60 protein-coding genes and 2 pseudogenes (2 of these 62 only partly in view) are annotated in these 56,411 nt (G+C 44.4%); 39 read left to right on the top strand and 23 right to left on the bottom strand.

Annotated elements, in window-relative coordinates:
• Together OC193_RS09525 and OC193_RS09520 are read left to right on the top strand one after the other, a co-directional pair.
• Positions 1–1,515, top strand: the 3' portion of a protein-coding gene (locus OC193_RS09525; RefSeq protein WP_048663601.1) for a helicase-related protein. It extends 864 nt beyond the left edge of the window; the window shows 1,515 of its 2,379 coding nt (coding positions 865–2,379); its start codon lies beyond the left edge, outside the window; it ends in the stop codon at positions 1,513–1,515.
• 203 nt (positions 1,516–1,718) lie between these two features.
• Positions 1,719–2,096 (top strand): hypothetical protein, encoded by a 378-nt coding sequence (locus tag OC193_RS09520; protein WP_019821854.1) that lies wholly within the window; start codon positions 1,719–1,721, stop codon positions 2,094–2,096.
• Between the two features lie 157 nt (positions 2,097–2,253).
• Here the strand turns inward: OC193_RS09520 and OC193_RS09515 are convergent, their stop codons facing one another.
• The 8 genes and pseudogenes from OC193_RS09515 to OC193_RS09485 form a co-directional block, all read right to left on the bottom strand.
• Positions 2,254–3,357: a phosphoribosylaminoimidazolesuccinocarboxamide synthase gene (locus tag OC193_RS09515; RefSeq protein WP_017055177.1), complete on the bottom strand. Its 1,104-nt coding sequence runs from the start codon at positions 3,355–3,357 to the stop codon at positions 2,254–2,256.
• Between the two features lie 225 nt (positions 3,358–3,582).
• A complete protein-coding gene (locus OC193_RS09510; RefSeq protein WP_017055178.1) occupies positions 3,583–3,990 on the bottom strand; it encodes a SulA-like leucine-rich domain-containing protein in 408 nt (135 codons plus the stop codon).
• A gap of 343 nt (positions 3,991–4,333) precedes the next feature.
• Positions 4,334–4,522, bottom strand: coding sequence for a hypothetical protein (locus OC193_RS09505; RefSeq protein WP_004733419.1), 189 nt, complete (start codon positions 4,520–4,522; stop codon positions 4,334–4,336).
• A gap of 165 nt (positions 4,523–4,687) precedes the next feature.
• Positions 4,688–5,125, bottom strand: a pseudogene (locus tag OC193_RS26060) (hypothetical protein); the annotation flags it as partial.
• An 80-nt stretch (positions 5,126–5,205) separates the two neighbouring features.
• Positions 5,206–5,773 (bottom strand): annotated as a pseudogene (locus tag OC193_RS26055) (tetratricopeptide repeat protein); the annotation flags it as partial.
• A 157-nt stretch (positions 5,774–5,930) separates the two neighbouring features.
• Positions 5,931–6,596 carry an OmpA family protein gene (locus OC193_RS09495; RefSeq protein ID WP_048607125.1) on the bottom strand — a complete coding sequence of 222 codons (666 nt, stop codon included), beginning with the start codon at positions 6,594–6,596 and terminating at the stop codon, positions 5,931–5,933.
• 113 nt (positions 6,597–6,709) lie between these two features.
• Complete coding sequence (locus OC193_RS09490) at positions 6,710–7,399, bottom strand: DUF2786 domain-containing protein (protein ID WP_017059769.1); 690 nt, start codon at positions 7,397–7,399, stop codon at positions 6,710–6,712.
• A 209-nt stretch (positions 7,400–7,608) separates the two neighbouring features.
• Positions 7,609–8,292 (bottom strand): DUF3334 family protein, encoded by a 684-nt coding sequence (locus OC193_RS09485; RefSeq protein ID WP_048659537.1) that lies wholly within the window; start codon positions 8,290–8,292, stop codon positions 7,609–7,611.
• Positions 8,293–8,514: 222 nt separating this feature from the next.
• On the opposite strand from OC193_RS09485, the gene ydiJ reads away from it, so the two are divergent.
• From ydiJ to OC193_RS09470, 3 genes are all read left to right on the top strand, one after another.
• Positions 8,515–11,550 carry a D-2-hydroxyglutarate dehydrogenase YdiJ gene (gene ydiJ, locus OC193_RS09480; protein WP_048663599.1) on the top strand — a complete coding sequence of 1,012 codons (3,036 nt, stop codon included), beginning with the start codon at positions 8,515–8,517 and terminating at the stop codon, positions 11,548–11,550.
• A 67-nt stretch (positions 11,551–11,617) separates the two neighbouring features.
• Positions 11,618–12,079 (top strand): methyltransferase family protein, encoded by a 462-nt coding sequence (locus OC193_RS09475; protein ID WP_048663598.1) that lies wholly within the window; start codon positions 11,618–11,620, stop codon positions 12,077–12,079.
• Between the two features lie 152 nt (positions 12,080–12,231).
• Positions 12,232–13,860, top strand: a complete 1,629-nt coding sequence (locus OC193_RS09470) for a trypsin-like serine protease (RefSeq protein ID WP_048663596.1) — start codon at positions 12,232–12,234, stop codon at positions 13,858–13,860.
• Positions 13,861–13,981: 121 nt separating this feature from the next.
• Here OC193_RS09470 and OC193_RS09465 read toward each other — a convergent pair whose 3' ends face one another.
• The 6 genes from OC193_RS09465 to hutC form a co-directional block, all read right to left on the bottom strand.
• Positions 13,982–14,707 (bottom strand): DUF3581 domain-containing protein, encoded by a 726-nt coding sequence (locus OC193_RS09465; RefSeq protein ID WP_010438254.1) that lies wholly within the window; start codon positions 14,705–14,707, stop codon positions 13,982–13,984.
• Between the two features lie 226 nt (positions 14,708–14,933).
• Positions 14,934–16,466, bottom strand: a complete 1,533-nt coding sequence (gene hutH, locus OC193_RS09460; RefSeq protein ID WP_048663594.1) for a histidine ammonia-lyase — start codon at positions 16,464–16,466, stop codon at positions 14,934–14,936.
• A gap of 14 nt (positions 16,467–16,480) precedes the next feature.
• Positions 16,481–18,175 carry a urocanate hydratase gene (gene hutU, locus OC193_RS09455; RefSeq protein ID WP_048663592.1) on the bottom strand — a complete coding sequence of 565 codons (1,695 nt, stop codon included), beginning with the start codon at positions 18,173–18,175 and terminating at the stop codon, positions 16,481–16,483.
• Positions 18,176–18,253: 78 nt separating this feature from the next.
• Positions 18,254–19,318: a formimidoylglutamase gene (hutG, locus tag OC193_RS09450; protein ID WP_048663591.1), complete on the bottom strand. Its 1,065-nt coding sequence runs from the start codon at positions 19,316–19,318 to the stop codon at positions 18,254–18,256.
• On the bottom strand, positions 19,305–20,555 hold the full coding sequence (hutI, locus tag OC193_RS09445) for an imidazolonepropionase (protein WP_048663590.1): 1,251 nt from the start codon (positions 20,553–20,555) through the stop codon (positions 19,305–19,307). The genes hutG and hutI overlap by 14 nt, the downstream gene beginning before the upstream one ends.
• A 113-nt stretch (positions 20,556–20,668) precedes the next feature.
• The gene (hutC, locus tag OC193_RS09440; RefSeq protein WP_048663588.1) at positions 20,669–21,382 is read right to left on the bottom strand and encodes a histidine utilization repressor; all 714 of its coding nucleotides are present in this window, start codon (positions 21,380–21,382) and stop codon (positions 20,669–20,671) included.
• A gap of 181 nt (positions 21,383–21,563) precedes the next feature.
• On the opposite strand from hutC, the gene OC193_RS09435 reads away from it, so the two are divergent.
• Both OC193_RS09435 and OC193_RS09430 read left to right on the top strand, forming a co-directional pair.
• On the top strand, positions 21,564–22,307 hold the full coding sequence (locus tag OC193_RS09435; protein ID WP_048663587.1) for a sporulation protein: 744 nt from the start codon (positions 21,564–21,566) through the stop codon (positions 22,305–22,307).
• 555 nt (positions 22,308–22,862) lie between these two features.
• Positions 22,863–24,065 carry a tyrosine-type recombinase/integrase gene (locus OC193_RS09430; protein ID WP_048666450.1) on the top strand — a complete coding sequence of 401 codons (1,203 nt, stop codon included), beginning with the start codon at positions 22,863–22,865 and terminating at the stop codon, positions 24,063–24,065.
• A gap of 98 nt (positions 24,066–24,163) precedes the next feature.
• Here the strand turns inward: OC193_RS09430 and OC193_RS09425 are convergent, their stop codons facing one another.
• Together OC193_RS09425 and OC193_RS09420 are read right to left on the bottom strand one after the other, a co-directional pair.
• Positions 24,164–24,670, bottom strand: coding sequence for a hypothetical protein (locus tag OC193_RS09425; RefSeq protein WP_048666449.1), 507 nt, complete (start codon positions 24,668–24,670; stop codon positions 24,164–24,166).
• A gap of 381 nt (positions 24,671–25,051) precedes the next feature.
• Entirely contained in the window at positions 25,052–26,662 is a 1,611-nt protein-coding gene (locus OC193_RS09420; protein ID WP_048666447.1) for a hypothetical protein, read from the bottom strand.
• 65 nt (positions 26,663–26,727) lie between these two features.
• Between OC193_RS09420 and OC193_RS09415 the strand changes: the two genes are divergently transcribed.
• Positions 26,728–28,023, top strand: coding sequence for a site-specific DNA-methyltransferase (locus OC193_RS09415; protein WP_048666444.1), 1,296 nt, complete (start codon positions 26,728–26,730; stop codon positions 28,021–28,023).
• Between the two features lie 245 nt (positions 28,024–28,268).
• On the opposite strand, the gene OC193_RS09410 is transcribed toward OC193_RS09415, so the two are convergent.
• From OC193_RS09410 to OC193_RS09390, 5 genes are all read right to left on the bottom strand, one after another.
• Positions 28,269–28,469 carry a helix-turn-helix transcriptional regulator gene (locus tag OC193_RS09410; RefSeq protein WP_004733439.1) on the bottom strand — a complete coding sequence of 67 codons (201 nt, stop codon included), beginning with the start codon at positions 28,467–28,469 and terminating at the stop codon, positions 28,269–28,271.
• Positions 28,470–28,550: 81 nt separating this feature from the next.
• Positions 28,551–28,931 carry a hypothetical protein gene (locus OC193_RS09405; RefSeq protein ID WP_048666442.1) on the bottom strand — a complete coding sequence of 127 codons (381 nt, stop codon included), beginning with the start codon at positions 28,929–28,931 and terminating at the stop codon, positions 28,551–28,553.
• The gene (locus OC193_RS09400) at positions 28,928–29,182 is read right to left on the bottom strand and encodes a hypothetical protein (protein ID WP_048666441.1); all 255 of its coding nucleotides are present in this window, start codon (positions 29,180–29,182) and stop codon (positions 28,928–28,930) included. The genes OC193_RS09405 and OC193_RS09400 overlap by 4 nt, the downstream gene beginning before the upstream one ends.
• A gap of 178 nt (positions 29,183–29,360) precedes the next feature.
• Positions 29,361–29,624 carry a hypothetical protein gene (locus tag OC193_RS09395; protein ID WP_048617912.1) on the bottom strand — a complete coding sequence of 88 codons (264 nt, stop codon included), beginning with the start codon at positions 29,622–29,624 and terminating at the stop codon, positions 29,361–29,363.
• Between the two features lie 169 nt (positions 29,625–29,793).
• Complete coding sequence (locus OC193_RS09390; protein ID WP_048666440.1) at positions 29,794–30,456, bottom strand: LexA family protein; 663 nt, start codon at positions 30,454–30,456, stop codon at positions 29,794–29,796.
• Positions 30,457–30,580: 124 nt separating this feature from the next.
• Here OC193_RS09390 and OC193_RS09385 point away from each other — a divergent pair, with 124 nt between their 5' ends.
• From OC193_RS09385 to OC193_RS09365, 5 genes are all read left to right on the top strand, one after another.
• On the top strand, positions 30,581–30,775 hold the full coding sequence (locus OC193_RS09385) for a helix-turn-helix domain-containing protein (RefSeq protein ID WP_048666438.1): 195 nt from the start codon (positions 30,581–30,583) through the stop codon (positions 30,773–30,775).
• Positions 30,776–30,845: 70 nt separating this feature from the next.
• On the top strand, positions 30,846–31,394 hold the full coding sequence (locus tag OC193_RS09380; protein ID WP_048666437.1) for a toxin YdaT family protein: 549 nt from the start codon (positions 30,846–30,848) through the stop codon (positions 31,392–31,394).
• Between the two features lie 262 nt (positions 31,395–31,656).
• Positions 31,657–32,472 (top strand): hypothetical protein, encoded by an 816-nt coding sequence (locus OC193_RS09375; RefSeq protein ID WP_053085073.1) that lies wholly within the window; start codon positions 31,657–31,659, stop codon positions 32,470–32,472.
• Positions 32,459–32,878 carry a hypothetical protein gene (locus tag OC193_RS09370; protein ID WP_048666432.1) on the top strand — a complete coding sequence of 140 codons (420 nt, stop codon included), beginning with the start codon at positions 32,459–32,461 and terminating at the stop codon, positions 32,876–32,878. Before OC193_RS09375 ends, OC193_RS09370 begins: the two co-directional genes overlap by 14 nt.
• Complete coding sequence (locus OC193_RS09365; RefSeq protein ID WP_048666431.1) at positions 32,878–33,456, top strand: hypothetical protein; 579 nt, start codon at positions 32,878–32,880, stop codon at positions 33,454–33,456. The genes OC193_RS09370 and OC193_RS09365 overlap by 1 nt, the downstream gene beginning before the upstream one ends.
• 53 nt (positions 33,457–33,509) lie before the next feature.
• Here the strand turns inward: OC193_RS09365 and OC193_RS09360 are convergent, their stop codons facing one another.
• Both OC193_RS09360 and OC193_RS09355 read right to left on the bottom strand, forming a co-directional pair.
• The gene (locus OC193_RS09360) at positions 33,510–34,643 is read right to left on the bottom strand and encodes a hypothetical protein (RefSeq protein ID WP_048666430.1); all 1,134 of its coding nucleotides are present in this window, start codon (positions 34,641–34,643) and stop codon (positions 33,510–33,512) included.
• A gap of 4 nt (positions 34,644–34,647) precedes the next feature.
• On the bottom strand, positions 34,648–36,237 hold the full coding sequence (locus OC193_RS09355) for an AAA family ATPase (protein ID WP_048666429.1): 1,590 nt from the start codon (positions 36,235–36,237) through the stop codon (positions 34,648–34,650).
• A gap of 399 nt (positions 36,238–36,636) precedes the next feature.
• Here OC193_RS09355 and OC193_RS09350 point away from each other — a divergent pair, with 399 nt between their 5' ends.
• The 26 genes from OC193_RS09350 to OC193_RS09225 all read left to right on the top strand — a co-directional run.
• Positions 36,637–36,849 carry an HP1 family phage holin gene (locus tag OC193_RS09350; RefSeq protein WP_048666428.1) on the top strand — a complete coding sequence of 71 codons (213 nt, stop codon included), beginning with the start codon at positions 36,637–36,639 and terminating at the stop codon, positions 36,847–36,849.
• Complete coding sequence (locus tag OC193_RS09345; protein WP_048666427.1) at positions 36,830–37,357, top strand: lysozyme; 528 nt, start codon at positions 36,830–36,832, stop codon at positions 37,355–37,357. Before OC193_RS09350 ends, OC193_RS09345 begins: the two co-directional genes overlap by 20 nt.
• Before the next feature lie 11 nt (positions 37,358–37,368).
• On the top strand, positions 37,369–37,725 hold the full coding sequence (locus OC193_RS09340) for a hypothetical protein (protein ID WP_048666426.1): 357 nt from the start codon (positions 37,369–37,371) through the stop codon (positions 37,723–37,725).
• Complete coding sequence (gene lysC / locus OC193_RS09335) at positions 37,682–37,939, top strand: Rz1-like lysis system protein LysC (RefSeq protein ID WP_230852429.1); 258 nt, start codon at positions 37,682–37,684, stop codon at positions 37,937–37,939. The genes OC193_RS09340 and lysC overlap by 44 nt, the downstream gene beginning before the upstream one ends.
• 270 nt (positions 37,940–38,209) lie before the next feature.
• Positions 38,210–38,680: a hypothetical protein gene (locus OC193_RS09330; protein WP_048666425.1), complete on the top strand. Its 471-nt coding sequence runs from the start codon at positions 38,210–38,212 to the stop codon at positions 38,678–38,680.
• Positions 38,661–40,757, top strand: coding sequence for a terminase gpA endonuclease subunit (locus OC193_RS09325; RefSeq protein WP_048666424.1), 2,097 nt, complete (start codon positions 38,661–38,663; stop codon positions 40,755–40,757). Before OC193_RS09330 ends, OC193_RS09325 begins: the two co-directional genes overlap by 20 nt.
• Positions 40,754–40,975 (top strand): hypothetical protein, encoded by a 222-nt coding sequence (locus tag OC193_RS09320; protein ID WP_048663569.1) that lies wholly within the window; start codon positions 40,754–40,756, stop codon positions 40,973–40,975. Before OC193_RS09325 ends, OC193_RS09320 begins: the two co-directional genes overlap by 4 nt.
• Before the next feature lie 76 nt (positions 40,976–41,051).
• Positions 41,052–42,461, top strand: a complete 1,410-nt coding sequence (locus OC193_RS09315; RefSeq protein WP_230690973.1) for a phage portal protein — start codon at positions 41,052–41,054, stop codon at positions 42,459–42,461.
• On the top strand, positions 42,442–44,472 hold the full coding sequence (locus OC193_RS09310) for a ClpP-like prohead protease/major capsid protein fusion protein (protein ID WP_048666422.1): 2,031 nt from the start codon (positions 42,442–42,444) through the stop codon (positions 44,470–44,472). Before OC193_RS09315 ends, OC193_RS09310 begins: the two co-directional genes overlap by 20 nt.
• A gap of 47 nt (positions 44,473–44,519) precedes the next feature.
• The gene (locus tag OC193_RS09305) at positions 44,520–44,861 is read left to right on the top strand and encodes a capsid cement protein (RefSeq protein WP_048666421.1); all 342 of its coding nucleotides are present in this window, start codon (positions 44,520–44,522) and stop codon (positions 44,859–44,861) included.
• On the top strand, positions 44,861–45,187 hold the full coding sequence (locus OC193_RS09300) for a hypothetical protein (protein WP_048666420.1): 327 nt from the start codon (positions 44,861–44,863) through the stop codon (positions 45,185–45,187). Before OC193_RS09305 ends, OC193_RS09300 begins: the two co-directional genes overlap by 1 nt.
• Positions 45,168–45,692, top strand: a complete 525-nt coding sequence (locus OC193_RS09295; protein ID WP_048666419.1) for a tail protein — start codon at positions 45,168–45,170, stop codon at positions 45,690–45,692. The genes OC193_RS09300 and OC193_RS09295 overlap by 20 nt, the downstream gene beginning before the upstream one ends.
• Positions 45,693–45,702: 10 nt before the next feature.
• Positions 45,703–46,179, top strand: a complete 477-nt coding sequence (locus tag OC193_RS09290; protein WP_048666417.1) for a hypothetical protein — start codon at positions 45,703–45,705, stop codon at positions 46,177–46,179.
• On the top strand, positions 46,127–46,720 hold the full coding sequence (locus tag OC193_RS09285; RefSeq protein WP_048666416.1) for a phage baseplate assembly protein V: 594 nt from the start codon (positions 46,127–46,129) through the stop codon (positions 46,718–46,720). The genes OC193_RS09290 and OC193_RS09285 overlap by 53 nt, the downstream gene beginning before the upstream one ends.
• Complete coding sequence (locus tag OC193_RS09280; protein WP_048666415.1) at positions 46,717–47,049, top strand: phage baseplate protein; 333 nt, start codon at positions 46,717–46,719, stop codon at positions 47,047–47,049. Before OC193_RS09285 ends, OC193_RS09280 begins: the two co-directional genes overlap by 4 nt.
• The gene (locus OC193_RS09275; RefSeq protein WP_048666414.1) at positions 47,046–48,026 is read left to right on the top strand and encodes a baseplate J/gp47 family protein; all 981 of its coding nucleotides are present in this window, start codon (positions 47,046–47,048) and stop codon (positions 48,024–48,026) included. The genes OC193_RS09280 and OC193_RS09275 overlap by 4 nt, the downstream gene beginning before the upstream one ends.
• Positions 48,010–48,660: a phage tail protein I gene (locus OC193_RS09270; RefSeq protein ID WP_048666413.1), complete on the top strand. Its 651-nt coding sequence runs from the start codon at positions 48,010–48,012 to the stop codon at positions 48,658–48,660. The genes OC193_RS09275 and OC193_RS09270 overlap by 17 nt, the downstream gene beginning before the upstream one ends.
• Positions 48,657–49,193, top strand: a complete 537-nt coding sequence (locus OC193_RS09265) for a phage tail-collar fiber domain-containing protein (RefSeq protein ID WP_048666412.1) — start codon at positions 48,657–48,659, stop codon at positions 49,191–49,193. Before OC193_RS09270 ends, OC193_RS09265 begins: the two co-directional genes overlap by 4 nt.
• A complete protein-coding gene (locus tag OC193_RS09260) occupies positions 49,193–49,987 on the top strand; it encodes a hypothetical protein (protein WP_048666411.1) in 795 nt (264 codons plus the stop codon). Before OC193_RS09265 ends, OC193_RS09260 begins: the two co-directional genes overlap by 1 nt.
• Before the next feature lie 7 nt (positions 49,988–49,994).
• Positions 49,995–50,324, top strand: coding sequence for a tail fiber assembly protein (locus OC193_RS09255; protein WP_048666461.1), 330 nt, complete (start codon positions 49,995–49,997; stop codon positions 50,322–50,324).
• Positions 50,325–50,409: 85 nt separating this feature from the next.
• Entirely contained in the window at positions 50,410–50,607 is a 198-nt protein-coding gene (locus OC193_RS09250) for a hypothetical protein (RefSeq protein WP_048666410.1), read from the top strand.
• Complete coding sequence (locus OC193_RS09245) at positions 50,607–51,776, top strand: phage tail sheath protein (RefSeq protein ID WP_048666409.1); 1,170 nt, start codon at positions 50,607–50,609, stop codon at positions 51,774–51,776. The genes OC193_RS09250 and OC193_RS09245 overlap by 1 nt, the downstream gene beginning before the upstream one ends.
• Positions 51,769–52,257 carry a phage major tail tube protein gene (locus OC193_RS09240; RefSeq protein WP_048666408.1) on the top strand — a complete coding sequence of 163 codons (489 nt, stop codon included), beginning with the start codon at positions 51,769–51,771 and terminating at the stop codon, positions 52,255–52,257. The genes OC193_RS09245 and OC193_RS09240 overlap by 8 nt, the downstream gene beginning before the upstream one ends.
• A 374-nt stretch (positions 52,258–52,631) precedes the next feature.
• Positions 52,632–53,195, top strand: coding sequence for a hypothetical protein (locus OC193_RS09235; RefSeq protein WP_048666407.1), 564 nt, complete (start codon positions 52,632–52,634; stop codon positions 53,193–53,195).
• Between the two features lie 112 nt (positions 53,196–53,307).
• Positions 53,308–56,049 carry a phage tail tape measure protein gene (locus OC193_RS09230; RefSeq protein WP_048666406.1) on the top strand — a complete coding sequence of 914 codons (2,742 nt, stop codon included), beginning with the start codon at positions 53,308–53,310 and terminating at the stop codon, positions 56,047–56,049.
• Between the two features lie 2 nt (positions 56,050–56,051).
• Positions 56,052–56,411 carry the 5' portion of a phage tail protein gene (locus OC193_RS09225; RefSeq protein ID WP_017101206.1) on the top strand. 9 nt of this gene lie beyond the right edge of the window, so the window shows 360 of its 369 coding nt (coding positions 1–360); it begins with the start codon at positions 56,052–56,054; the stop codon falls past the right edge of the window.

Raw genomic sequence — 56,411 nt, 5'->3', positions numbered from 1 at the left:
GAAAGACGCACCGTTCAACGCAACGGCAGAGCCACCTTAATGTTGAAATCCATATCACGCGCTAGCGCCAAACAACGCGCGGGTCGTGCGGGTAGGGTTATGGACGGCGTTTGTGTTCGTTTGTATGGCGAACACGCTGCGTTAGAATTGGTTACGCCTCCTGAATTGCAGCGTGAAGAGCTAACCGAACCTATGTTGGCGGCGGCATGTTGTGGTGCGACTCTTGATAGTTTATCTTTCCTCGACCCTATTCCTGAGAAGTCGCTAAATAGCGCAACTCAAATCTTGCTGACGATGGAAGCGATCAATATTGATGGTCAAGTTATGGAGCACGGCAAGAAGTTGTATCCACTGCCGATTGACGCCTTGTATGCCGATATTGTTACCCGAATTAAAACCAAAGCACTCAAAGAAGCGATGGTCGATCTCACTGCGGCGTTGTCCGTTCCTGCTCGCTTATATCAGTTATCAAACAATGCAGAACATCTAGAAGCACTGGCGCAACAAGAGAAGGAAGGGTGTGATTTAAGCCTGTTGATTCAGATTGTGCGTGGTCGCGAATATCCGCATTTAGAGATAAACCTACAGGCACTGAATGAAGCTCAAGGTCTAGCTAAGCAAATGCGTGAGGTATTTGAACTTCCTCAGCTAGAAGTCGCGTCACGTTTTCAACGCATTGAACTACTTAAGACTATTGTGGATCTTCATCCTGAACTGGTGTTTGTGCGCCGGCTGAAAAGGAAAGAGGCCTTTGCTAATGGAGTGTTAGAGGTGGTACTTGGTCGCCAGAACCGTTTCCCGGACAATGCACAAGCTATGTTGGTGTTAGACACCCACAGTTTGCCGGGAAGAGGGGTTAAGCAAACACTGACCTTAGCGACGGTCACTGCACCTATTCCTCTTGAGCTTATAGTTGATGCTGAGTTAGGAGATTGGGAGCAAGGTGAAACCGTTGTGAATGATGATGGCGTCTTTACCGAGATGGCGTTGGTGTACGCAGGCCGCACGATTACAACCAAGCTTGTCGCGGCTGAAGGGCAACTATCATTAAAGCCTATCGTCGATCTCGTGGTAAGTGGTGCTCAACTTCCTGGTTTTGCAAAGGTTCGCACTCAAGAGATTAAGCATTGGCAGCTGTATGTGAAACTCGGTCTCGATGAGCAAACACAATACACACCAGAAATTGAGAACATTAACTTTGAGCTATGGTTTATAGAGCAACTTGAAGTGTTAGGGGTTACTGATGTCAGCGAATTGGAAATGTTTGACCACGCAGACATACCGTTCGATGGCATTCCAACTTGGCTCTATTCAGAATTTTCGGAAAAATATCCGTTTGCATTGAGCCTTGCCGACTTGCAACTCGATGTAGAATACTTGCCCGCGAGAAAGCTGATTTACGTTCACTATCAATCGGGTAGTCGAAAGTTATCGCCAAAACGTTGGGAGCTGCCGACATGGTCAGGCTGGCGTATTCAGTACAAAAAAGCGAGCCGAATAATTGATATCAAATAGATGGATAAGTTTTATCTCTAAAATATTAATCAAATAGGTGCATATATGATTTTTCAGTGCTTATTTTGTTACAAGTTTGATTTTTATATGCCTTTTTAACCAATCAAAAGGTCATAAAAGACTATTCTTCTATATCCTATTGCTATAAAGAAAGAGTTGATAGATATTGAGTATATTGTGTTGCCAAAGTGTCGGGGGACATCATGGATAAACAGGAAGAGACGCGTGTAGAGTTCGATTACACAACATTTCTTGGCGCCTCATGCAGTAAAAAATGGACTTTTCTGGAAGCACTCACCACAATTGCGCCAGTGTTCAGTACCGTCTGGCGAGATAGCATTAAAGAGCTAGCAAGCCCTGAAGATCGTTTATGGCAGATGGCATTGAAATCAATGTCGACGCGTAAAAGTGATGAGTCGAATATTGTGACCTTACTCAAGCTCGCGAAGCTGGAAGGGATCAATGAGCTCAAAGTGGTGATGCCATATTCTCTTGAAGAAGAGCAGATCGAGTATATTGAATCGCGCAGTCATTTAGTGATTGCGGGTAATTCTGGAGAAGAGTTCACGATTAGGCTGTAACTTCAGTTCGCCTATAATCTCTCTCAGGAATAGTAAAACGCATACGTAAAAAGGGCCTCAAATATTGAGGCCCTTTTAGTATCTGAAACTTGTGTCTACGAGCTTATTAGCTTTCTAGCTTTTTATTTTGAGGTAAAGCGATTAAGCAATAAAGCGACTAGTCGATTAGACCATAGTCAGCGCGCAGTACATCGATGATCTCTTGTTTAGGATTTTCGCTCAGTACGATCTCCGCACCTGTGATTTTCGCCGCGATATCAAGGTAAGTACGAGAAAGAGACATTAGCGAATCAAGAGGCAGTTCGTTGTCACGAGCTAGTGCTTCACGTTCTGGCATGCGTTCTTTGTTCAAAAGAATGTCGGCATCAGGGAAGTAGTTAAGCAAGAACTGACGGAAGCCTTCTTTTGAATTCTCAACGATGTTGCCGTTGTTGTATTCCTGAGTATCCCAAATGCGAGATGAATCTGGAGTACCAACTTCGTCCATGTAGATAAGTTTTTCTTTGCCCTGAGCATCGTTGACGTAACCAAATTCAAACTTAGTGTCGACAAAGGTTTGGTCTACTTTCGCCAGTGCTTGGCTAATCACGTTGAAGCCTTCTTTTAGCAGCTTCTCGTAATGCGCGATGTCACTTGCCTGAGTGAAGTTGAATGCTGCGAAGTTGTCTTCGATGTTGTTACGTGTGATGTTCACATCATCAGCTTCTGGAACGCCAGGAATACCTTTCAAAATCCCTTTAGTAGAAGGCGTGATAAGCAGCTCTGGTAGCTTCTTGTCTTTCTCTAGGCCTTCAGGCATCTCGATACCACAGAATTCACGTTCGCCGTTCGCGTATGCACGCCACATAGAGCCTGTGATGTATTGACGACAAATCGCTTCGATCATGACTGGGCGAGCTTTTTGTACAATCCATACGAATGGGTGAGGGATATCAAGGATATGACTGTCAGCAAGGCCGTTGTCTTTAAACAATTTGAACCAGTGGTTAGAGATAGCATTTAGAGCTGCTCCCTTACCTGGAACACCTTTCAGATTCCCTTCACCACGCCAGATACAATCAAATGCAGAGATACGGTCACTGATCACCATGATTGCTAAAGGCGCATCTGGTGCTACATCGTAACCTTTCTCTTTAATTAGTCGTTGGCTATCTTCTTCAGTTAACCAGTAGACTGAGCGAACCTTGCCACTGTGGACAGGTTTGTCAGTACGGATTGGTAGGTCATCATTTACGGCAAGAACTTGATCAGCAAGGCTCATTTAGACATTCCTATCTTTTATCAAACGTCATACAGAGAAGTGCGGTGTGCACATGATTAGACGGGCATTATACCCAATCTACTGTTTGCTTCCAGAGAAAAAGCAAACGATTGCTAAATCTATTGATCAAATAAAAACCCCCGCCTAACTATCCGCTGAATAATTGGCGAATTGTAGGGCAGGGGAAGGCAGTATGTTTGGACTGTGTTTTTGAGCGACGTTAGATTAGTGAATGCGCTCTGAATTTGCATCCATAAAGAAGACTTCACACTGAAAGCGCAATCCTAATGTTCTTAGGTACTGTTGGCTGAACTGATCAATCGATGCACTTGCAACAATCGCACTCGCATTCTTAGAGCGGATTGCTTTCTCGACGGTCTCTACTTCGGTCATTTGATGAGAGGCTTTCATATGAATAACACGGTCGCAGCAAACATTATGTTGCTTAAGCTGCTTAGCCGATGGTCTTGGTGTTTGAGCCGTAAAAAGTAGCCACTGGTGTTGATTGGACAGCAACGCCATTCTTGCAAACAATGCTTCCTCGTTTGAATTTTTGCTTTTACGAGAAACTGATGTAAATGCGCAGTGAACTAGCGGGCTAGAGTGTTGGGCTTTAACGTGTGCTTGAATCATTTTGCTGTCCTTATATACATGCTGTATGTGTATACAGTAGTTTTAGTTGCTTATAAGATCAAGCGTTTTTTGCGGGATTATTGGACGATTTCGTCTGGAATTATGGGTGAAATGTAATTAAGCCATTGAAATTATTTGATAAATTAAATTTGAATGAATTTGCTGTTTTGTCTCATCAGTTGAAAAAACGTGAGCTTTACACAGGTGTATACAGTGGTTTTGACAGAAAAGTACTGTATATACCTGTATAGAAGAGAGAAGAGAGAAGAGAGAAGAGAGAAGAGAGAAAACCACAAGCACAAAAAAAGCGCCTTAGGCGCTTTCTTATATTTCACGGTGTTGCTTATCTCAATGTCGCTTGGGAGAGTTTTGCTCTCATTTCCATTTCACCAATATTGAACTGGCGAACATCAATGGTTGCAATATCATTGCACTCTTTACATGCATGATGACACTTACCATCTAGGTAGTCGTGCTTTTTAACTAGGCTTGGCTTTTTGCACCAATCACAAACGCCTTCTATTGTGAACATATTCTCTCCTCACCTGTTTAAGTCAGGTGTATTTTCGGCGCAAATTATGACACAAGTAAGACCCATTAGTTAATAGTTTGTTACCCGTTTTTGAGAGGGGGATCGATTGCAACACCAATAAAATCGATATCTTTGAGATATAGGAAAATGAAGATGTGTGTTTGTTTACGGTTTTGTAACATTTTGTAAAATGGTTTTTAGCGCATTGTTCAAACGTTTCATTTCTTCGTCACATCCATGACCATCAGGGTGATAGATTTTCGACAGTTGTTTGTATCGAACTTTGATGCTTTTCTGGTCAGGTATTGAATTTGGTGTGTACCCAAATAGAGCACAAGCGACCTGCAAATTACTCAGACCTTTGCTGTTTTTCTGCTTCTTCAATTCGTGAAACATAGTGTGCAGTTGTCGTTTTTGCTGCCTAATCGTAAGGTCCTTCGAGCTAAGCTGCGCTTCAAGTGATTGTTGTTGCTGTCGTGAATCACCCGACTTTAGAGCTTGTCTTTTTCTTGAGATAACGAGAGTCGCAATAATGCTGATGATTGAAATCAACACGGCCAACGCAGCACCAATCATATATTCAGAGCTGGTTAGGTTAGAACTGGAGAGCTTAGAGCGTGTCGCTTGGCTAGAATGCACTTGCTGAGATAGCCCCTGACTGCTGTCGATTTCAGAGTCGATGCTGTCATCGAGCTGTTCTATTGAAGAGATCTGCTTTGCGCGCTGCTGGTTGAATTGCGCTTGTAGAACACGGGTGTAGCCATCTTCTGCATTAGGGTTGTCTTTTAAGGCAGCTTCATACCATAGCTGCGCGGCATCTAATGGTTGGAGTAGTTCCTTTTCAAGTGAGGACTCATAGATCTTTGCTACTTCCACTGGAGCTCTCTTGTTACCTTGCAGTGCAGCTTTGATGAACCACTCTAGGGCCATTTTGTTATCTTGCTCGACACTTGTTCCTGCCAAGTACCACTCGCCGAGTTTAAATTGTGCATCTGCATTGCCATTATCTGCAGATTGAGAGTACCAATAGAATGCGTCGTCGATGTTTTCAGGCACATCCGTTCCCAATTCATACGCTTGCGCTAATTGGTATTGAGAAATGGGATCTTGAGGTTGTGACTGTAGTGAAAACTCATTACTACTTGCTGCGTGCACGAAATGTGGGGTGGGCAACAGTATCGAGGAAAAAACGAGGACTAGAAATAGAGTTCTAAGAAGTGACGATGACAAAAAGTTGGATTGGATAAGCAAAAGATAAGTCTCGTAAAAAAGCCCAGAGTCGATATGTCAGTATGAATACGCTTTATGGTTGTTGGTTATTAGTATTACGTTAATTGAGTAACATAACTGATAAACAACTATATAGAGGTTAATTCAATAGATAAAGACGGACTGGGCTTTAATCGTGCTACTTAAGCGGCAAGATTTGAATTTCTACACGACGGTTACAAGCACGACCTTGAGAGGTATTGTTGTCACATAGAGGGTAACGCTCACCGTTACCACGAGCAATGGCACGGCCTGCTGCTACATCTTGAGAGATCAAGAATGCACGAACAGATTCAGCACGACGCTCAGAAAGGATTTGGTTAGTCGACTCACTGCCAGTGCTGTCCGTGTGACCTTCGATCACTAGGCTTGTGTCTGGGTATTCAACTAGGATGCGCGCAACGCCGCGAAGTGTGTTGTGAATGCTTGATTCTAAAGCGTAAGAACCAGAATCAAAACCAATGCCGTTTTCCAGACGAAGTAGAAGTTGATTCTCACCAACACGTTCTACTTGAACGCCAGAGTTCATTAGTTCTTCACGAAGGGCTGCTTCTTGTCGGTCAAAATAGTAACCAATACCACCACCAACAGCCGCACCACCTGCCGCACCAATAAGTGCACGTTTACCACGGTCTTTAGAGTCACCGGTAGCTGCACCAGCAACGGCACCAGCAAGTGCACCAATTAGAGCGCCTTGAGTTGCAGAGTTAGTCTCAGATTCGCCAGTTGTCGCGTTTTGGCGTTGAGTTGCCTGACAACCCGTTAAAGCGATAGTAAGCGCTAGGGCTAGTGTGATTTTTTTCAACGTATTTTCTCCATCATGTACTTCTATCAAACGAATGAATCCGAGTGACAAACATAGTCCTGTAAATCTTATTGATGGTTTTTATCAATACGCCGAAGTAATGTAAAGTGGCTCTATGATTTAGTTATCTTTTTAGCTGCCTGGGTACCGCCAACTGGTCGATTAACAGACAATTTACGACCTTTCTTCAAACCAACTTCATAATCGGCGGTGAGGTTTTTCATCGCTTCTCTCAGTTGCTGTTTGAACGTTTCACGGTCGATATTTTTGAATTCTTTATCAATGTAGTTATTGATCTTGTTGTTTGATTCGTCGTCTGGAGTAATGGTTGGCAGCTTTTCAAGTGCACCTTCAACCCAGCCTGAAACAAACGAGTTCACGCGGCGTGTTACTTCTAATGATCCTGTGCCAGAGCCAGCAAAGCTATTTCTGAATTGGCCGGTGTGTTCATTCAGCTCGCGATAAATGATATCGAAAGCGAAGGCTGCGAAGATCGCGCGGTCGGCTTCACCAATGAATTCAACGCGCTTGAGGCCTTTGTGATTCAGTAACACGGCTTCTACGCCAAACTTGGTGTTGATACCGCGAATAACGCGCAGCAGTGTAGAACTGATATTTGCAGGTAACAGGTGACTGGACTGAGTTTTCCCCATCTTGATAAATTCAATATCGTCTTTTTCGAGACCATATTTCAGCATCAAGTTATGCGCCATTTTTATCGCATTGGCAGCTTCATTGACGTTCGCAGAATTTCCAAGCTCAAGACACTTGGCAATTTTCTTTAGGGCTTTTTTCTTATCCATCGACAATTTAATCAGTACCGCAAATTTTTAAAAGTCCAACATTTTACATGTTTTCGCGGGTAACAGAAAGGCAAAACTGGTTTGATGGACAAGTGAGACGGTGAACATTGGACTGCATGAGCCGAGTTGGCGACAAAAACAAAAACGCCATCAAGAGTATTGATGGCGTTAGTGACACGATTTGTCATTATGGCTAGAGCTTTAGCAAACTAGATCCCAAGCTCATCGAGTAGATCTGCTGCTGCATCGTTACCTGAGCTTTGCGCTGGTTTGTTCGCTTCTTGCATTTTTTTCTGAGTCGCCTCAAGAATGCTATCTGGACATTCGTCTTCTGCGATTTCAAATTCTTCCAATTGAATGAATTCGGTTTTATCCATCGCAAGCTCAAGGTAGAAGATGTTGTTATTGGCGGTAGAGAAGGTCACACGACGAGCTTGTGGACGATCGAGATTGGTATCAACAGAAAGGTTTACTTGTTTGTTCAGAGCCAGCATTTTCGGTTGATTTTGTGTGATGTTGGTTTGCAGTTCTTTGCGGATTTTATTGGTGAAGTCACCCACCAATTGGTTCATCAACTCACCCAATACATCACCCACTTCGTCTGAAGTATGAAGCACAGCGAGCTCGTTTTCAGGCATGCCCATATTGCGCATGTAATTGGTGTAGATCTCTAACGCTGCTTTGGACGTAAAATTGATAACAACAAGACCAGAAAAGCCGCCGTCAAACAGAACGAAGCAACCAAAGTCTGGCTTTAGGCTTGTTTTGTTGATCTTTTGAACCATGGCTGAATAGGACACCTGAGAAGCCGTCGCTGAAGTAAGTACGCTTGAGACTGATTGGCATAGTTTAAGAAGGATATCTTCAGTTGTGACTGTTTTGTTTTTTTTCATTGTGATGTGCTCGTGGAGATGTCTTAAACAAAATGTTATTCAGTATATTACTACTGAAATAAGACGAAAGTGACTATTTCTCCATTCTTGCACTGAGATTCTGATTTGATCACCTTTTTATATGATCTTAATAGTAGTAAAGTGACGAAATTCAAAGAAAATTATTAAAAATCTCAGATAACCCAATGCTGATAGGATCAGCGAAGTAGGGGCAGGAAGCAAATGTTACCAAGACTTCAACTCAATGCTGATGTCGATCCAGTTGTCGTACGCTTTTTAGATGAACTAAAAACAGCGGGCTTTACTGGCGACATTGAATCTCAATATTCTAGCCGTTTGGCTGTGGCGACTGATAACAGTGTCTATCAGCAATTGCCGCAGGCGGTCATCCTTCCTAAAACAACGCAAGATGTTGTGCTTATCGGTAAAGTGGTTTCTAAATCTGCTTACGAACGTGTGACCTTTTCCCCTCGTGGTGGCGGTACCGGAACCAACGGACAATCTTTAACAAAAGGTGTCGTGGTTGACCTGTCGCGATACATGAATAAGGTTCTTGAGATTAACGAGAAAGAAGGCTGGGTAAGAGTTCAGTCTGGTGTCGTTAAAGATCAATTGAACGACGCTGTTCGCCCGTATGGTTACTTTTTCTCTCCAGACCTTTCCACAAGTAACCGAGCAACCTTGGGTGGCATGATCAATACCGATGCTTCGGGCCAAGGGTCATTGAAGTACGGAAAAACGTCTGACCATGTATTATCGCTACAAGCGGTATTCGCAGACGGTTCATGTTTAGAGTCTGATTTATCACACGGCTTACCCGTTGAAGGTGAATTCGCTCACCATGCCCTTGAGGTGACTGAGGCTATTTGTCGAGACAAGCGCGCTCAAATTCTGGATAAATTCCCTCCGCTGAATCGCTTCTTAACTGGTTACGATCTAAAGAATGCAATCAACGAACAAGACGATAGCTTTGACCTGACTCGCGTTCTATGTGGCGCTGAAGGTTCGTTAGCATTCATCACGGAAGCTAAGCTAAACCTAACGCCGATTCCAAAAGCACGCACACTGGTTAACGTGAAATACAACACGTTTGATTCTGCATTGCGTAATGCACCGTTTATGGTAGAAGCGAAAGCACTGTCTGTTGAAACGGTTGATTCAAGAGTATTGAACTTAGCGAAGCAAGACATCGTCTGGCACACCGTGAGCGACCTGCTGACCGATGTCCCTAACAAAGAGATGCTTGGCATCAACATGGTTGAGTTTGCAGGCCAAGATGAAGCGGAAGTTGTACAACAAGTTCAAGCGCTGACGGCACAACTTGAAACCATGGTAGAAACCGAAGACGCGGGTGTGATCGGTTTCCAAGTTTGTAGCGATTTGGCGAGTATTGGCCGAATCTACAACATGCGTAAGAAAGCGGTGGGTTTATTAGGTGCGGCGAAAGGCCGAGCTAAGCCAGTCGCTTTTGCTGAAGATACTTGTGTACCACCAGAAAACTTGGCTGACTTCATCGCTGAATTTCGAGTGCTACTTGATTCGAAAGAGCTGAATTACGGAATGTTTGGTCACGTTGATGCGGGTGTTCTACACGTTCGTCCGGCTCTTGACCTATGTGACCCTATGCAAGAAGCCTTGATGCACGAAGTTTCTGATGAAGTGGTTAAGCTGGTGGCGAAATACGGCGGTTTAATGTGGGGTGAGCACGGCAAAGGCTTCCGCTCTGAGTACGGTCCTGACTTCTTCGGTGAAGAACTGTTTACCGAGCTTCGACGTGTTAAAGCGGCATTCGACCCGCATAACAAGATGAACCCTGGCAAGATCTGTACGCCGTTAGAAAGTGACGCTGAATTGGTGAAAGTCACCGATACTAAGCGTGGCTTCTATGACCGTCAGATCGACGTACAAGTTCGTGATAGCTTCAAACAAGCGATGGAATGTAACGGTAACGGCTTGTGCTTCAACTACGATACTAGCTCGCCAATGTGCCCTTCGATGAAAGTCACGGCTGACCGTCGTCATTCGCCAAAAGGCCGCGCAGGCTTAGTGAGAGAGTGGTTGCGTCAGTTAACGGAACAAGGCGTCGATATTCTCGATTTAGAGCAAGAAGCGCTGAAGGGCAATACTCCGGTTAAAACCATGGTGGAACGTGTTCGTAATACAATGAACAAACGCCATGAATACGATTTCTCGCATGAAGTTCACGAAGCGATGAACGGTTGTCTTGCGTGTAAAGCGTGTGCGAGCCAGTGTCCGATCAAAGTTGATGTGCCAAGTTTCCGTTCACGATTCTTAAACATCTATTACTCACGCTACCAACGCCCTGCAAAAGACTATTTAGTCGCCAACATTGAAACCATGTTGCCGCTAATGGCGAAAGCGCCAAAGGTTGTTAATGCTGCCTTGGGTCAAAAGTGGATACAAACCGCAACAGCGAAAACGGTTGGTTATGTTGATGCACCACTGATGTCGGTGCCTACACTTAAAAATCGCCTGGCGAGCAAAGAGCTGCAACTCTTCGATTTACAGTATCTAGAAGGGCTCTCTTCTGAGCAGAAGAAACAGCACGTGTTGATCGTTCAAGACCCGTTTACTAGCTTTTATGATGCAGAGGTAGTCGAAGACTTCGTTACCTTGGCTCAGAAGCTTGGCAAAACACCGGTACTACTGCCGTTCAAACCTAATGGGAAAGCGCTGCACATAAAAGGCTTCTTAAGTCGTTTCGCTCGTGAGGCGAAATCGACGTCTGATTTCTTATCGATGGTGGCTGATATTGGTATTCCTTTAGTCGGTGTTGATCCTGCTCTTGTGCTTTGTTACCGCGATGAATACGTCGAGATTTTAGGTGACAAGCGTGGCGACTTTGATGTGCTCACCGTACATGAATGGTTAATGCCGTCGCTCGGTGATTTTGAAGCGCGTTCTGCAAGCGAAGAAATGTGGTACTTGTTTGCTCACTGTACGGAGAAGACCAAAATGCCAAACGCTGAAAAAGAGTGGGGCGCTATCTTCAAACACTTTGGCGCTGCTTTAACCAGCGTTCCTGTCGGCTGTTGTGGTATGGCGGGTACCTTCGGGCACGAAGTCGATAAGCTACAAATGTCGAAAGACATATACGGTTTAAGTTGGAAGCCAAGGATGCAAGACTTGCCGAAAGAGCGTTGCTTAGTGACGGGTTATTCCTGCCGAAGCCAAGTGAAGCGTTTTGAGGGTGAGAAGCTTGCCCATCCATTACAGGCGCTCGCAAAAATTCTATAAACTATTTAGCCCAGCAATTGCTGGGCTTTTTTCTAAACTAACAATGGAATTGTTAATAAGGAAAACTATGAGATTTCTTGAGTTAAAAGTACCACCGGTTGCTCTGTTTATATTGGTAATAGTTGCGTCTTATTTCTGCGCTCAACAACTAAGTACGGCGGCAATAGCATTGCCTTATAAGCTAATCGTTTTAGGTGTTGGAATCGCATTGAGCGGCGTGGTTGGATTATCCGGTATCTGGGAATTTCGAAAACAGAAAACGACCGTTAACCCGATCAAAGTCGAAACCGCTTCGGCAGTCGTAGACAGCGGCATTTTCGGCTACACCCGAAACCCAATGTATCTAGGGTTATTCATTTTACTATTCTGCGTTGGCTACTACTTTCAAAACATCTTCAGTATCTTACTCAGCTTCGCGTTCGTGATTTACATGAATCAATTCCAAATCAAGCCAGAAGAGCGTGCTCTAGAACAATTGTTCGGCGCTGAATATGTTGATTACAAACAAAAGGTTAGGCGTTGGATCTGATGTGGATTCAAAGACAATTAAGTAATTAGATAAGAACTATTATCATTTAGTTGAGCTTCATCACAAAAAAATATAACCAATGTTTCATATTGTGTTTTTATAAAATAGCCTGCACATCATTATTAAAAGATATAAAAGGCTAGGTAATAAAAATGGTTCAGGCTAAATGGTTGTCGCTAGGTATCTATGCAGTGAGTCTGTCTTCAACGTCGGTGTTGGCAGATGTTTCAGCTCGAATTATCAACGGTAAAGAAGCAACACAAGGCAATTGGCCATTTATGGCTGCGCTAGTCTCAAGGAACGTGAACGCTTATGACGGTCAGTTTTGTGGTGCGAGCTTCATTGGTGAGCGATATGTATTAACTGCCGCTCACTGTGTGGAAGGTAATGGTCGTGAAGATCTAGATGTGGTGATTGGCGTATCAAACCTTTCTGCCTCTCAAGCCGCACAACATAGATACGCTGTTGATAATATTTATGTACATGAATATTACAACTCTGCAGCGACAGGCAATGATATCGCCATTATTGAGCTCGTAGAAAAGCCAGCTGAGTCTGTGGTTAATCTCGTTGATGGTTATGTTCGCGGTAACCTCAATGACGGCCAAATGCTAACGGTCATGGGCTGGGGTGATCAGGACGCGTCAGATGGATATTCATCGAAGAGTGAGTTGTATCAAGTTAATGTTCCCCTAGTTAATCAGTACCAATGCAACACTGTTCCTTACAGTGGCTACTCTTCTATTGGTAGCGACGCATTCTGTGCGGGATATAGTGATGGTGGTTATGACTCTTGCCAGGGTGACAGTGGCGGTCCAATTGTTGTCTCGACTAATGGGGTATATGAACAACTGGGTATTGTAAGTTGGGGTAAAGGATGTGCAGAGGCTAACGCTTACGGTGTCTATACCAACATTAGTTACTTTGATGATTGGATTGATGAGCAGAAAGCAGGGTTTAGTTACCGTCAAGTGGAGATGCTAGGTGCAAGATTATTGGCTCCTATTTCACATACCTTTGAATTCACAAATAAATCTGATCAAAACATTCAAGTAAACCGTGTTTATCCAATTTCAGGTAATGATACTGTTATAACAGACAATGGATGTAGCACTTTAACTGTAGGGCAAAGCTGTGAAGTAGTGGTTAGTTATAACCTAAACTCAATCGGTGAACATGAATTTGGTATTAATGTTGACACTGACTTGTTGGTAGGCACGGTTACTTCAACTGTTTCTGTTATAGGGGCGAGATCTGTAACGAATACTGTAAACTCTTATGTCAGTGTACCTAACAGTGGCATTTACAACACACAAGCTTGGATTACAGAAGGTGATTCGTTGTCCTCACCGCCGATTAGCCACGGTACATCTGCAGCGCTTATTGTTGAGGGGATTCCTGCTGGTACGGTTTCGTTTGACCTAACTGCATCGTCTGAAGCTGATTATGACTTTGTTGAGGTTTATAGTAACGGTCAAAAATTTGATAGTGTCTCTGGTGAGTTTTCTGGTTCGGTGAACCTACCGTTAGTTAGAGATGCTGACAACAGCTTTATGATTACATATGTGAAAGATTCGTCTGGTTCTTCAGGGAGCGACAGAGTTACGATCACAAACTTTGCGTATACCGATGAGATAAAGATATCTAAGTCTGAAGGTACGCAGAACGCAAAAAGCTCAGGTGGCGGCAGCGGCGGTTCACTGGCTTGGCATTGGTTACTCGTCCTTTTCGGTGGTTTGATTGTACGAAAGTTACCTTCGGCACTGAAGTTAAAAAAGTAACCAGTACAAATATAATTTGATGCTTAAAAACTAAAAAGCCCAGCTTGAGGATATCAAGCTGGGCTTTGTTGGTCTTGTTCTAGAGCTTATTTACAGCAATATGTGTAAATAAGGATGCTGATTAAGCGGCAGCTGCGAACTGAGCTAGAAACATCTCTTTACGTTCGTTGAAGCGGTTTACTAGGTCATCGACAGAAGCTTGGTCGTATGGCTTAAGGCCACTTGCTACCATGCGTTTCACGCCTTTACCTACCACTTCGCCGTCCTCTTTGAAATCGAAGTTCAGTGTCACGATGCCACGCTTGCCTTCAACATCAAAAGTCGCACCAGAGAATTCAACTTCTGGGTGGGATAGGTCTAGGCGAGTAAATTCAACTTCCATGCTCTCGTAAATAACAAGAGGGCGTTGGCAGTTGATCATCATCTGTTGCTCTTCCATAAGAGGAACCATGATGTGTGGGAAGTTCATACCAGAGAACTTAACGTAGTTTGTTACTACGTGTTCGATGAATGCTTGATCGTGGCTTTTCTCACCTTCACAAGACATGTGTAGGTATTCTTTGCCTTTCTCGTCAACCAGTGAGCTTTCTTTTTCACACTTGTTGTCAACGCTAAGCGCAATACCGTTACCAACCATACCTGAAAAATCAAAACGCATTTTTTGGCTGATGCCTTCTTTCTGCAGAAGAACTGCAAACAAAAGATCGCCAGGCACGCAGAAGCGCTTGTTGTCTTCATCGTGAATTGGGTTGAAGTCAGCGGCTACTTTTTTAGCAAAGTGGCTAGCCTGTTCACGAGTGAATTGAAATTGATTGTCTTCAGTAGAAAAGTAAGGTGTCAGAAACATAGTATCGCTATTAGTCATCAAATCTGGGGTGGATTATAGCTAACTAACTTCGTTCTAATGGTCTATCCAGTTAACTTTGCTTATATATCAGTTAATTAGATAAATACGTTGGATGGTATGTGACGATTTTAAGAGAGATATGGCCTCTGGCTCAATGCAACAAGGGCTAATCGATAGCCCTTGTTTATATGACACTCTAATGAGTGTTGTTCAGAATGTTTTTGCTTTAAAAGCTACACAGAGTGCCTTCTGGCATTAGGTGATTATGAACGGATAATTTGAGCAATAAGTTCGCTTGTTCAATATCCGGTGCAAAATATCTGTCTTTGTCGTAGAAGCTGACTTTTTCACGCAAAATCTGTTTCGCTTCTTCCACACGAGGAGAAGATAGATTCGGAGCGCGGAAGTCTAGCCCTTGTGCTGCTGCTAAATATTCTACAGCCAATATCCCACGGGTATTTTCAGCCATGTATCTAAGTCTACGTGCTGCGAAGGTTGCCATTGATACGTGGTCTTCTTGGTTTGCTGATGTCGGAAGACTGTCTATTGACGCAGGATGCGCTAAGGTTTTGTTCTCACTTGCTAATGCTGCTGATGTTACTTGAGCAATCATAAAGCCTGAGTTTACGCCGCCGTTATCGACCAAGAAAGGCGGTAGTTTGCTTAGCGCGCTATCAATCAGCAGCGCCATTCTTCGTTCTGACAAGCTACCGATTTCAGCTATTGCTAATGCAAGGTTATCGGCAGCCATTGCGACGGGTTCTGCGTGGAAGTTACCCCCTGAAATAATGTCGCCATCGTCAGCGAAAACTAACGGGTTGTCCGATACCGAGTTCGCTTCAACATTTAAAATTTCAGCTGAATTACGAATCTGCTGTAAGCAAGCACCCATCACTTGAGGCTGACAACGCAGTGAGTAAGGGTCTTGAACCTTTTCACAACACGTGTGTGATTCACCAATCTCACTCTTTTGATCAAGCATATGACGGTAAGCAAGCGCTGCATCCATTTGGCCACGATGACCACGAACGCGGTGAATACGAGGGTCAAATGGGCGGCGACTACCGAGTGCTGCTTCAACAGACATTGCTCCACACACAGTCGCCGAAGCGAACAAGTCTTCCGCTGCGAATAGACCTTCTAATGCAAAGGCCGTCGATGCTTGAGTACCGTTTAACAGCGCTAAACCTTCTTTAGGAGCAAGTGTGATTGGCTCAAGGCCTGCGATCTGCATTGCTTCTAGGCCAGTGATGATCTTGCCGTTGTGACGTGCTTGGCCTTCACCTAGCAGTACCGTACTCATGTGGGCGAGGGGAGCAAGATCTCCAGATGCACCAACAGATCCTTTTTGTGGAACGCATGGGTAAACCTGTGCGTTCACAAGATCGATAAGTGCATTGATCACCTTGAGTCGGATACCAGAGTAACCGCGAGATAAGCTGTTAATTTTTAACACCATCATCAAGCGCACAGTTTCATCAGACATGAATTTACCAATGCCCGCCGCGTGAGAAAGCACGATACTTTTCTGTAGTACTTCTAAATCTTCAGGGGCTATTTTAGTATTCGCTAATAAGCCAAAACCTGTATTGATGCCATATACCGTGCGATCTTCAGCAATCACTTGCTCGACAACGTGCATGCTCGCTTCAATATCAGGGATAGCTGCAGGGTCGAGTGACAGGTTCACAGGACTACGGCTGATTTTACGCAGTTCAGATAGGCCTAGTAGTCCTGGCTTAAGTAATAAATTCAACATGTTCTCTCCAGACATTAAAGGCGACGAAGTTCTTCGTTTAGCATAGGTAAATCAAGCTTCTGCTCTTTTGCACACTGCTTGGCAATATCGTAACCTGCATCAGCATGACGCATAACGCCGGTTGCTGGGTCATTGTGAAGTACGCGAGAAATACGCTGCGAAGCATCTTCACTGCCGTCACAACAAATCACCATGCCTGAGTGTTGCGAGAAGCCCATGCCAACGCCACCACCGTGGTGCAAAGAAACCCAAGTTGCCCCACCCGCGGTGTTCAGAAGGGCGTTCAATAGAGGCCAATCAGAAACTGCATCAGAGCCATCCATCATGCCTTCTGTTTCGCGGTTCGGGCTTGCTACTGAACCTGAATCTAGGTGGTCACGACCGATAACAACCGGTGCTTTCAGTTCGCCATTTTTCACCATTTCATTGAATGCTTGGCCTAAGCGTTCACGATCTTTCAAACCGACCCAACAAATACGAGCTGGCAGGCCTTGGAACTGAATACGTTCACGCGCCATATCTAGCCAGTTGTGTAGATGTGGGTTGTCTGGAATCAGTTCTTTTACTTTTTGGTCTGTTTTGTAGATATCTTCTGGGTCACCAGATAGGGCAGCCCAGCGGAACGGTCCGACGCCCTCGCAGAATAAAGGTCGAATATAAGCCGGAACGAAACCTGGGAAATCAAACGCGTTTTCTACGCCTTCTTCTAGTGCCATTTGGCGAATGTTATTACCGTAATCCACGGTCGCTGCGCCGCGGTATTGCAGGTCTAGCATCGCTTGTACTTGAATCGCCATAGATTGCTTAGCGGCTTTCACCACTTTTGCTTCATCAATGGTGCGCTCTTGTGCGGCTTTCTCCATCGTCCAACCTTGCGGCAAGTAGCCGTTAAGAGGATCGTGGGCAGAGGTTTGGTCAGTCACCACATCAGGTGTGATATTGCGTTCGACTAACTCTGGGAAGACGTCTGCGGCGTTACCTAATAAGCCAACAGAGATTGGCGTGTCTGATTCTTTAATCATAGCCATTGCTTCATCTAAGCTGGTGGCTTTTTTGTCTACATAGCCAGTACGTAAGCGGTAGTCGATTCGTGATTCATCACACTCAACCGCGATCATTGAGAAACCAGCCATTGTTGCCGCAAGAGGTTGAGCGCCGCCCATGCCGCCAAGGCCGCCTGTGAGTACCCATTTGCCGTTTGCTTCGCCTTGGAAGTGTTTCTTCGCAATCGCGACAAAGGTTTCATAAGTACCTTGAACGATGCCTTGTGAGCCGATGTAGATCCAGCTACCGGCGGTCATTTGACCGTACATCATCAAGCCTTCTTTATCGAGCTCGTTGAAGTGCTCCCAGTTGGCCCAATGTGGAACAAGGTTAGAGTTAGCGATCAACACGCGAGGTGCGTTTTTATGAGTCGGGAACACGCCTACAGGTTTACCTGATTGAACAAGCAGCGTTTGGTCGTCTTCTAAACGCTCTAATACTTCAACAATCTTGTCATAACATTTCCAATCACGCGCTGCGCGACCAATACCACCATACACAACCAGTGCATGTGGGTGTTCTGCCACATCAGGGTCTAGGTTGTTCATTAGCATACGCAGTGGTGCTTCTGTTAACCAAGATTTAGCGCGCAAAGTGGTGCCATGAGGTGCGCGAATTTCGCGAGTCGTGTCGAGACGAGGGTCACTGTTGTGGTGTTCCGTCATTTTGGAATTCCTTCTGTTTCACGTTATATCGTTGTAGTTGTAGTTGTAGTTGTAGTTGTAGTTGTCGGTATAGCTGGGTCAGTCGCTGGCCATTGCAGAGGCAATATCCCAACACAAACGAGCCGCCAATCGAGCCGTTTGGCCATCGACGTCGTAGTCTGGGTTATATTCCGCAATGTCCGCGATAATGAGTTTTTCACTGTGTTTAAAAATCTGTTCTAGAAAAGGAGCGAGTGTTTCATAGCTCACGCCTCTTGCCGCTGGTGCACTGACACCCGGCGCAGTCGCCGCAGGGAAGACATCGAGATCAATGGTGAGATAGAGGTAATCACACTCATCGATGAATTTTTGCAACTTAACCAATTGAGCGACTTGGTTTACTTGGGTGATATCGCGGTCGTGTTCATACCAAACGCCTAGTTGGCCGGCTTTGTTGAACAGTGCTTTAGTATTGCTGGCTGCACTCACACCAAGACACGCGTAATGAAATGGCCACTGATGTGAATGGCAGTAATCGCTGATCTGGTTAAAAGGCGTGCCTGAACTCGGTTTAACGTCAGCGATGTCGCTTTCAAATTCACGAAGATCAAAGTGAGCATCAAAGTTAACGATGCCGATCTTAGGTTTGTGTATAGGCTGATCTTTATCAAGACGTTCAGCTTTATGGAGGCGTTCCGCTTGATGTAAATGCTCAGCGAGCCCTTGGAACGATGCCCAAGCCACTTCGTGACCGCCGCCAAGGGTAATCACTTTGCTGGTAGCTAAAGCATTGGCAATCAAAGAAGCACACTGTTTTTGACTGACTTCTAATTGACCATCATTGCACTCGATATCACCGAGATCCGCGATGTGTGCGTCACTGTGCCAAGCCATATTCGCCAACGCTTGACGAATCAGGTTAGGTGCTTGTTTCGCGCCCACGCGTCCTTTATTTCTGGCAACTCCGGCATCGCTGGCAAAGCCAACTAAGGCGATAGCGCTGTCAGTCAGCTCGTCACTTGAATCACTACTTTGCACTTGCTTGGTAATGTGATGAACGCGAGTGCCGAGTGCGCCATCTTCAAGATCATTGCGGCCATTCCACACAAAGTTATGCACGGTTTCTACGTTTTCTTGAATACCGTTGGATTTAGATTGAGTCATGACACACCTCGCCATTAACAATGCGTTTATGCAGATGAGGAACACCGACTTGATAACTTAGATCGGCAGGGTGATCGATATTCCAGATCGCTAAGTCAGCGGCATAACCCACTTCGACTTTGCCTTTGGTTTGTGAGTCGCCAATGGCTGCGGCAGCATGACAAGTCACACCGCGCAACGCTTCTTCAGGCGTCGTGCCAAACAGGGTGCAGCTCATGTTCATCATTAGCGTTAGGTCAGCAAAAGGAGAAGTACCGGGGTTTAAGTCGGTCGCTATCGCCATCGGAATGTTGTGTTCGCGAAGTAGGGCAATAGGTGGCTGTTGAGTCTCTTTTAAGAAGTAGAAAGCGCCGGGAAGCAAGGTGGCAACTGTGCCTGATTCCGCCAGTACTTTTACTCCGGCTTCATCAAGGTATTCAACATGGTCAACAGAGAGTGCGTCGTATTTTGCTGCAAGTGCGCTGCCACCCATATTCGAGAGTTGTTCTGTGTGGCCTTTAATCGCTAGCCCATGTGCTTTGGCAGCTGCAAAGACGCGTTCGGTTTGTTCTAGGTTGAAGCCGATAGATTCGCAGAACACGTCAACTGCATCAGCTAACCCTTGCTCTGCAGCTTTAGGGATAATCTCTTGGCAAACCAGATCAATATAACGATCGGGCTGCTCTTTATATTCAGGTGGTACAGCATGGGCTGCGAGGAGAGTAGTGGTGATCTTAATACGACGATGATTTTCTAACGCTTTAGCCGCGCGTAACATCTTCAGTTCGTCATCAAGCGTTAAGCCATAGCCAGACTTTACTTCAACACTTGTGACGCCACTTCTTAGCAGGCCATCGAGTCTCGGTAACGCCATTTCAACCAGTTCAGACTCTTGTGCTGCGCGTGTGGCCGTGACTGTCGCTAGAATACCGCCGCCTTGCTTAGCGATGTCGGTGTAAGACACACCATTCAAACGCTGTTCAAATTCGTTGGCGCGGTTGCCTGCAAATACAAGGTGAGTGTGGCAATCAATTAGCCCTGGGGTGACGAGCTTGTTTTTGCAGTCATAGGTGGTGTAATCCAAAGAACCATCAACACTTACTTGTTCTAACTCAGAAGCAAGTGTGCCTTGGTTTGAACAAGAGATGGACACGATCTTACCGTCTTCGATAACAATATCTCGAGGGGAAGAGGGCTGATAACCGTCGACTCCCGAACTCATGGAGACCACTCGTGCGTTTTTGAGGATCAAATTCATAATCACCTAGATCTTTGTTAAACATTAAATGTATATACAAATAAATAGGCTAAACGCTGACCCGAATCAAGTTGATGTTGCAAAAATGTGATCGGCGATCGGGATGATGTTCTTTAATCTAGGAGTATCTTGGAGCTTAATTTGTATTTAGAGCCAGGATGATAGAGCAATGCAAAGCTGATGAGGCGTTCTTTGCTCCATGTTCTTCTATTCAAAAGAAGGCAAGGCTCTGATTCAGAAAGCTTTAGTGACGTTCTGATTTGTAAATCTGGAATAATGGCTTCAACCGTGTGTTCGATAGCACTTAACGGGCAGCTTTTTGAAAGGTATTCGTTGGGTGTAGAGCTTGAAAAGTCTTGCTCTAGGTATTTTGGAGCGGCTTGAGAGTTCACCCAGCGCGCTTCCAATTGTATCGGTGTATTGTCGGCAAAGTGGATGATTTCACTATAAAATACTTCAGCGTTAATCATCACACCTAACCGTGTAGCCGTGCTTTCATCAGCCTTGATGCTATCGTGTTTGATAACTTGGCTAGTATACGTTTGGCCACGGTCTTTGATCTCTTGCGCGATGTTGTTGATATCAAGCAGAGGAGATTGCGCTTTTTCGTCAGGCTCACAAACAAAAGTGCCCAGTCTTGGCTTCCTGATGAGCTTGCCTTCAGACACCAGATCTCGAATGGCTTTATTGACCGTCATTCGACTCACATTGAACTGCTCGGTGAGTTCGAGTTCAGTGGTTATCTGGTAACCCACTGGCCAGTGACCACTGGTGATATTGTCGTCTATGAACTGTTTTATCTGAAGGTAGAGCGGCGCTTTCGACATAATGAAACCTTATTTGACTATACAAATAGAGTAACGGAATTTTTCACGATTTCAACATTTCCTCAGGCAATGTGACCTTATTCAACATAGATGGGGCAAATTGCTTGATTCTGTGAGGCAAGTGTCGCAAATTGTCACGCAATAACTATTCGTAAATCAGATAATTAGAAAGAGAAATAATATGTTTAAGAAATTAAAGGCCTCGTTGGGCATTGGTGCAGCAAAGGTTGATACCGTCTTAGATAATATTGAAGTTTTCCAAGGTGGCGAGTTGTCAGGCAATGTTCACATTGTTGGTGGCGACGTTGAGCAACAAATCGACCTGATTAACTTGGTTCTCAACACAGAAGTAAAAGTAGAAACAGAAGACAGCACTAGCTATGAAACTTTTTCACTCGGTCGTATTCAAGCCGTAGAGCCTTTCGTTATCCAACCGGGCGAAACCAAACTGGTTCCATTCCGTCTTAAACTGAATGATGAAACGCCAGTCACCGCGTTGAACGCACAAATGAACCAATGCCATGTGTGGGTCGAAACCAATCTAGATATCGGCTTCGCGATTGATCCTAAAGACCGTGACTTTATCTCCGTACACCCACTGCCAACAGTCGCTAAAATCATCCAAGGTGTGGAAGCATCGGGCATGGCAATGGTGAAGGCAGACGTAGAGAAGGGCTTCTTAAAAGGCAATAGCTTTGCTTCACGCTCTGGCTGTTACCAAGAGATTGAATTTCGCAGCGGCGGCTTCATGAACAACAAAGAGATCGAGCTGTCATTCATCGTTGATGGTTCTATGGTCCACTGCTTAGCAGAAATCGATCGCTCAATGAGCTTCCGTGGCGACCAATACATCTCATTCAGCTTGCCAGTTAACGCGGCCGACTCAGACATCCGCAACGCTGTATCAAGAATCATGAGTGCGTAGTTAGCTCTCTGTTAGTAGTCGCTTTGTTTAATAATAAGTACAATATGACTTCTAAAGCCGAACTTAAACGTTCGGTTTTTTTGTATTGTAGATAAAGCCAACGAATTACTGATTGAGCTATGGGTTAGGCGTTAGAAGGATCTATATAGAAGAGACATTTCAGTCATATAGTTTTGTGGTGCTGCGGGACTAACATTGTCATTTCATATTATTTCGTTACAATGTTTGGCTACTCACAAATGGGGCATCTGTATTTGCTTCTATGTGGGTATCTTTATTATGCATATATCCCCAATCAGCGTACTAGTTGATTGAAAGACATATATTAAACATTTTCATGTGTTGCTTGGTGTGTCTCAAGACGTGAATCTCCCTTCTTATTGCAATCCCTCTTTACCATTCATACCCCTTGATAGAACCCTTTCAATACAATCGCTTAACAAAAAGAACGTCATTCAAAATATTTGGTGGATACTAGCTCATAATGATTAGAATACACTTGCATTCATATTGGATTTGTACCAAATTTGTACCAAATATTTTTGGTACAAATGAATGGCAATCACAGATGCTTGGCTAAGAGCCACACAAGGTAAGCCTTACAAAGGGCAACCCGAAGTCACCCATAGAGATGGCTTAGGCGTGCGTGTGAGCCCTAAAGGTAAAGTGACCTGGGTTTACCGCGTAACCTACCTAGGTAAAGCCATAAAAATGAAACTTGGCGAGTACCCAGCGATGAAGATGCGCGATGCATTGCGGGAGCGTGAAAAGAAAGCTGAGTTAGTCATCTTAGGCATTGACCCAAGAACAGGCATCAACCCTTCAGACAAAGCCCTTCCAAGTACAGTAAACGACTTAATCGACTATTGGGTTGAACACCACGGCAAAGACAACGTAAAGCAGTGGCAAGCACTAGAGAAGATGTTTAGAACAGACATCAGCCCATATTTAGGACAACGCCAAGCCAAACACCTTGAACTGACCGATTACATGCCAGTATTTCAAAAGGCTAAGGTTCGCGTGAGTGCAAAGCATTCAGCAAACCTTATGTCGCGCTTCAAACAAGTGCTGTCTTATGCGGTACGCCACGGTTTACTCAAATACAACATGCTTGCAGAAGTAAAGAAAACCGATGTAGGTGCACCAACCGATACCAAAAAGAGCAAGCAGACAGAAGCTGGCGTCAAAGCACTATGGAAAGCTATTGATGACATAGGTGTGCATGAGAGCAATAAAAACTTCCTACGCCTGATGATGATATTTGCCAACCGCAGTAACGAGCTGCGCTTAGCGAAGAAGCAAGACTTCGATTTAGAAGCGCTAGTGTGGACAGTACCAGCAGAGAATAACAAGATCAGGAAAAAGCAGGGCGGGGCAATTCGACGTGCGATTCCGCCATTGGCAAAAGAAGTCATTCGAAACCAGTTCGCCATTTATCCTGATCTAGACATCATGTTCCCACCAGTGAGAGTTGAACATGACAGGCCAATGGCCGAGAACGTGCCTGTAGAGTTTGGCCGTAAGTTAGCTGATGCGATAGAGGCGGCAGGTTTCCCTAGAACTACCAATCACGACATGCGCAGAACAGCCCGTAATATGTGGGAAGCGATGGGTGTTCCATTTCATGTGGCAGAGACTATGCTAGGTCACAAAGTGCACCGTGGCGTACAGAGCCACTATTTGGATTACGACTATTTAGATGAGCAGAGAGAATCTTATAGTTTATGGGCTGCTTTTATTAAGTGTGAAAATGGATAGTTTTAGTTGTAGTAACTCACAATTGGACAAGAAATTATTTATTGTTTTTATTCTAAAAGACTTCCGCCAGATTAGAAAAAGTATCGTTTGTGAGGTGATTACACGTGTTTTGGTAATTTTGATAGTTTGTCATCCCTTATCCAGCCTCGAACAGTCACACTTCGTGTCGCCATGAAACTCAATGAATAAGGTACGTTTGAGCTTTGGGTCGATAGCACATTTTTTATCTTCTGCGATGTGCCGAATATTTTCAGCCAAACTTCATAACCATACTTCTGCTCAATGTTTAATTTGCATTTGCAATAACGTTCGTCGGAATTGTCACCATCAATCAGAGCTATTATGGTAGCCCAAATCAGAAAGCTATCACTTTCAGATAAAAAGTAACATTTACGCTCAATGCTTCGCTTTACGTCAGGATGTAATGGATAAGATGAATTACATATTTTCTTGAGCCAAGCTCTTTTGGCTAGCATAGCGACTGTATCAGACTTACTTTTACCCAATTCACTCCGAATCTCTCTTAACTCAGAGAACCAATAACTTGGATCAGGCAAAGCAGATAATTCGTCGGCTAACGCTTGCAAAAAATCAGTTTCTTCCATATTTGCCTCTATTATCTAACGCACGGTTAATGTGTAAATAAAATCCCCAAAATACATTAATTAACAAATACATAAAAATAATTTATAAGAAATTCATACCATCCATGTAGCAAATATATAGCTTTTAATTTGCATAAGATCCACTAAGAATGATGAGTAGAATTTCACGATTCTTAAAACACAATTGGACAGAAATAATTTAGACTATTTAATTAAATCGTAAATCATCGAATTAATTCTAGTATGGTAACTTGCCTTGTCGAGTTGCCCTATTTCACTGGTGCAGTACAGCTCAAAAGCCAATAGCATACTTATAATCAAACAGCCCCTCGGGGCTGTTTTTCACTCCCTGCGTAGGAAGAAGGCGTTGAATCGTCAGGCCTAGCAGCGAGCAATGACCTTTTCATCAAGGAGCCACTCTAGGTCTTCTTCGTATTGAGCTGGGGTTATTTCTATATAGTTTGCTTTTTGACAAACTAAGCCAGCAAGCTCAGAACCAAGTATTCCGAAGTTTGAGCCAAAACCTGGAACTAAGATATATCTCCCTGAACGGCGTTGTTCATTCGTGATTTTGTCAGCGTTGGTGGCTGCAACATCAAGCAAGAATAGTTTTCTTGAGTAGTTAATCCTGTTTTCTTCGATAGTGTACTGTGAATTAGATATGGTGATCTGACAATCTGCTAGTACCTCTGTTTCCACACGTTCAATCTCATTTAAGTCGTAGCCGTCTCTTATTAAGTTGACGAATACATCGTCTCTAACTCCTAGAGCGGTTTCAAAAATTGCATGCTCAAACTCAACAGGTGTAAGGTACTGAATGTGCTGAAATTCGCGTCGAAGTCTGATTAGTATTGATTTAACTTGAATGAAAGTATGAGTGTCTGACATGGTTAGCATATGTTCCAAATCGCCTCTTAATGAAGCGTAGTAACCTGCCCCGTCCAAGTACTCGATAAACTTCGCATCAGGGTATTTTTCTTTTGTGAATTGTCTAGATGATGAGGTTTGGTCTACTACCTTGTGTGAGACGCTACCGCTATCACCCGCATAGAATTGTGACTGAATAAATAACTTGGGTTGCCAACCTTCCGTTTTGTATGGGAGAACGAAGTCATACGCTCTTGTTTTTTTCTTACGTTTTCCCCCTTCAGTAACCATCTCTTCGCCGATCACGACATCTGAAGTATTAAAGTCAACATCAGGCTTAAGCCCCATTTCTGTCAGTTTTTCTCGCAATATATTTTCAGGAATGTGTCCGCCACTAGCAGAAACCGAGCCTCTTACTTTGAAAATTGTGCATGAGCTAATCAAATACCTAGCCATATCTTCTGATTGGCTACTTAACTTCATAAACGATGAGCACATTGCCCAAAGTTGCAATACATCTTCTTCGTCTTCAAGTATTAAAGAAACATATTCAACAAGGTACAGCTTTAGGTATTGTCTCAATGAAAAGGTAGGCTCAGTAGTAACTAGAGTGTCATACTCTTGAATCCCACCTACATAGCAGGCGGCTAATTGTCTTGCAACATAGTCAGCTTTAGTCGTGTTGGGGAGAGGTTTAAGGGTGAACTTGATGAGCTTTTTACCACTCCCTCTCTTGGGAATGGAGCTTGAAATTTCATCTTCTTTGAGTTTAATCAAAAAGTGGTTCTTGAGATTATTGTCCGTTGCTCCTGTTGCGAGAAACAGCAAGTTAAAGATTGAGTCATAGTAGTTAGTTAGGGCTGACTCGTCTTCAAAAAAACTGACGCCACTAGTAAATGAGGAACTAGACATTACAATTGCATCTACTAGATTTTCAATAGTGCAAAGCTCCATTTTTTCGAAATTATCTAAGTACTTAGACAGATTTCGAATACAATTACACAGAGACGATATTTCAGTATTGAACTTATCAGTGTCCTTAATTCGTTCTAGTTTTGGGGTTAACCACTGCTCAAACTCTGCGAGTTTATCTGGCACACTTAGGTTTTCCGAAGGTAGTTTCATGCTTTAACACCACTGCATAGTGACTAAAAAAAGGTTATACTCTGTGTCGTTAACTTGGAGTAAATATGTTCTCAATAATAAACAGTAAAATCAGCACCTTATCAATATCAATTGGATTAGGCAAGTGTCTACAAAAAGACATGTTTGCAGAAGATTCATTATCTACTTTGCACGTTGCTAATGATACAGATTGCACTGTTTTTTGTGGCGATAACCTAAATCACTTGATAGGTATGTCTGAAAAGCATTCAGATTCAATAGGTTTTTGCTACATAGATCCTCCGTACAACTGTGGTAGTAAGTTCATCTACAACGACTCTCGAAAAAGCCCTGATGTCGGGTTGTGGGGAAAGCACTCTGAATGGATGGAGTTTATGCTTCCTAGACTAGTCGCTGTTCATTTCTTACTTAAAGATTCTGGAGTTATTGCGATAAGTATTGATGACTATGAGTTTCCTTACCTTAAAGTGCTGATGGACAAAGTTTTTGGAGAAGATAATTTTCTCGGCAATATCGTTGTGTGTCGCTCAAAGAATGGAAAAGGTAGCAAGAAGAACATTGCTGCAAGTCATGAGTATTTAGTCGTTTACGGAAAGACAAATAAGGCGAAACTCCGAGGAGCTATGGATGATCCTGAAAAGTACGACAAAGCTGATAAGCACGGGCGATACAGAATCGATGGATTGTTCAGGAAGAAAGGCCAAGCCAGCTTAAGGACTGACAGACCAAACATGTTTTACCCCCTCTACTTTAACGAAGTTGGAGAAGTTTTTCTGGAGCCTGATCCACATCTAAAAGAGGTATATCCCATCGACTCAAAAGGAGTTGAAAGACGCTGGCTATGGGGTAGAGACACTGCAAAGGAACGTGCTTGGCAACTGTATGCAAGCCCGAAAGGAACAGTGTATGTCAAAAACTATGCTTCTGATGAAAAGAGAATAAAAATTAGAACGCTGTGGAATAAGAGTTCGTATTACACAGAGTGCGGAACTAAAGAAATCAAAGAGATATATGGTGATAAGCTTTTTGATACTCCGAAGCCGCTAGAGTACATAAAAGATATTATTGATCAGATGTCTCAGCCAGACGATTTGATCTTAGACTTTTTTGCAGGTACGGGAACCACTGCTCACGCTGCTTATGAGCTAAACAAAACTGACGGTGGAAATCGCAGGGTAATTCTTATGGAATCAAAAGACTTGATCTCAGAAAACCATATCGCATTTAAATCTGGCTACAAGAGTATATGTGAAATCACAGCGCAAAGACTAAAATATTTGAGCTGCAAAGATAGTAGCTATACATATACAGTAGAAAATGTTAGTGACTCACTCCAACCCGCAGCGGAAGCCAACTACTAGGTAGCAAAAGCATTCCCACATATGGGAATGTTTTTAGTTAGTTGATAAAATTAGGTGCTATCGCCAAAAACTACTTTTTATTGTATAAATCCCCCTATATTCACATGAGCTGAACGGCTCTTCTCCGCTTAGAGGATATTGATATCTCAGCTCTTCTCAAAGGTTATATTGATAAATCCTATGGAAAGAATGCATCAGTTTGTTCTAGTCAAAAAAGGGAAGCGCTTGCTTCCCTTTCTAAATGCTCAAATCATCCCGCGCTCTTTCGCCCATTCAATGAACTCTTTGTAAGGACGTTTTCCTCTCATGCCTTTCACCGCTTTTGGGAATCCGAGCTCTTGAGTCCAACGCCACAGAGTAGGCTGGCTAATACCAAGAGTTTCACGAACCTCTTTATCACTGATGAAAAAGCGTTGTGTTGCTAGGTTTATCGTTGAATTGGCCATTTTAATTTCCTCTATTAGCTGAACTTTTCATATAACAAACATAAAACACCGCACAAATAACGGCATAGACGGCGAAACTGATCATTGGGCAACTCCTTTTGCTGGTGGCATAATTCGTACTCGGTTCGTGGTGTGCCAACACATTGCATCACCATTAAACAAACCGCCTTGGCGTAACTTAGCGCAGCCTTGTGGTAGCTGTTCACCACATTTACCGCAACAACCCAAATCGATTTCTATCTTGGGTATCTCGGCATGAACACGATGAATAAGCGACTGCAAAGCTTCAATTTGGGTGTAAGGTTCCCTTGGGTAAGCGAAGAACTGGCATATATCATTAAGCTTTGTGATTTCATTGGGTGATAACGTCACTCGGATATCGTTATTGCCACTGGTTTTACGCTTATCCCTTAGGCGCTTGGCGCGAACTGCTGCTTGTTTGCGTTTACGTTCCTTAGTCATTTTGCAGCTTTTCGCTTTCGAGCGGTGGCCTTCTTTTTTACTGGGGCAAGCAACTGGCGAGCTTTTGCTAAACAAAAGTCGAAACACTTGCCGCCACGGCCTCCGAACGAAGCGGTGGTTCGATAGATTTTAATCGCGAAGTTACAAGCCCGAGTTGCTTCGTCACGCTTGTAGCCTTCACCAAGTAAGATTTGATGAATCTTTTTATGGATAAACTCTTCCTGAGAGTTTCGAAGTGGGGGAGTCGTCATTACACAAAGTTCCTTTGGTTTCAGGATGAAACCTGGCAATCAGTCTACGTACTTGAAATTGGTGGTCAGCCAGTTATATACTGATTGCGAGGTTTAGGTTTGGTTATCTAATTCTCATTGCACAAAGTAAGCCCTTATTGGTTTGGTCACCGATAGGGGTTTTCTCTTTTTCAGCCTTTCAAAATCTCATTTCATTCAATTTAGTGCTCAATTGGTCAGAAAGAGCCTTGAACTGATGGATCGTTTGGGCGTCTTCTTTTCCTACGCTTACTTCCAAATTTTCACACCTATCGCTTAGCTGAATGAGTTGTTCTAGATCGTCATAAAACGGATCGCTTTTTGGCATCTTTGCTAGGTAATGTTCGAAGCTCGTTCTATGTAATTGAATAGCTTTAGCGCCTTCTAGAGTTTTGTTTATGTCTGTAAGAGATAAATACGTCATGGGGTTTCCTTTTTACTTTAGGTACATTGTTATTCGTCATAATGTATCCTTAAGGTACTTATTATATTTGTTCTTGTAAAGTACATTTTTTGGGCTTCATTTGAATTTTACGAATTTAAGGTACAAAAAAAGCCGCTATTGTGAGCGGCCTTCTTTGAGTGATTCTTTGCTACAAGTTCATAATGACTTGTTTTACATAGCCGACTATTCGGCAATTCCCACTGATTGGGATAGGGTCATATTTGGGGTTCAGTGGGACCAAAAACTTATGTGGACCATCAATCTCTAGCTTTTTAATCGTTGCCTCTGGAGCATCATTAAGTGTCGCTACGACAATCTTTCCATTATCAGGGCAGTTGCATGGTTCAACTACTACAATGGAGCCTGCTGGTATCGACGGGGAACCATGTGGATTGGTCATAGAGTTGCCCGTAACACGCATGGCAAAGGCCTCCTCACTGATATTGCTTGAGGTTGTTTGCCAGTCTAACTCCTCGTAAATAATGTCTTTAGAGTCGATTTTACCCCAAGAACCTGCTTGCACATGACTAAGAATAGGTACTCGTCTAGTTTGTGTTGTAGTGAATTGCGTCGACGCTTCTTTTAGCTCTTCTTCAGTATGATCTGTATCTAACCAACCTTCTGGCATGTTGAAAGATTTCTCTATGTGTCGAGCAATTTTTGGCCCAATAGCACGTGTTGCGCCTTTTCCCATAAATCGACTGGCTTGAGTTGTAGAACGGTCAATTTTGTCTGCAAATGCCGTAGTACCACCAACTTTTTGAGCGAGAGATCGTGCATTTTCTCTTCTAATATCTTCTGCAGTTTTCATTACATCTACCTGAGCATTTTTAACTACTTAGAACATGTTGTTACTTTAAGAATTTGTTCCTAAAAGGTACATACCCTTGAAGGTACGTTTTGTTTGTGTATTATGTACCTTAGAGGTGCTTAATATGTATAAAGAATACTGGTGTCAGTTATCTGATACGCAAAGAAAATCTATGGCTAAGAAACTAAAAACAAGTACAGGGTACTTACGTTTGGTGATTACTGGACACAAAATCCCAGGGGCTGCATTAGCAAAAAACTTACATGACGTAACTAATGGAGAGGTCGATAAACATCAACTGAGGCCAGATATTTTCTAACATCATATTAAATTTTTCAGGTCAAGGCTGATCACCAACATTCTGGATAAACAACCAGTAAGGAAGAACCATGCAACCCAGTTTAAAAAGCGTTATGCATAACGCGGTAGTCGCTTGGCGAAGTGATGCTACGAAAGAACAAATTGCAGAATACATTTCTCGTTTTTATCACAAGATGAAAATTTACGAAGAGGAGGACTGCCAAAGGGAACATCTTCTCAAAGTGCCGTCGGCTTTCAACAATCCTAACAACACTCAGAATTTATTTCGTTATGTCAGCAGAACAAGCACAGAGGCCAAAGCCAACGTGATGGATTTGTTGCCTGCAATTATTGCAGCCATGCCTAAAGCTAGGGCAACGGCTGCACTGAATCAGTTCTTAAACCCGCTTGGGTATTCAGTTGCGGCTATTGGCTCCAGTCAAACCATGGCGAACCGTGACCAACTACTCGCCGATTTTAGTAAAGAGTCATCTGAAGCACTCCGCTCGATACTATTGCTTGGTGAACATGCCACGTCTGAACAACTTCGTGATGCCTACCGAGAGCTACAAGAGAGCGCCGGCTCTCACGACCCGTTACTTAAATACTTAGAAACATTGATGGCGCAAAAAGGCTGACCACCTGAATGCATTTAATGACTACGCGAATTAACAAAACAAGAGAACTTTGTGCAATGAGTCTTTTTTATCAAAATTACTATGGCCAAATGCTGTGGATAGCAAACAACGGCAATTGTCGTTATGTGGTGTCGCGCAATAAAGCGAAGCAAATCCTACAAACCATGAAGGCGAGGGCGGTTAAATGATCGAATTTCTAGATAGGCCCATCGCTTTTCATCGACCATTCGTCAAGCTGGGCATCGGCATTACGGGCGCATTAATGCTAAGCCAAGCGATTTATTGGAGCCGAAGAACCAATGTATCCGGTTACTTCTATAAAACTCAAGCTGAGTGGGAAGAAGAAACCGGAATGACACGGCGCGAGCTAGACACTGCACGAAAAAAACTGCGTGATTTAGGCATTCTTGAAGAGAAAAAACAGGGGGTTCCGTGCCGTATTTTTTACAAAATCAATGAGCCAAACTTGATTGCACAATTGCGCCATTCTAGTTTGGCGGAATGCGCCAAGCAGTGTAGTACAAATGCGCCAACCTGTGCTGCACAAAAGCGCCAAACTAAAACAGAGACTACACAGAGACTACCAGAGACTACTAACAATAAAGATCCTGTGTCGGTGATTGAATCTTGCTTTGATCGGCTTTGGGCCGCATACCCAACCAAGAAATCGAAGAAGAACTCGTTAGCAAAATTCAAAAGTATCGTGACAGCGCAAAGTGAACCTCCGGAAGTGTTCACCGAGATGCTCTGTCGAGATGTAGAAACTCGTGTGGCCAATCGACAGTTTGGTTTCGATAAGCTGCACCTAACGACTTACTTGAATCAAGAACGATGGAACGACGACCATGAAAAGACTCGAACAAGCCAAGCAGCACCCAAAAATCGAGTCGAGCAATACAACGCCGAGTTGCTCGAACGATACGGACACACTGCCACATCGATTGGGCGACAAAGTGATTCTTTTGAACCTAGAAGATTGGATCCAAGTCAAGTTTGTGGAGGCTTACGGGACGAAATGGCCGCATCAGGCACTACCATCGACTTGGACTCAAGCGATTACAACGATGTCGGTCAGTGAGATTCGTCGTGCAGTCAATCAGGCTTTGTTGGAAGGGGGTGTATGGCCACCAAGCTTGCCAGAGTTTGTGTCTATGGGACGTGAAGAGTTGGTTGATATTGACGAGGCATTTACTCGAATGCTTCGTTGTGAACCCAAGGGGGATATCGAGTACTGGACATCGCAAGAGGTGGGTTTTGTTTGTAGAGGCCTGCTAAGCGAACGTGAGGCTAGAGTGAAGTTCCGAAAAACGTTGAAGAAGTACGCAGATAAAGCCAAGGATGGCTCGCTCCCCTCAAGAAACGCGATGCGTTTGACCGATAAATCTAAGGTCAAACCACTCAATGAGCTTGAGCGCCCCAATCCTAAGAAGTTTCGAAAGAACTCGGTATTTGCTAGGGTCGCAGCTCTGGGAGCGAGGGCGTAATGCAAATTGAAAAGCTATTGGCAAAGTTCAATGTAAAAGGGGTCACCTACGACCTTTGTTCTGGCGGTAAGGGGGGACTTTCTCAGGATGAGCAGCTGGCAATTGTTGGTCTAGCCTGGAAGGAAGCACCAGTAGGTTTTTTGGTGTTATTCGTTGAGTATTTGCAAGATAGGCCTGCACTTAACAAGCTTTACCAAAGCACCTTACAGGAAGCCAACACGCTAATGGAAACATGGCGCGGCCCATACCCAGATAAAGCGCTCCAAGCCTTAGTCTCTACCGCGATTGCAGAAGCGACGCAGCAGTTCGGCCAAGTCTGCCCTGAATGTAATGGTAGCGGTAAATACATTGCCAAAAACCGAGCAAGAAGAACCTGCCCATGCTGCGATGGTGGCCGTATAGGCTGGACGCAAGAAACGCGCTTTGCTTTCTTTTGCCAAACTTTACCCGTCACCTTTTCACGCTTTAAGAAATACGAAACGATTCTTAGAAAGCTAGTAAAACGCTTGGTGGATAAGCGTAGTGCCGCTGCTTTGGCATTGCAGGGAAGATTGGAGAGAGAAAAGGAAATCGCTTAGGAGTAGTGCCAGTAGAAATTTGCATTATTACTGGCACATAGTCATTCTAATTCTCAGAATGACTTAATTGGAGGAAGGGATAGCACACACCCCCAATCTAAGAGCTTTTGACCTATAAAATCCCATTGAGATTTGATATGAGGTGTCAATCTATTATAAATAGGCCTGAGGTGAACTTTTTTCATTTCATCAATACTTTCGACCAAGATTTTTTCACCTAAACCGTCAATATTTATACAGTTCTCGCACTGTATGTTTGTTTTAACATTGATACATTTTTTAATTTGTCTACAAGGCTTAGTTTGAAATAAAGGTTCTTGCACAAAAAAAGGTTCCCAGAATTCATAGTTGTAGATTGAGTCCAGATCCCAGCTTTTTGCCAGATTAATACCCTTCTTATGATCAAAGTAACGTCGGAATTGGTATTCTTTATGACGATCATAGATTTCAATTTTATCCAAAGTATCAATCTTGCTCTTATCAACTACGTTGATTAATATTTCGTGTGGTACAACACATTCGGCTTCGTGGAAATCAAGAACAATACATTCCTGATTGACAGCATAACCACGCTGTTCTCGGTCCAATTTGAAGGCTTTTGAAGTATCCCCTTCTGCACCCAAAGGGTGTTTTTTATCGTTGTCTAAAATACATATGCCAAAAGATTTATCTGAGAGCATTCTTTTGTATTTTTTATGAGTTCTTGAGCCTCCCCCCTCTAGGTTGTTGAAGGACAAGCTTATGTTCTTCCCAAATCTTAACTTAGTAATTGTTTTGGCAATAAGAGTGAAGAATTCACAGTCAGAATCATCTTCTGCGAGGAAAGTGCATTTGTTTTTAAATGATGCCGATAACAAGTAGTGATAAGATGAGGTGATTTCAAATCGGTTATTAATAATTGAACTAGTGATATTTTCCTTTTCCAAGGAAAAGTCGATAGTTAAATCGACACTGACGTTATTTTTTAAAGTTCCAATTTCATTTTTTAGGTCTAAAAGATCGCTTGAGTATTTATTATGAACATTACCGAAAAGACCACTAGTGACTATTTCTTGACATGTTTTTTTAGGGCAATAAATGATATGTTTTCTTTCGCCATGTGCCTCTAGGAAACTTTGGATAGCAGACTGTTTATTAATATCATTATAATAATCTTTTGGATTGCAGTTCTTTATTTTAACAAACATTTAATTACCTACCAGAAAAGAAACCAATAGGCCAGTTAATTAAATCGCCACATTCATCAAATTCTGATTTGCTAATGCTTGTTAATGTATCTTTTTTATCAAATATATATATTCCCGCTAATTCTGGGCAGTTGTTTTCTTCTATATAATCGCCAATGGCATCGAGCATCGTTTTACTATGAGTTTCAAATATTATATTTATCTCTCGTTTGTTTCTATTATTAGTGTTTTGGGCTATAGCGGAAAATACACGAGCAAGAATTGATTGGAATTCAGGGTGTAAATGTAATTCTGGTTGCTCAATCACGAATGTTATTGGTGACTTTTCCCTCCTAAATCGAGGAACTTCAGTCTCTAACCATAGAGTTGTAACTATAGGTAGAATTTGCGAAAACCCAAAGCCCATATCACTGATGTTTTGGGTCTGATTATTAACAGTGACTTTGATTTCATAATGTAAACTATTAGTCTCTGGTACGGAAACAAAGAAACCAAAATGCAGCATTGACCACCTTTGGAAACGCTTGATCTCATGACTGCGTAAGTTTCTTAAAAGCATAGCCAAGTTCGAGCCAGTGTGGTCAATTTCTTCTACTCTTAAATCCTGGAATCGATAGAACCTTTCAGCAGTGGCTCTTAAGGGGGCTACATATTTAATGTTTTTTGCATAGACTTCAAAGTATCTATTAATGTGGTTTACAATTTCTGGGATATAAATGACAGTTGTATTATAATGAATTTGCATTATTTCATTTGAAGTTAAATCTCTTTTTAGTTTAAATAAACTAGTTAACTTATACTCAATTTGTTCTTTTGATGAAAAATTCAAATGATCAACTAGCATGTATTCTAAGTTAGTGTCATCATAAATATCTTCTTCTAATAACGGCTTTAGTATGGAAATTATTTTTTTGATGTTCTCTCTAGATATTGCGTCGTTTGCATTGTATGCTTCGTTCAATTCATCTAAGTAGTCATTTATATCTTCATTCAACTCTATTTCACTATCATTGTTTATATCTAGGTCAAAAGTTTCTATTTCTTCTTTTGTGAGCATGTTATGATCAAAGTCACTGCGCTCAATTGTAGGGATAAATGAATTCCTTAGATTGTAACTAAAGAAATCAACATTAAGGTTAACACCATCTAAAAATATTGTATCTTCTAATGAAAAATCAATATAGAAATCAATACCAGAGACATTTAAACGGATAGACTTAGTAGTTGTTCTTTTGTTTTTCTCTGTTACTTCTAAGTTTAATTCTACAGGGTGTGTGCAGTTTTTTAATTTTGAAGGGTAACCCTTATTATGAACGTTTAAATCAAACTTATAGTCAAAAAATATAGAGTTATCTTCGGATGTTTTATTTTTTGCTTCAGAAAATGCACCATAATCAACATACTGTCCATACCAAAGGATAGGACCACTAGTGTTAGCTTCGATAGACTGTCTTAGTAGTGGGAAAGTACGAAGTAAACTGCTCTTCCCACAACTGTTTTTTCCAATAAATACGGTTATTGGTTTCAATTCTACATATTCTTGTTCCGAATTATTATCAAAACTTCTTAGGTTACGCACACGTATAGCTTTCATCTGAATACTCTATCGTCATTTTTTTTTATTGTAGTAAAATCAAATGTATAGATGAAGTTTTTTTGTGTAAAGATGGTTTGATATTTGACATTGCCCAAAATAGTGTCAGAACAAACTAACTTGTTCGTTTGATTTTTAAGCAATATTTGTATGATTTTAAATGAGCCAGTGTGGCAACTCACCCAATTGAGCTTTAGCTTTTAGTTAATAAAATTTGCTATTGATAGCCGAACTAACGATTACTTCGTCTAAGTGTATTGACATTCAACTTAAGTTGCTGCATTGTTTCCACAATAGAAAACCTCGCCTAACCAGCGGGGTTTTTTCGTTTCTACCGTTTATAATTGATAAAGCACCCCTTTCCACTGTGAAAGTTGGGTGCTTTTTTGTGGGCGTCATATGCAAGAAAAACTCAGTTCATTCTTTTCATATCTCACTAGCGGCTTACTGGCTCTTACTGGGGCATTCAGCATCCAAGATTGGGCAGCGCTGATTGGTTTAGTGATGGTGTTTGTCACTTACTTCACCAATCGCAGCATTAAACTCAAATTGCTTGAGGAAGTTCGCAAGCAACGAATTTCGGAAGAGCTCTATGAAAAACTTAATCAATAGAACCGTCTGTTCTGTCGCGGTTGTTCTTTCTATCGTCTTTAGCCTTACTCCAGATATGCAAACCAGTCAGCAAGGCCTAGCACATATCGCCAACCTTGAAGGGTGCCGAACAAAAGCTTATCAATGCAGTGCTGATGTTTGGACCAATGGTCTTGGTCACACAACAGGCGTGAAACAAGGTGATGTGGTCAGTGAAGAACACATTGCTCGTAACTTCATTGCCGATATTAAAGTCGCCGAAAAGTCCGTAAACAAACACCTAACCACTGACGTTACTCAAGCTCAGTTTGATGTCCTGGTGAGCTTTGTGTTCAACCTTGGCACTGGCAATTTTAGACGTTCCACCATGCTTAAGTTGTTTAACCAAAACCAACCCTTAAAAGCGTGCCTCGAACTTTCACGTTGGGTCTATGTTAACGGTAAAAACTGCAGGGATCCTGATAGCCAATGTTCAGGGGTCGTGAAACGTCGCGAAATAGAACAACAAACTTGTTTGAACGGCTGGTAATAAGGGACTTTATGAACTTCTCTATCAAAAATGCTTTGTTGATAGGTTTGGTTATTTTGCTGTTTGGTAGCTTCGTTTTCTCTGCGTATCTGCTTGATTTAACCAAGGTGCAAGCAGAGCGCTACGGTGAGCTTCAGGGCCAGTTTCAAGACTCACTCAACAAAAATAAGTCACTGTCTATTACTGTTAAAACCTTAAGCGATGAAGTTCGGCAGGCTCAAAAAGCTGCGGATGAGTTGCTGCTAACTAAGGCCGCTCGGAAGACTGAAACAATTCGCACAGTGACCCAAATCAAAGAGGTTCTGATACATGAAGAATGTGCAAATGTGCCTATTCCTAATTCTTCTGAGTGGTTGTACTACCACTGAGATTATCACTGAATACCAAGACCGCTTAGTTCTTCCTCCTGCGGTTTATCTGACTTCTTGCACACAACCTTTTATTGTTCCGCCTAAAACCTACGGTGAAGCAGTAGAGCGCGATCCTATGTGGCTAGAAGCCTGGCGCAATTGCGCTAACCAAATCGAGTATTTACGTCGCTTTTATGGCTACGAGAGTGCAATACCAAATACGGGCAAATAACACTTATTACTTGGGTGGTCGTCCACCGTTATCCGTTGCTGCCCGTAATTCATTCCTTACGAGGGTGTGCAAGCGTGGGTTCCTCGCTGTCTTGCTTGTTAGCCATGATCATATTCAGCTCGATGCTGAAACTCCTTATATGTTAGCGCAAGTCCAGATTCAGAAAGGAACAAGCAGAGTTTGAGAGAGCTTCATTAATCAGCAACGTCAGCTTAATGCGAATAAGGGCGTGACACTCGGAGAGACGAGATTCATTCAAGAGGGCTTTTAATGAACAATGAAAAGCGACTTTGGAATTTAACTGAGTTGGAAGCGTTCGATTATCACCGCTCTACGATCCGAAAAAAGCTTAAGTCTGCAGGCATTGAGCCAATCGCCTATAAAGGCAATATTCCCCTTTACGATGTGGTTCAAGTTGCCCCGTATTTATGCAAAGCAATGATTAAAGAAAGTGATGCTCCGGATTTGATGGGTTTTAAAACCGCCGCTGAGCTCAGAGCCTACGTTCAATCCGAACGAGAGAAGTTAGCACTGCAGAAAGACTCAAACGAGTGCATTGCAAAAGAAGACTACGAGAATGAAATAGCCATTTGTATTTCAGGTGTGAAGGGCTTTAAAGACAAAGTGATAACACGTATTGAATCGGCGATCCCAACGGCAACAACGCAGCAGTTAGAAGATTTAGAAAGCTTACTTAATTTTGATTTAAAGGCGGTATCTGATGGGCTTGAACAAGTTTGATTCACGCCTTGGTGTTCAATTCGCCGATGCGGGCAAGATCCGGCGAGAGCTCGCTTATCTTTGTGCGCCAACCGATAAAACCCCCATTGAAGCCGCCGATGAAGATTTGTGGATCTCAGATGGTACTGACGTAACGAAGTTTTTATCCTCATTGGTGCCTTATATGAAAGAGCCAATGAACTGCTTAGCAAGGCGCATTTATGAAGCGGTGATTGTGGTCGGCCCCGCACGTTCGGGAAAAACTAAAGCGTTAGTCGAAGGGTGGATTAATTACACGGTGACGCAAGCTCCTGGCGATATGTTGCTGATTTACAGCACCAAGACCAAAGCGGCAGATATGTCTAAAGCTGATTTAGACCGCTGCTTTTCAGCGACGCCAGGTATTGCTCGTTTAAGAACGGGGCGAAAATCCGACGATAACATCACCTCTAAAAAGTTTAAAAATGGCATGAATCTTAAGTTAGATTCCGCAACAGAAACCAGTTTGTCGGCGTCGACGTATCGTTATGCCGGCGCGACCGATTACGACAGAGCAGATGATGGCGTGGGCCAAGAGGGTTCGAAGTTTGAACTGATGTTAATGCGCGTTCAAAACGCCAAGTCTTCAGGCATGGTGATGGCTGAAAGCTCTCCTGGTCGTATCGTGCGACACCCTAAACCAGAAGAGGAATTACTAGCCCATGAGGCACAACCATGTGGCGGCATCGCATCGCTTTACAACCAAGGCGATAGACGCCGTTTCTATTGGTCGTGCGACGATTGTCATACGCACTTTAGGCCGGAATTCGAAACCTTAAAATGGGACGACAAAGGGGACCCGTTACTCTCGTCTCAAACCGCGTATGTGGCTTGTCCAAGGTGCGGCCATCGTATTGAAGAAGTCGATAAACATGCGAAGAACCTAAGTGGACAATGGTTTCGTGAAGGCGCGGTCAATCAATACGGTGAGTTAGTTGAAGAAGAATCAGAGATACGCACAACCAAATGGGCCACGTTTTGGTTTGAAGGGGTGATAGCCGCTTACAGCAGTTGGCAAAACTTGGTGTACCGCTACCTCAATGCCGAAGCCATTTATGAAGACAGTGGTGATGAAGGTGCACTGATCTCATTCATCAATACCCGAATGGGGCGCTCTTATATTTTGCAATCTCAAGGGCAAGATATTGGGGCTCATGAATTGATGGAAAAAGCCAAAGGCAATCCTTATTTGCGTGGGGTTGTGCCTGTTGGTGGCCGTTTCTTGATCATGAGTATCGATGTTCAAGGTGGTAAATCCAATGCTCGGTTTGTGGTTCAAGCTCAAGTGTTTGGCGAAGGGCTGCAGCGTTGGGTTATCGACCGTTTTGAAATTTTAACGACACCACATCGAAATGGTGACCGTATTAATCCAGCCATTTACGCGGAAGATTGGGATTTGCTCATCGATCAGGTGATCAAGAAAACATACCCCGTTGCCGATGGCAGTGGACGAGTCATGAAACCGATATTAACACTGTGTGATTCTGGTGGTTCGGCTTCTGAAAAAGACGGAAAGAAAACCTCAGTGACCGATTTTGGTTACCAGTTTTATAACCGCCTTAAAGCGAAAGGGTTAGCCCACTTGTTTCGACTTGTGAAAGGGGCCAGCAACAAAGACATGGATTCATTGATTAAAGAATCTTACCCAGATAAGCGCAGCAAACTGGCGCATGGTGAGATCCCTTTATTATTGCTGCACACCAATCGACTAAAAAACCGTGTGGTGGCGAGCTATTCCCGTGAAGAATTTGGCTCTCGGTATTTCCATTTGCCCGCATGGGCGGAAAGAGAGTGGTTTGATGAACTGACGGCGGAATTCATCGATGAAAAAGGCCAATGGATTTGCCCTGATAAGACGCGTAACGAAAGTTTTGATTTATGCGCGTATGCCGAAGCGGGGATGCACTTTCTTGGTGGTGATGACATTCATTGGGAAAGCGCACCCCCTTGGGCGTCTGAATGGCAGATTAACCCGAATGTGATTGATGCTGACTTACAGCCTGTTTTCGAGCGCAAGCCTAAGAAACGTTATAACCACTCAAGAGGTATTTTCGGATGAGTTTAGTGATACCGACCAATCAAGAACGTTTGCAGTGGTACCTCGAAGCCGAACAGAAAATCTTACAGCAGCAGTCGGTGAAGACGGCAGAAGATGAAGAGTTGACCTTGGCGAGTTTAGCGACGGTGCGTAAAGAGATAGAGCGTTTGCAGCGCATTATCGCTCTGCAAGTTCAAGGGGGACGACGCTCTATGATACGGAGAAATTATCTTGAGTAGCCAAAACTTGCTCGACAAGCTCGTGGCCATATTCAGTCCTAGGAAAGGGTTGGAACGTGCCTACGACAGACGGCTTTTGAATAAATACAATGCAGCACTTCCCCGTAATCCGCACACCAAAAAGACAAATAAACAATCAAAAGGCGATGCCAATTCGTTGAACAAAGGCGCGAAAGCGGTGTATCAACGTGCCCGACATATGGATGAAAATAACCCGTTTGTTACGGCCATTTTGGATGAGCTTTGCGCCAATGTGATTGGTCCGAATGGCATCATGGTGGAGCCTCAGCCTCTAAACCACAAAGGGGAAGTGCATGTCGAATGCGCTCAGGCGATCATGACCTGGTGGGAGAACTTTTCTTTAAATCAAAACATCGATGCTGAACATTCTCGCGCGGAAACGGAGTGGCTTGCGGGTCGAACATGGTTTCGTGATGGCGAGGTGTTTTGTCGAATGTTCATGGGTAAGCACAGTGATTTGAATTACCCAACAGAGACGCCCTTTGCGGTGCAACCCTTTGAGCCTGATTTTATTCCTTCCCACATAACGGAAGCTGAAGGAGGGCTGTTTGAAGGTATCAAGCGAAACAAGCTCGGGCAGGCTGTGAGCTATTTGATTCAGAGAGACTCAAGAGGGTTTGAGTTCGTTGATGTCGATGCGCAGTTTGTCTGCCATTTAAAGTTTACTCGGCGTTTTCATCAAAACCGTGGCATTTCCCTTTTGCATTCCATTTTGGATTTGGTCGATGACATCGAAGATTACGACCAATCTGAGCGTATTAGTGCCCAGATAGCGAGTCGTTTTGCTTATTACATAAAACGAGATCCGACATTGAATTCAAATACAACGGACGCGTTCGATCGCGGCGGCGATTTGTTTTTAGGGATGGGAAATTCGTTTGAACTGGCACCCGGTGAAGATGCAGGGGTGGTGGAGAACAACCGAAAAGAAACCATGAGCAGCCCTTTTCGAAATGCCCAGCTTCGATTAGCCAGTGGCGGTGCAGGAGTGAACAACTCTAGCGTCACCCGAGACTATAGCAACGGCAGTTATTCCGCTCAGCGCCAAGAGTTAATCGATTCGTTCAGTCGTTATCGAGTGCTGCAGCGAAAGTTCGTTTTAGGTTGGACTCGTCCACAGTATCGACATGCTTTGCAGATGGCGATGTTAGCCGGTGAAGTCAACATCCCCGAAGGGGTTAAGCGAGACTCTATTTTTAATGCGATCTATCAGGCGCCAGTGATGCCATGGATTGACCCTAGCAAAGAAATGGTAGGCGTCGAAAAAGGAACCCGTTTAGGTTTGCATTCCTTAAGTCATGCACAACGTGAACGTAATATTAACCCGTTGTCGACTCGTCGCGAAATTCAATCTGAACGTCAACAAATGAACGATATGCACATCGTGAGTACGTCGGACCCTGCTCATGCGGTGAAGCTCAACAATCAAAAAGAAGAGGCAAACAATGCCAAAACCAAAGAATAGCTGGTACACGCTTAAGAACGAAGCCGATGTGATTAAGATTTGGGTGCATGGAGATATCAGTGCTTGGGATATTGATGCAATGGAAATCATTGCGGCGTTGCAAGTGGCCAACAATAAAGAGGTTGAATTGCGAATGCTCAGTGGTGGGGGCAGCGTTTACCAAGGTCTTGCAATGTATAACGCACTGAAGGCGCATAAAGGAAAGGTGATGGGCATTGTTGATGGCATGGCCGCGAGCATTGCGACTTATGTCCTGCTTGCCTGTGACTCTATCCGTATGCCTGAAAATGCCATGTTGATGATCCATAACCCTACTATCGGAGCGTGGGGCGGTGAGAAGGAAATCAACTCAGCGTTTCAACAGTTGCAAGCGGCGACCAAGACCATTTCTGAAGCGTACGCTGAAAAGTCGGGTCAACCTCTTGAAGAGGTACTGACTGCCATGGAGAAAGAAACGTGGTTCACCGCGCAAGCCGCTAAAGAGTGGGGGATTGTTGATGAGGTGGTTGAAGCGGTCGACCTTAGTAACGCATTACAAAACCTCGATGAATCTGATTTTAAGAATTTCAAACAAGCGCCAGCCGAGTTGATGAATTCGCTAACGCAAAAGGCGAATGAACCGATACCTTTGGCAGCGTCTGCTCAGCCAAATGAACCTCAAATAAACAAACCTAAGCAGGTAAGCGACATGCCGAAACCAAATGAAGAATTACAAAACGCTGTAAAAGCAGAGAACCAACGCCAAGCAGATATTCGTGCGTTGTGTTCTCAACATAAAGTCAGCGAGGCACTCACCAATGAAATGTTGGCTGACTTATCGTGCTCAGTGGGACAGGCATCCACTAAGATTTTAGAAAGTATTGGCAGCCAATCAGCGGCAGGTCAACAAGAGCCTGAAGCGAATCTGACGGCCACACACATGAGACTTAGCAACGGTAACCATGTCAAAGACGAACTGCAAAATGCGTTGAATGCACGTTGTGGTGTTGCGGATTTAGAAAAAGACAACGCGTTCGGTCATGAGTCATTACTGAACATGGCGCGTGCTTGCCTCGATGTGAATGCTCGAAGCGCCATCACCAAGAATGAATTGGTGAACCGAGCGTTTAACTCTGGTGATTTTGGCGACATCATCACCGAAGGTATCCGAACCGTGATGCGTGATGAAGCGCAAGCAAGAGCCCCGATGTGGCGTGAACTGGCTAACGTAGAGAACCTGACGGATTTTCGTGAAACTGAGCTAGTGATGGTTAATGACGCGCCGGATTTGATGAAAATATCGGAAGATGGTGAATACAAAGCGGCGGTCTTAAAAGGCAGCGGTGAGCGCATTCAGCTTGCGACCTTTGGGCGTGAAATCCAGTTTACTCGTCATGCCATCATTAATGATGAAATTGGCTTAGTGGCGAAGGTGCCTCGTAAATTCATGCAGTCCGGTTATCGTCTGTCAGACAAGCTTATGTTTAACGCTATCCTCGCGGGCAAGATGGCCGATGGTGGCAATGTCTTTAAAGTAGGTGAAGATAAAGACTGGGGTAACTTTATCAATGACATTCCAGCAGGCGATTACGCGGCGATGATTATGGCTCTGCATAAGGTATTTGCGACAGCAACCACCATCCCACTCAGTGGTGAAGCAGGGCAAGGCGATGCGTTAGATCTTCGTGGTGAGGTTCTGATTGCGAGTCCAGACCATGCCTCAATGTTTGAAGCGGTTTTGAATACGGCGAGTAAACCGGATGCCTTTAACCCGGCTTATAGAAAATTCGGTAAGGTGATTGAAACTGCGCGTTTAGGCGAGGTGAATGGCGCTCTGGCACTAACAGGTAAAGACTTTGATACCGTAGTGATGGGCTTCTTAGATGGCCAGCAAGACCCATGGCTAGAAACGGGCGACGGTTGGAGCAGCGATGGTGCCAAGTTCCGCATTACTTACGACTTAATGTCGAAGGTATTGGATCGCCGTGGTATTGCCCAAGCGACCTTTGTAAAGCTTGGAAGAACAGTTTGATTTGATTCACAGGGTGAGCATTGCTCGCCCTTTTTAATGGTGACAATATGCGTTTAAGCGATGGGAAAAAGATTGTGGCGACCGTGCCAACGGGTGGTTTTAAGAAAGATGTCCCTTGTCTACTTGGAGCTTTATTAGTGGTGCCCAACTTTACGGCAAAAGCTGGTGAGACGGTGGTGTGTTACACACAAGGTCATTTTGATGGCCCGATTAAAGCCGGTGATAGCGTAAGCTTTGCATCCGAAGCGGCTTACTTTAAAAACGGTGAGTTTACCAAGACAAAGCCCACGGCATCGGGGGACGTATCTCAACCGGTTGGGGTGTTCATTGATGGTGGGGTGCTTCTGACTGGCGGTGTACTCACTGAGTTTGTGACTAACGACTCGTGATGAGTGAGTTTGAATCGGCTCGGCGTCTTATTCGTCAATCTATCCAACGCTGTTTTGGTCGTCCTCTTTTTTTGATGACGCCACAAGGAAAGCAGATTGAAGTGATCGGATACATCCGAAGTCACGAGAAGGGCGTGAATCAAGTGTATTTACTGGCTACGGATTCTGAGCTCCCTGAAAGCTGTACTTTGCTTTATCGCGATAAACGGTACCGGTTAGTTTTTGATACAGCGGCTAAAAGTCCCAACGGCACGAGTCAGCTTATGAGGGAATATGTCCTGGTATTAGATCCCCAAGGTGCGCAGCATGAGTGGTCTGAATTTTAGTCGTTCCCAATTGCTTTTAGATACTGAGTTTATTCGTCGTTATGAAGCGTTTTCAGAAGAAATTCCGAAAGCAGTACTTCGCGCGGCTTCGCTCACCTCTCGATGGTTACGAGGGGTATCGATGGCAGAGCTTGGCTATGAGCTCAGTATTGATAACAAAGCGCTGCGTTCGCGATTTCGAGTGTACAAAAACGGTCGCGTGTCGAAGCTGTGGATTGGTGTTCGTGATATTGGTGTTCACCGACTGGGTAAGCCCGTTCAAAACCGCTTAGGTGTCCGAGTGGGTGAGCATTTTTTTGCTGGCGCGTTTATTTCTCCGATGGATAGCGATGAACTCTTGGTATGGCGAAGGCGCGGTAAGTCGAGATCTCCCATAGAAAGAGTCGACATCGATATTGCGGATGATGTTGATTCGATTGTTGAGAACTACTTACCCGATATTAATCGTAAATTTGAGGCGTTTTTTCATCGTGAATTCAAACACGTTCTTTCGCTCGCCGCGTGAGTGGGTCTTATTGGTGGTCAATCACTTAGAGCAGCGGCTTACGCTTAAGGTCGATACTGTTTATCGACGCCAAGCGGTGGAGTTGGCCCACACCACCATCAGTTATCACATTGGTGAGGCCGAGCCGGTGAATGAATATGCCAACGACGGGCGTCACCTTCATGACATTGAATTGAGGTTCTTGGTTGAAGTACCTATATCCATGGATGGGTTTGATTTGGAAGCGTTGGACGCTTCAACGCGTGTAGAGCGAGAATTGTTGAATCAACAATTTGGTGCGTCGAGCGATTTAGACGGTGCGGTAGTGGTGTCTAATCTTCCTAGCAAATTTGATCCAAAAAATGGGGTGTTTGCACGAACCGTGACGATGAAGCAGCGTATTCGATTAGGCCCAGTAGAAGAGAGCTGGCATTACATTGATGGGGGTTCCCACCATGCTAACCAAGCTGATGAAACATGTGAGCGCATTAGAGAAGAAGGTTCTTGAATTACATGAAGAGTTAGAAGAGAACAATCGCGCTTCGGCCAATCTACTGCGCCTAGGTGTTGTTGTGAAAGCAGAGGCTAACACCGTCGATATTCAGACAGGGGATAATCTTGTAAAGAGGATCCCTTTTTTTGTGCTTGCGGCAGGAAGGGTCAGCCATTATCGGCGCCCTTCAGTTAACGAGCAGTGTTTGCTGATGAATTTGGGAAGCGGTGACAACTTAAACAATGCCGTGGCGTTAATGGGATTACCTTCTACTCACTTTCAAAGCCCAACAGTCAAAGAGAACGAGGTGATGACCGATTACGGTAACGGCATGTCAGAGCTTTATAACCTCGATGACGGCTCTCTTATTTGCCGGTATCCAGGGGGCATGAAGATCTATGGTGATACTTGGCAAGATGGGGATTATCAAGCAACGGGAGAGGTCACCGATCATACTCGTTCGATGCAAGCTGACCGAGAGATTTATAACGAACATGAGCATCCAGGCATACTTCCTGGTCCTGCGAAAACCAAGCCAACGGAGCAACAACAATGATTGGTATTGATCCCAAAACAGGACAAACCGTAACCGGTGCCAGCGCCTTGAGCTGTCGTTTTGCAAAGGTACTAACGACAGAAGTCAGTTCACGAGTAAAACGTCGAGGTGTTGGCAATCGAGCGGTTTCGCGTTTGGGAAAGCAGCAGACACCCACCGAAGCCATGATAGTTCAAAATCTAACGTTAGAGGCTTTATCCAATCCATTGAATGGGTTAACGGACTATCAAGGCATTCAGTGCCAAGCCCTCCCACACTTGAATGGATTCAGAGTGAAAGTCTCGGGAACATGGCGCGGTGAACCTCTGCAATTGAGTGGGGCATTATGAGCGATAAACCTCAAGCTTTCATTGAGCCAAACTTTGAATCTTTGCTGAATGAATACATCAATTTTGCGGTGGAATATTGCGTTCAGCGAGATGAAGATAAAGCGAAACAATTACGCGAGGCCTTTAATAATCAAGGTGAGCTGCTCGCTCAGGTGACACAAGCGTTTGTCTTAAAACGAACCGCTGAAATACGAGAGCAGAATCATCAAGCTTTGCAGATGTTTCGTAAGTACGTAACCGATACCGAAATGGTGGATCTGTTGGCGTTGCAATACAGTTTAAAGCGTCAGGTCATAGAAGCCGGTGATGATACTGTTTTTCCCGCAAAGCCTGTAGTCATGGAGTCTAATGAAAGCCTGCTTCAACGTTTTGATTTAGCGCCTTTCCAGTTTCATACCACGGGCACTCGGCTTGGTTATCGTTTTCATGCTATGACTTTAGAAGAGCGGCCAACCATTACGGTGAATTCTGAAAAAGATGCTCTGGTAATGCGTTATGAGTTTCCTGAAACCTCCTTACCTAATCCTATCAAAGATGCGCAAGCTAGGATGCTAGAACCTAATTCAGGCAAAGTTTGTGTGGCGTTATTAAGCCGCACATCACCCAATGGTGTTCCAAGTGCGGCCTTGCTTGAAAGAGCAAGGCAATACTTAAACCGCGATGACATCGCGCAAGAGTCGGATGAGGTCACGGTAAAAGCGGCAACGCCTAAACCTTATCAAATTGAAGTGACGCTTTTTACAGGAGCGGATCCCAACAATGAGGTCGAAAAGGCGTCGGCGGTCGTTGTGGCTTGGCAGTTTGCCGAAAAAGCACAAAGGCTTGGCGGCATTATTGACCGGGAAGAAGTGGGCCATATCTTTTATGAGCTGGGTGCGAAACGGGCCAAGGTTCAAGCACCGGCAGTGGATGTGGTGTGCGCTTGGGATGAAGCGCCACATTGTACGGAGGTGATGGTGAATGTCCGATCTGAATAAGGCGTTTATATCGGTCCAGCCCAATAATGCTTCTCTTATTGAAGAGGCTTTAGAGTTTGCCTGGACTGAGCTGATTCAATCCAATTTTTGTCCGTACCCTAACCTCAAACAACCCTTATTGACGGAGAAAACCTTTGTGGCTTTGCTTGCGGGTGAGCGAGGTGTAACGGATTGGCAGCCAAAAGACACGCTAGAAAGTCAACGTAAAACGGTGGATAAGGCGTTTGATATTCATCGAAAAGCAGGAACGCGATTTGGTTTGTCTATTGCATTGGATGCGATTGATTGTGATGTGGAAGTGACACCTTGGCATCAAATGCAACCAAGACACGCGCCGTATCATATTGAATGTATCGCATGGCAACGGAACCAGCCGCTTGATAAGGCGGCGACAACCCGAGTCTTAAGTCGTATTGAGAGCACTAAGTCTGAGCGAGACACGGTTGATTTCATTATGGCCCTTGGCGTTGAATTTGGGTTTGAATTTTCAGCGGTGAAGCAAAATAGCGTCATTGCGAAAGACGATCACTGCAGCGGTAACATTAAAGCCTCATCAGGCTTTGCTCCTCTGTATTGGTGCGCAGCCACACGCCTAATTTTTACAACTGATTTTGAATTTGGAGCAGTAGCATGAGTTATGTCGTGCAATACACCGATGCGGGGCTCGCTGAGCTTATTAGCGCTCGTCACCAAGGGCTAAAAGGGGCAATTAAATACATTGCCGTTGGTGATCGTAGTTATACACCGACGACAGATCAGAAGGCGTTGAAAAACGAACTTCAACGCGAAGTCATTTTAGATTGGGAGGAGCTCAGCCCAACACAATTGAGAATGGGCGCCGTATTCAAAGGCAACCAAGAATATGAGGTTCGTGAAGTGGGGTTCTTTTTAGAATCCGGTACTTTGTTGGCGGTGTATTCAGCCCCGAATACATTACTGACATACAAATCGGCGAATTCGAGTTGGTTACAGAAATTCACACTGGATGTGTCGCCACTGCCGAGCAGCAGCGTGACAATCGAGGTCGGGACCGAGAATGTGAATTTACTGATGTCTGAAGAGGTGCTGACCACTGCTATCACAACGATCTCTTTGGGAACAACACAAATTAAAATAGCTCATCAGCATTTGTTGCTTAGTGAGCGGCTAAGAACGGAGCTAGGTTAATGAGTATCGAACAAAAGATTACAGATTTACAGCGAACTTCGGCAGAGCAGACAGCAGCTTCACAAGCGTTGTCGCAAGAAGTTGCAGGAAAAATGGGGGAGATTGATCAAAAAGTGGTTGAAGCCAAAGATAGCTTTGATCGTTGGCGTGATGACGTTCAAGCAAAAGATATCAATGGTCAAAGTGTCTATAAGTCGGTGATTGATTTAACGGGGTTGAGTACCGACCATTTTTATCCAGTCTGGTGGAGAATGCCAGATAATGAAGAGGGGTGCTCACGAATCACTATTTCAAGAGGGTCTTCGGAAGACCGAAATCTGGCTCCTTTCGGGCAAGGGGCTTTTATTGCAGGGTTAAATCTGCAAATAGAAGGTGTGGGATCTTTCTGGAGTGGGGATGCAAATTACCTGACCATCAAACGATTTTCTCAAACCTACCGAAAAACTGTCCGAGCAGTTCAGTTTGGTATGAAATGTATTGCTCGCCCCATTAGCAATGTTAAGCCTTTATATGCAGGGTATGAATCCGGGCAGGTCGTAGCCCATTCTTGGCGAAGTGGGTGCTACCTCAGAGGTGGGCTGACTTATCACGTAAGAAAAAGTTTCGATGGCCAGCTCTGGTATAGCCGAGAGGATGGGGAAGTGTCAGCAGGAATATTTTCACCTGCAAATTTTGAAATTGAATGGAAAGTTAAGGCGTATCATATCGATGATCCATTTCTTGGCTCTGACTATGAAGAGCATCGTCTAGCTTATACGTTAGATTACGATAAACGTTATGCAAGAAAAGACTGAGGGCGACATGAGTTACTATATCAAAGAGTTGGCTTATTCTAATGGAGAGACACTTTACAATGTGCCTGCAGAACTTGGAATTTTGATTGAAATGGGCTTTAGTGAAGATCGAGCTTCAGAGATTTGCCTAGAGGCTGAACATGAGGCTCTATGGGAACTTATTCGAGCAGAGCGTCATTCAAAGCTTATGGAGACGGATTTTACTCAAGTGGGTGATGCTCCAATTACAGATGAAAAGAAGCTTGCGTTTGCAGCGTACCGTCAAGCGCTTCGTGATTTACCTCAAAACTTTTCCAATCCAAATGACGTCATTTGGCCAGAAAAGCCAACCCAATAAACCGCTTCTAATAAGGCGGTTTTTTTGTACCTAGACAAAGCCCTTTGCAGCAATGTGAAGGGCTTTTTTATTGGAGCGTTTCTCTGTGCAGAAATCAAAAGTAAAAACATTGGAATACCCGATCATCAAAGAGTTTCGATTGAATGGTCGTTGGGTGTCTCCAAATGAAAAAACTATCCATCTTTTGCCTCAACAAACGGCCTTTCTTATCCAAAACGGGAAATTAGGGCCAGCGATTGAAGTCAAGGTGTCGTCTAAATTCACAGAAAAAGAGGGCAAGTAATGCTCACGCCAATCCAAGATTTTGAACTCAATGGGGTAGAAGTTAACACCATTGAGCCTCAACCAAGCATGGGACCACTTGCATTGCAGGTGGTTCATTTAATTGGTACCGCGCCAAATAAGAATACGGGCTTGAGTTATAACGAGCCAACGCGTTTATGGAATTACAGTCATGCGATGTTATCGCTTGATAGCGTTGGGACCAGGCAAGGCACATTGCCTAATGTGATTCGCTACTTACTTGAATACGTTAAGTGCATTGTGTACGTAACGATTGTGGAAGCCAATGCGGAAGTCTCAGTGACTGAAGCGAATATTATCGGCGGGGTAAACAGTTCTACAGGGGCGATCACCGGCCTTGAAACCGTTAAGGCGTGTGCAGAAACGCCAACCATCATCGCGGCGCCAGGCTTTAACTCGAAAGCCGTGGGTCAAAAGCTGGCGCTTATTGGTCGTGACGTTCGCTGTCGTCCGGTTCTTGATGGCCCAAATACGAATGATATGGAAGCTGCAGAGTTCGCCGCTGAATTTGGATCGGAAGGGACAGGACAAGATAAGTTGTCGATTATCGACCCATGGTTTTTGAAAACCTATGATGGCGTGCAATCTCTTATGCCTGCTTCTATTGCTTTGGTGGCAGCGATGGCCTCAGTTGAAGGCTGGGAGAGTCCGCAAAATCGAGGGGTGCTTTGTGATGAAACTGCTCGTAATGTTTCATACAAAATCAACGATAAAACCACTCAAGCCAATTTCCTGAATAAGCATGGTGTGGTGACGATTGCTCGCACAAGAATGGGGGGAATGTCTATCATTGGCAACCGCTCTAATACCGGGCGCTTTCTCTCTTATGTCGGTTTGGAAGATTTGATGGCGCGTAAGCTGGAAGAAACCAGCCAACCGCTGATGGGTAAGCAGCTTACCGAAGAGTTCATGGATCAAGTTGTTGACCGTTTAACGAACTGGGGCCAAAACTTGGTGGCTCAGGGCGTTATCCCAGTATTTAAAGCATTCCTGCACCCAAGCAAAAACAACCTAGAGAATTATACCTCTGGGCGTTGGTACTTGTGTGTTAACTATGGTCGCTATGCTCCAAATGAGCACATGGTCTATGAAATGAGTGTAGACAACGGCCTTATCGAAGCGTGGCTAGAGGAGGTCATCAATGGCTGATCGTATTCGCATGCGGCTCTCGGCGCAGATTGAATCTGTGCCACTGATGAACGAAATCGTGGAGTTCATTCCGGTTGATATTAAAACCAAGACGGTGTCAAACGAGGGCTCGTTTGTCGAGTCTGAAGATGTCGTGGGCTTTGAGCCGCTTAAGTGGACGCTTAAAGTACGTGGTGATCACCAAAAAATCCAAAATGCCCTTGGCCGCTTCTTTATGGATAACGCTCAAATTAACGTGACGGAAAAAGGAAAAGACACCGATCAGGCGAAGTACCAAGAGGTTTACTCGATGTACGGGCCAATCACCAACATCAAAAAAGATGCAGTGAAGATGGGAGAAAAGCCAACCGTAACCATTGAAGGTACCTGTAAAGCATACAAACTCACCGATACGGGTACTGTCATTCACGACATTAATGTCGATACGGGTAAGACCGTCGTTGGCGGTGTGGATTTGATGGGGACGGCGGGTATTAGTTAGGAGAGGTGTTGATACACCTCGACCAGTGGCATGGGAAATGGTCGTTTGTTTTGCTCGACAGCTTTGAGTTTGTTAATGCGAATAACTATTGGTTATCTTTGCGCAAAAGAGTTTATTCCCAAGCTATCGTAAAGCCACCCACATCCCAGTCGTACGGGAGCGTGTAACCGGAATCTACCAATGATGAGATGATGGGTTTTATGACGGTTTCTACGACAGGCTCTTCACCAGCTCAATGGTTAAGGGCTCAGCAAGCGAAAGAGATCGTTCGAGAAGTGAGCGATATGCAGATCTGCACATCGCCTTCTCACTAACCTTACCCAATCAAAACCTAAGCCACCCAAATCGGGTGGCTTTTTTTATGGGAAAAATTCATGAAAAATCAAAGCAAATTGACTTTTTTCTCGCGTGAAAGCGTGACCCTTAAAACGATCCCTGTTGCGCAGTTCCGTAAGCTGCCGCACATCGAAGCCGAACAAGAACTCACGGCTAAACAGCTCTTCGAACAACGTAAAGCCGTGATTATGGCGTGCAGTGATGTGACCAAAGACGAGTTCGAAACCTTAGCGGTGCCTGACTTCAATCAGCTCTATGACGACATCTGTGATTTGATTCTAAAACCATCAGATGAACTGCAGGGTGAACAGCTTAATGGTAAGTCGGTAGAGTTTGCCTTGCTGCATCCTTTCGAAAATGAAGTAGGTGACAAGATTAATAAGGTGAAGTTTGCCATTCCTAAAGTCGCGCATTCCGAAGCGTTGGCGGACATTACCGAAGAGCGAGCGCGTGAAGATTTCATGTTTGAGGTGATCACGGGCTTGCAAAGGTCCGATCTTGATTTTCTCTCAATCAATGATTATCTGGCGCTAAAACCGCAGGTGGGCGCTTTTTTTCAACAATCGGCGGCGTACTTTCGCCCGATGACGTTGAGAGCCTAATCGACCTCGTTCCAATGCACCGAAATACATCGGAGTCTGAACTAAGGCGATGGCCACAAGATGTCGCGGTGCGTCGTTATGAGCTTATTCTCGCCAAACTTGGGGTGAAATAATGTCCGAGAAAATTAACCTCGTTCTGAATACCACCGTCAATGGTCTTGAGGACATTGTTTCAACGACCACAGCCACAGAGCGGTTAACCGCGGCACTTGAAAGCCAGCGTGGAGAGGTGATCTCACTTAATGGCAAGCTCAAACAATTAAATGGTTTTGAGTCTGCCAGCAAGCGAGCCGCTAAGTTAGCCGGTCAGCTTGATGATGCTAAAGCAAAGGTGACTCGCCTTAGTCAAGAACTGGAAGACAACAAACAGCGAACTTCGGGTCTTCGGGTTGAATACAGTAAGACACAAGCGGAGATAAAAGGCCTCAATTCTCAATTGAAAAAGACCTCGGGCGAAGGGGCCATTGATTTAAAGAATCGGTTATACGAAGCGCAAAAACGGCTAGATTCGTTTAACGATGAGATTCACCAGGGCAAGGTGAAAACCAATGAGTTGAATGCGGCCTATAAAGCGGCAGGTAAACGGGTTACCCAGCTAACTGATAGCCAAAACAAGCAGCGCGATAAACTCAGAGGGCTGGGCGCCGCGTTAAAAGAGTCTGGGATCAATACTGGCCGTATGAGTGATGAGCAAAGAAAGCTCGAAGCTCAGGCAGAAAAGGCCACAGCGGCAATCGCCAAACAAAACCGTCACTTGAAAGAGATGAAATCAATTCAATCACGAATTGATACTCGCGATGCAAAATTGAGTGAGATTGGCGGTCAAGCGACGTCGCTTACCATGGCTGCTGCACCAATAGCAGCGACGGTGTGGTCGGCAGTAAAGAACGAAAGCTCGTTTGCTGATGTGAAAAAGGTGGTCGATATGACCCCTGAAGAAGCAGATGCCATGCGTAATTGGTCGCTAAGAACCTCTACTGAAACACCGATGAGCGCCAATGACATCAACGCCATGTTGGCAGCTGGTGGGCAAAGCGGCATCAAAGACAAAGCCGAGTTAAAACAGTTCGTGCTCGATTCTGCACAAATGGGTGTCGCTTTCGATATGGAAGCAGGCCAAGCGGGTGAAACCCTCGCGGTATTTAAAGCCGCATTAGGGTTAGATCAAAATGGTGCGATGGGCCTTGCTGGCCTTGCCAACCATTTATCGAACAACTCGAATGCGAAAGCTAACGACATTGCAGGCGTAATGGCTAGGCAAGGCGCGTCTGCCAAAATGGCGGGGTTCTCCGCTAATGAAGCCGCGGCGCTTTCGGCGTCGATGCTGTCTGCAGGTATGGGGGAAGAACGCTCTGCAACCGCACTTAAGAATATTTCAGGTCGCCTCACTCTTGGCGGCGCAGCAACCAAAGCGCAGCAAACCGCGTTATCAACCGTAGGTTTCGATTCAGTAGAACTCGCCACATCAATGCAAAACGATGCTTCGGGGACGTTATTGCAAGTGCTTGAAGCCATAAGAGATGCGCCATTAGAAGAGCAAAGTGCATTAATCACTCAAATCTTTGGTGAAGAAGCGAAAGGGGCTGTGGCTTCACTGGCGGGTAACACGGATCTATTTCGTAAAACGCTCAAGTTAGCTAAGCAAGGGCAAGACGTACATATTCAGTCATTACAAAACGAATATGAGGCGCGAATAAACACCAGTGAAAACGGCATTTCTCAGTTCATCAACAAGGTGAACCGTTTAAGCGTGATCGTTGGTACCGCTCTTTTACCTGCGCTCAATTGGGTACTTGAGCCATTAGGTGATGGCATCAATCTATTGGCGGATTTTGCCGAAGCTAACCAGGGCGTTACGGCTGCGGTTGGAATTGGTGTTGCTGGCTTATTGGCGTTTAAAGGCGCGATGTTAGCAGGCAAAGCCGCCTCCCTTATCTTTGGTAATACCCTCGATAAAGGGCGCTTGTTTCGAAAGGGCTTAAATCGAGAAACCCAACAAAGTGGCCGAGCAGCGGCTTTTGCAACGAAACAACTTAGCCGGCTAAACCGAGCCATGATGAGCATGGGCTCTGGTCGTGGCGGGAGAGGAAGTGGCGGTGGTTTGGGTGCCAGTGGTCGTCGGTCAAAAAGCCGAATCCCTCCACGTAAGTTACGTTCACGAAACCCGCTTGCTCGAGCTTACAACATGGCGAGCACAATGATGACGGCCAACCGGGGCGCTTTGCCATTATCGTTAGGCGGTGGCGCATTAGCGATGATGCCAAGCGTTGCGATGGCGCAAGATGGCATTGCGCTCGCCGGTGATGTGGCTCAAGGTGCGGGTAAAGCAGGCTTAGGCAAATTACTTAGGCCGCTTGATATGGCGATCAGTGCCGGCAATATCGCAACGGCCGTCACCGAAGGCGACACCAAAACCGCCTTGGCCGAAGGTGGTGGGCTACTTGGCAGCATAGGAGGGGCCAGTCTTGGCGCGACTATCGGAACAATGGTCTTCCCTGGTGTCGGTACTGTGATAGGCGGTTTAGCCGGTTCGTTATTAGGCGATCTTGGTGGTGAGTTTTTAGGGGGATGGTTTGGCGATAAGCTGGATTCGCCCGACGATAAACTCATGGCTTCGGAAACGGTATCTGAAAAGTTAGTCGAGAAAGAAAAAAACGAATCTCTCATCCGTCAAACCCCCAATGTCATCTTTAAAACTGATGTCGCTATTCAGGCCGCACCAGGTATGGATGAACAGAAAATTGCAGCCCAGGTTACCGCTCAAATTGACCAGCAAATGAAGTCCCAATATGACTCTTTAACGGGGCTTACCATCGACGATTCCATTAACGTGTCAGCCATTGATAGAGGATAACCATGCATCATTTAGTGATTGGGGAGTTCGTGTTTTCGGTTGGAGATAAAACGCCCATAACGAAGTTTGATAGAACAACGGCAGGCGCTTACTCCGAAGTCGGCCTCATTGATAATGCGCGTTCAGAGCGAACGGGCAGACCACTTGAGACGATAGATGTTACAGCAAAGTGGCTTCAATACAGCGCCGCTAAGTCCGTGGACGTGATTCGTGCCTTGATTGATGAGCCTCAACAAGTGAGTGACGGTCAAGGTTTTAACCTGGGCCGTTGGACGATCAAACAGATTAAAGAGGGGCGCAGTGAGCTTATTCATGATGGGCGCGCCATGGTGACGGATATGTCTTTGCAGCTCTTGGAGTAC

This window comes from Vibrio crassostreae (assembly GCF_024347415.1).
Classification (GTDB): Bacteria; Pseudomonadota; Gammaproteobacteria; order Enterobacterales; family Vibrionaceae; genus Vibrio; species Vibrio crassostreae.
This window is presented reverse-complemented; position numbering and strand designations above follow the sequence as displayed.

What these genes read in the sequence shown, in the direction of transcription:
- OC193_RS09410 (WP_004733439.1), bottom strand. Translation starts at nt 28,469, where the DNA reads ATGGCCAATTCAACGATAAACCTAGCAACACAACGCTTTTTCATCAGT.
- OC193_RS09510 (WP_017055178.1), bottom strand. Translation starts at nt 3,990, where the DNA reads ATGATTCAAGCACACGTTAAAGCCCAACACTCTAGCCCGCTAGTTCAC.
- OC193_RS09415 (WP_048666444.1), top strand. Translation starts at nt 26,728, where the DNA reads ATGTTCTCAATAATAAACAGTAAAATCAGCACCTTATCAATATCAATT.
- OC193_RS09430 (WP_048666450.1), top strand. Translation starts at nt 22,863, where the DNA reads ATGGCAATCACAGATGCTTGGCTAAGAGCCACACAAGGTAAGCCTTAC.
- hutI (WP_048663590.1), bottom strand. Translation starts at nt 20,555, where the DNA reads ATGAATTTGATCCTCAAAAACGCACGAGTGGTCTCCATGAGTTCGGGA.
- OC193_RS09365 (WP_048666431.1), top strand. Translation starts at nt 32,878, where the DNA reads ATGCAAATTGAAAAGCTATTGGCAAAGTTCAATGTAAAAGGGGTCACC.
- OC193_RS09325 (WP_048666424.1), top strand. Translation starts at nt 38,661, where the DNA reads ATGGGCTTGAACAAGTTTGATTCACGCCTTGGTGTTCAATTCGCCGAT.
- OC193_RS09320 (WP_048663569.1), top strand. Translation starts at nt 40,754, where the DNA reads ATGAGTTTAGTGATACCGACCAATCAAGAACGTTTGCAGTGGTACCTC.
- OC193_RS09395 (WP_048617912.1), bottom strand. Translation starts at nt 29,624, where the DNA reads ATGACGTATTTATCTCTTACAGACATAAACAAAACTCTAGAAGGCGCT.
- OC193_RS09515 (WP_017055177.1), bottom strand. Translation starts at nt 3,357, where the DNA reads ATGAGCCTTGCTGATCAAGTTCTTGCCGTAAATGATGACCTACCAATC.
- OC193_RS09270 (WP_048666413.1), top strand. Translation starts at nt 48,010, where the DNA reads ATGTCCGATCTGAATAAGGCGTTTATATCGGTCCAGCCCAATAATGCT.
- OC193_RS09340 (WP_048666426.1), top strand. Translation starts at nt 37,369, where the DNA reads ATGAACTTCTCTATCAAAAATGCTTTGTTGATAGGTTTGGTTATTTTG.
- OC193_RS09520 (WP_019821854.1), top strand. Translation starts at nt 1,719, where the DNA reads ATGGATAAACAGGAAGAGACGCGTGTAGAGTTCGATTACACAACATTT.
- OC193_RS09405 (WP_048666442.1), bottom strand. Translation starts at nt 28,931, where the DNA reads ATGACTAAGGAACGTAAACGCAAACAAGCAGCAGTTCGCGCCAAGCGC.
- OC193_RS09285 (WP_048666416.1), top strand. Translation starts at nt 46,127, where the DNA reads ATGCTAACCAAGCTGATGAAACATGTGAGCGCATTAGAGAAGAAGGTT.
- OC193_RS09435 (WP_048663587.1), top strand. Translation starts at nt 21,564, where the DNA reads ATGTTTAAGAAATTAAAGGCCTCGTTGGGCATTGGTGCAGCAAAGGTT.
- OC193_RS09485 (WP_048659537.1), bottom strand. Translation starts at nt 8,292, where the DNA reads ATGAAAAAAAACAAAACAGTCACAACTGAAGATATCCTTCTTAAACTA.
- OC193_RS09370 (WP_048666432.1), top strand. Translation starts at nt 32,459, where the DNA reads ATGTCGGTCAGTGAGATTCGTCGTGCAGTCAATCAGGCTTTGTTGGAA.
- OC193_RS09420 (WP_048666447.1), bottom strand. Translation starts at nt 26,662, where the DNA reads ATGAAACTACCTTCGGAAAACCTAAGTGTGCCAGATAAACTCGCAGAG.
- OC193_RS09425 (WP_048666449.1), bottom strand. Translation starts at nt 24,670, where the DNA reads ATGGAAGAAACTGATTTTTTGCAAGCGTTAGCCGACGAATTATCTGCT.
- OC193_RS09345 (WP_048666427.1), top strand. Translation starts at nt 36,830, where the DNA reads ATGAAAAACTTAATCAATAGAACCGTCTGTTCTGTCGCGGTTGTTCTT.
- OC193_RS09465 (WP_010438254.1), bottom strand. Translation starts at nt 14,707, where the DNA reads ATGTTTCTGACACCTTACTTTTCTACTGAAGACAATCAATTTCAATTC.
- OC193_RS09280 (WP_048666415.1), top strand. Translation starts at nt 46,717, where the DNA reads ATGATTGGTATTGATCCCAAAACAGGACAAACCGTAACCGGTGCCAGC.
- OC193_RS09355 (WP_048666429.1), bottom strand. Translation starts at nt 36,237, where the DNA reads ATGAAAGCTATACGTGTGCGTAACCTAAGAAGTTTTGATAATAATTCG.
- OC193_RS09255 (WP_048666461.1), top strand. Translation starts at nt 49,995, where the DNA reads ATGAGTTACTATATCAAAGAGTTGGCTTATTCTAATGGAGAGACACTT.
- OC193_RS09260 (WP_048666411.1), top strand. Translation starts at nt 49,193, where the DNA reads ATGAGTATCGAACAAAAGATTACAGATTTACAGCGAACTTCGGCAGAG.
- ydiJ (WP_048663599.1), top strand. Translation starts at nt 8,515, where the DNA reads ATGTTACCAAGACTTCAACTCAATGCTGATGTCGATCCAGTTGTCGTA.
- OC193_RS09295 (WP_048666419.1), top strand. Translation starts at nt 45,168, where the DNA reads ATGAGTGGTCTGAATTTTAGTCGTTCCCAATTGCTTTTAGATACTGAG.
- hutU (WP_048663592.1), bottom strand. Translation starts at nt 18,175, where the DNA reads ATGACGGAACACCACAACAGTGACCCTCGTCTCGACACGACTCGCGAA.
- OC193_RS09490 (WP_017059769.1), bottom strand. Translation starts at nt 7,399, where the DNA reads ATGGATAAGAAAAAAGCCCTAAAGAAAATTGCCAAGTGTCTTGAGCTT.
- OC193_RS09390 (WP_048666440.1), bottom strand. Translation starts at nt 30,456, where the DNA reads ATGAAAACTGCAGAAGATATTAGAAGAGAAAATGCACGATCTCTCGCT.
- OC193_RS09305 (WP_048666421.1), top strand. Translation starts at nt 44,520, where the DNA reads ATGCGTTTAAGCGATGGGAAAAAGATTGTGGCGACCGTGCCAACGGGT.
- OC193_RS09380 (WP_048666437.1), top strand. Translation starts at nt 30,846, where the DNA reads ATGCAACCCAGTTTAAAAAGCGTTATGCATAACGCGGTAGTCGCTTGG.
- hutG (WP_048663591.1), bottom strand. Translation starts at nt 19,318, where the DNA reads ATGACTCAATCTAAATCCAACGGTATTCAAGAAAACGTAGAAACCGTG.
- OC193_RS09265 (WP_048666412.1), top strand. Translation starts at nt 48,657, where the DNA reads ATGAGTTATGTCGTGCAATACACCGATGCGGGGCTCGCTGAGCTTATT.
- OC193_RS09245 (WP_048666409.1), top strand. Translation starts at nt 50,607, where the DNA reads ATGCTCACGCCAATCCAAGATTTTGAACTCAATGGGGTAGAAGTTAAC.
- OC193_RS09400 (WP_048666441.1), bottom strand. Translation starts at nt 29,182, where the DNA reads ATGACGACTCCCCCACTTCGAAACTCTCAGGAAGAGTTTATCCATAAA.
- OC193_RS09300 (WP_048666420.1), top strand. Translation starts at nt 44,861, where the DNA reads ATGAGTGAGTTTGAATCGGCTCGGCGTCTTATTCGTCAATCTATCCAA.
- OC193_RS09235 (WP_048666407.1), top strand. Translation starts at nt 52,632, where the DNA reads ATGAAAAATCAAAGCAAATTGACTTTTTTCTCGCGTGAAAGCGTGACC.
- OC193_RS09475 (WP_048663598.1), top strand. Translation starts at nt 11,618, where the DNA reads ATGAGATTTCTTGAGTTAAAAGTACCACCGGTTGCTCTGTTTATATTG.
- lysC (WP_230852429.1), top strand. Translation starts at nt 37,682, where the DNA reads ATGTGCCTATTCCTAATTCTTCTGAGTGGTTGTACTACCACTGAGATT.
- OC193_RS09330 (WP_048666425.1), top strand. Translation starts at nt 38,210, where the DNA reads ATGAACAATGAAAAGCGACTTTGGAATTTAACTGAGTTGGAAGCGTTC.
- OC193_RS09310 (WP_048666422.1), top strand. Translation starts at nt 42,442, where the DNA reads ATGCCAAAACCAAAGAATAGCTGGTACACGCTTAAGAACGAAGCCGAT.
- OC193_RS09350 (WP_048666428.1), top strand. Translation starts at nt 36,637, where the DNA reads ATGCAAGAAAAACTCAGTTCATTCTTTTCATATCTCACTAGCGGCTTA.
- hutH (WP_048663594.1), bottom strand. Translation starts at nt 16,466, where the DNA reads ATGTTGAATTTATTACTTAAGCCAGGACTACTAGGCCTATCTGAACTG.
- OC193_RS09360 (WP_048666430.1), bottom strand. Translation starts at nt 34,643, where the DNA reads ATGTTTGTTAAAATAAAGAACTGCAATCCAAAAGATTATTATAATGAT.
- hutC (WP_048663588.1), bottom strand. Translation starts at nt 21,382, where the DNA reads ATGTCGAAAGCGCCGCTCTACCTTCAGATAAAACAGTTCATAGACGAC.
- OC193_RS09385 (WP_048666438.1), top strand. Translation starts at nt 30,581, where the DNA reads ATGTATAAAGAATACTGGTGTCAGTTATCTGATACGCAAAGAAAATCT.
- OC193_RS09240 (WP_048666408.1), top strand. Translation starts at nt 51,769, where the DNA reads ATGGCTGATCGTATTCGCATGCGGCTCTCGGCGCAGATTGAATCTGTG.
- OC193_RS09375 (WP_053085073.1), top strand. Translation starts at nt 31,657, where the DNA reads ATGCTAAGCCAAGCGATTTATTGGAGCCGAAGAACCAATGTATCCGGT.
- OC193_RS09470 (WP_048663596.1), top strand. Translation starts at nt 12,232, where the DNA reads ATGGTTCAGGCTAAATGGTTGTCGCTAGGTATCTATGCAGTGAGTCTG.
- OC193_RS09275 (WP_048666414.1), top strand. Translation starts at nt 47,046, where the DNA reads ATGAGCGATAAACCTCAAGCTTTCATTGAGCCAAACTTTGAATCTTTG.
- OC193_RS09505 (WP_004733419.1), bottom strand. Translation starts at nt 4,522, where the DNA reads ATGTTCACAATAGAAGGCGTTTGTGATTGGTGCAAAAAGCCAAGCCTA.
- OC193_RS09230 (WP_048666406.1), top strand. Translation starts at nt 53,308, where the DNA reads ATGTCCGAGAAAATTAACCTCGTTCTGAATACCACCGTCAATGGTCTT.